Below are 48,097 nucleotides of genomic sequence, written 5' to 3'. Positions count from 1 at the left end.
CACTACCAAAATCACAAAGTCAAACATCATTGATGAAATATCAGCGCTATTAAACAATATAAATAACCGCTAAGAACGAGGCTTAACGGTTATTTTCTACATATCTAATTTTTCAAATCCTCACTTATACTCAATGAAAATCAAAAAGCAAACTAGGAAGCTAGCCGTAAGCTGTACTTGAGTACGGTAAGGCGACGCTGACGTGGTTTGAAGAGATTTTCGAAGAGTATTACTGCCCTTCATTTCTTATTAGCTGACTTTATGATATAATGAAAAACGAGGTAAATTGAATGAAAAGTATAAAATTAAATGCTCTATCTTACATGGGAATTCGTGTCTTAAATATTATTTTTCCCATCCTAACTGGAACCTATGTCGCGCGTGTCTTAGACCGAACTGACTATGGTTACTTCAACTCAGTCGACACTATTTTGTCATTTTTCTTGCCCTTTGCGACTTATGGAGTCTATAACTACGGTTTACGGGCCATCAGTAATGTTAAGGATAACAAAAAAGATCTGAATAGAACCTTCTCTAGTCTTTTTTATTTGTGCATAGCTTGTACAATTTTGACCACCGCTGTCTATATCCTAGCCTATCCTCTCTTCTTTACTGATAATCCAATCGTCAAAAAAGTCTACCTTGTTATGGGGATTCAACTCATTGCCCAGATTTTTTCAATCGAATGGGTTAATGAAGCTCTGGAAAATTACAGTTTTCTCTTTTACAAGACTGCCTTCATCCGTATCCTGATGCTGGTCTCTATTTTCCTGTTTGTCAAAAATGAACACGATATTGTTGTCTACACACTTGTGATGAGTTTATCGACACTGATTAACTATCTGATTAGTTATTTTTGGATTAAAAGAGACATTAAACTTGTTAAGATTCACATAAGTGATTTTAAACCGTTCTTTCTCCCTCTAACAGCCATGTTAGTCTTTGCCAATGCCAATATGCTCTTCACTTTTTTGGATCGTCTCTTCCTCGTTAAAACAGGGATTGATGTCAACGTTAGTTACTATACCATGGCTCAGCGAATTGTGACCGTTATAGCTGGTGTTGTAACAGGAGCTATCGGAGTGAGTGTGCCTCGTCTCAGTTACTATCTAGGAAAAGGCGATAAGGAAGCCTATGTCGCACTTGTTAATAGAGGAAGTCGAATCTTTAACTTCTTTATCATTCCACTAAGTTTTGGACTCATGATTCTAGGACCAAATGCCATTCTACTTTACGGTAGTGAAAAATATATCGGAGGCGGTATCTTAACCTCTCTCTTCGCTTTTCGGACGATTATCCTGGCACTAGATACCATTCTTGGTTCCCAAATTCTCTTTACAAATGGCTATGAAAAACGTATCACAGTCTATACAGTCTTTGCAGGATTACTCAATTTGGGCTTAAATAGTCTCCTCTTTTTCAACCATATTGTGTCTCCTGAATACTACCTACTGACAACTATGCTATCTGAGGCCTCTCTGCTTGTCTTCTATATCATTTTCATCCATAGAAAACAGCTCATTCACTTAGGACATATCTTTAGCTATACTGTTCGATACTCTCTCTTTTCACTTTCCTTTGTAGCAATTTATTTCCTGATCAATTTCGTGTATCCCGTGGATATGGTCATTAATTTGCCATTTTTGATGAATACTGGTTTGATTGTCTTGCTATCAGCCATCTCTTATATTGGTCTACTTGCCTTCACCAAAGATAGCATTTTCTATGAATTTTTAAACCATGTCCTAGCCTTAAAAAATAAATTCAAAAAATCATAGGAGTATAGAATGAAACAACTAACCATTGAAGATGCCAAGCAAATTGAATTAGAAATTTTGGATTATATTGATACTCTCTGTAAAAAGCACAATATCAACTATATTATTAACTACGGTACTCTGATTGGGGCAGTTCGACATGAGGGCTTTATTCCTTGGGACGACGATATTGATTTGTCAATGCCTCGAGAAGATTACCAACGATTTATAAACATTTTTCAAAAGGAAAAAAGCAAGTATAAGCTCCTTTCCTTAGAAACGGATAAAAACTACTTTAACAACTTTATCAAAATAACTGACAGTACGACCAAAATTATTGATACTCGGAATACAAAAACCTATGAGTCAGGTGTTTTTATCGATATTTTCCCTATGGATCGCTTTGATGACCCTAAGGTCATTGATATTTGTTATAAGCTGGAAAGCTTCAAACTTCTATCTTTCAGTAAACACAAAAATATTGTCTATAAGGATAGCCTTTTAAAAGATTGGATACGAACAGCCTTTTGGTTGCTCCTTCGACCGGTTTCTCCTCGTTATTTTGCACATAAAATCGAGAAAGAAATTCAAAAATATAGCCGTGAAAATGGTCAGTATATGGCCTTTATCCCTTCAAAATTTAAGGAAAAGGAAGTCTTTCCAAGTGCTACCTTTGATAAAACAATCGATTTACCCTTTGAGAATTTGACCCTTCCTGCACCTGAAAAATATGATACTATTTTGACACAATTTTATGGAGATTATATGACCTTGCCACCTGAAGAAAAACGCTTCTACAGTCATGAATTTCATGCCTACAAATTGGAGGATTAGGATGCAATATTTAGAAAAAGAAGAAATTAAAGAAATTCAACTAGCTCTGCTAGACTATATTGATGAGACTTGTAAGAAACATGATATTCCTTATTTTCTCAGTTATGGAACCATGCTTGGAGCCATCCGCCACAAAGGTATGATTCCTTGGGATGATGATATTGATATTTCCCTTTATCGTGAGGATTATGAGCGTTTACTGAAGATTATTGAGGAAGAAGACCATCCACGTTATAAGGTTCTCTCCTACGACACTTCTTCTTGGTACTTCCATAATTTCGCATCGATTTTGGATACTTCTACTGTTATCGAAGACCATGTTAAGTACAAGCGTCATGACACCAGCCTTTTCATCGATGTCTTCCCAATTGATCGCTTTACAGACCTGAGCATTGTCGACAAGAGCTATAAGTATGTGGCCCTTCGTCAACTAGCTTATATCAAAAAATCACGCGCAGTTCACGGTGACAGCAAATTAAAAGATTTTCTAAGATTATGTAGCTGGTACGCCCTCCGAGTGGTCAATCCCCGTTACTTTTACAAGAAAATTGATCAGCTAATCAAAAATGCTGCAACCAGCACTCCTCAATATGAAGGAGGAGTTGGGATCGGTAAGGAAGGAATGAAAGAAGTCTTCCCAGTTGATACCTTTAAAGAACTCATCTTAACTGAGTTTGAAGGTCGTATGTTACCAGTTCCAAAAAAATATGACCAATTTTTAACTCAGATGTATGGGGATTATATGACACCACCATCAAAGGAAATGCAAGAGTGGTATAGTCACAGTATTAAAGCTTATCGCAAAAGCTGATTGAGGGCGACCATACAAACTACTAAGATAGAGGTTATTCAAAAACATAATTTTAGTAGAAAATGAAGTAAATATTCCCACAATAAAACGCATAATATCAAGGTTTTTCAACACCTGATATTATGCGTTTTCCTTATCTTCTTAAAGACTTTTTGTCCAACTTATTTTCCTATTTATACTCTTCGAAAATCTCTTCAAACCGTGTCAGCTTAACCTTGCCGTACTCAAGTACAGCCTGCGGCTAGCTTCCTAGTTTGCTCTTTGATTTTCATTGGGTATTAAATAGCTTCTGTAACAAAACTACGGCTTTCCAATACTTTGAGCATGGCGTTAGCTGTATCTAGGGCTGTAAAGAGGGGCACTCCGTGTTCAATGGCTGAACGGCGGATTTGCTCACCATCTTCGTCAGCAGTTCGTTTGGTTCCTACTGTGTTAATGATAGCTTGAATTCTTCCTTTGCGAACAAAGCTTGGGATATCCTTATCGTCATCACCAATCTTTCCAACAGGCTGAGCATGTAATCCATGACTGGCAAAGAAGGCTGCTGTCCCTTCTGTCGCGAGGATTCCATAGCCAATATTTTGGAAACGACGAGCCAAGTCCAAGGCTTCTTCTTTAGCATCATCAGCGATGGTAAAGACAACATTTCCAAAAGTTGGCAAGTGTAAGTAAGAAGCTTCAAAGGCCTTATAGAGAGCTTTTTCCAAAGTAGCATCAGAACCCATAACTTCCCCTGTTGACTTCATTTCAGGACCAAGTAAGCTGTCTACCTTAGCTAGTTTGGTAAAGGAGAAGACAGGTGCCTTGATATGAACGCGGGTGCTTTCAGGGTAAAGTCCATCTTGGTAGCCAAGTTCTGATAAACTTTGACCAAGAATGAGCTTAGTCGCTACTTGAGCCATAGGAATATTGGTCACCTTAGAAAGGAATGGAACGGTACGGCTGGCACGTGGATTGACCTCAATAACATAGACTTTTTCATCCTTGATAACAAACTGGATGTTCATCATTCCAAGGCAGTTAAGACCGATTGCTAGGCGTTTCGTATAGTCTGCGATTGTTTCTTGCACCTTTTGCGACAAGGTTTGTGGTGGGTAAACTGCCATTGAATCACCTGAGTGGACACCGGCACGTTCGATATGCTCCATGATACCAGGAATGAGTACATTTTTACCATCTGAAATGGCATCAACTTCGCACTCTTGCCCAACGATATAAGAGTCGACAAGAACTGGGTGGTCTGGACTAGCCTTAACAGCAGTTCGCATGTAAGAACGAAGGTCTGCTTCGTTTTCAACGATTTCCATAGCACGTCCACCTAAGACATAAGATGGGCGAACGAGAACTGGGAAGCCAATCTTGCGAGCTGCAAGCACTGCTTCTTCTTCATTGGTTGCCGTTTGTCCTGGTGGCTGTGGAATATCCAATTCTTTGAGAGCTTGCTCGAAAAGGTCACGGTCTTCGGCACGGTCTAGGTCAGCAACTTGTGTACCAAGGATCGTCACACCTGCTTTAGCCAATGGCTCCGCAAGGTTGATAGCTGTTTGACCACCGAACTGAACGATAACTCCTTTTGGTTGCTCCAGGTCAATGACGTTCATAACATCTTCAAAAGTCAATGGTTCAAAGTAGAGCTTGTCAGACACAGAGAAGTCTGTTGAAACAGTCTCTGGGTTTGAGTTCATGATAATAGCTTCATAACCAGCAGCCTGGATAGCCTTGACAGAGTGAACGGTTGCGTAGTCAAACTCAACACCTTGCCCGATACGGATTGGACCAGAACCTAGAACAAGTACAGATTCTTTATCAGACTTGATAGATTCATTTTCCCAACCATAGGTTGAATAAAAATATGGTGTTTCAGAGTCAAACTCCGCCGCACAGGTATCGACCATCTTATAAACTGGGACAATCTTGTTTCCCAAGCGAAGCTGACGAACTTGATCAGCAGTCGTTTCCCAAAGTTCCGCAATCTTACGGTCTGAGAAGCCATTAAGTTTAGCTGTTTTCAAGACTTCTAGATCTTGTGGATGAGCACCCAATTCCTGCTCAATTTCAAAGATATGTAGGAGTTTATCCAGATAAAAAATATCGATTTTTGTAAGCTCTGCAATTTCTTCTGGTGTGTAGCCACGACGAATGGCTTCTGATACGTAGAAGAGACGGTCATCCTGGGCTTTGACTACTTTTTCAATCAAGGCATCATCAGAAACTGCTGCAAGTTCAGGCATTTCATTGTGATGCACCCCAATTTCAAGGGAGCGGCAAGCCTTAAGAAGAGATTCCTCGATGTTTCGACCGATTGCCATAACTTCTCCAGTTGCCTTCATCTGGGTACCAAGACGGCGCTCACCTTTTTCAAACTTGTCAAATGGGAAACGTGGAATCTTGGCAACGACATAGTCGAGAGCTGGTTCAAACATGGCATAGGTTGAACCTGTGACTGGGTTGATCACCTCATCCAAGGTCAAGCCAACTGCAATCTTGGCAGCCAATTTTGCAATCGGATAACCTGTTGCTTTTGAAGCAAGGGCTGACGAACGAGACACACGAGGGTTTACTTCGATGACATAGTACTTGAAGCTGTGTGGATCAAGGGCTAGCTGAACGTTACATCCACCTTCAATCTTGAGGGCACGAATGATGCTCAAGCTCGCGTCACGTAGCATTTGGTTTTCATAGTCTGACATGGTTTGCGCAGGGGCAAATACAATGGAATCCCCTGTGTGAATCCCAACTGGGTCAAAGTTTTCCATGTTACAAACAACCAAAGCATTGTCAGCTGAGTCACGCATCACTTCGTATTCGATTTCCTTGAAACCTGCAATCGAACGCTCAATCAAACATTGAGTGACAGGTGACAATTTCAAACCATTTTCAGCGATTTCACGCAATTCTTCCTCGTTGGCACACATACCACCACCAGTACCACCAAGGGTAAAGGCTGGACGAACGATAACTGGGTAACCAATTGTCGCTGCAAAGGCAACTGCTTCGTCTACTGTGTTAACAATTTCAGATTCTGGGATTGGTTGGTTGAGCTCTTCCATCAATTGTTTAAAGAGATCACGGTCCTCGGCTTGGTCAATGGCAGATAATTTAGTACCCAGAAGTTCAACACCAAGCTCATCGAGGATACCATTTTTAGACAATTCCATGGCCATGTTGAGACCTGTCTGACCACCGAGTGTTGGTAGCAAGGCATCTGGATGTTCCTTACGAAGAATACGTGTCACAAACTCAAGTGTAATCGGTTCGATGTAAACCTTATCAGCAATTTCCTTGTCCGTCATGATAGTTGCAGGATTTGAGTTAACCAAAACAACCTCATAACCTTCCTCTTTCAAAGACAAGCAAGCCTGGGTCCCAGCGTAGTCAAACTCAGCAGCCTGACCAATAATAATCGGACCAGAACCAATCACCATAATTTTTTGAATATCAGTACGTTTAGGCATAGTTTATGATACAAAGCCCGTAAAGAACACAGTGAAAATAGGAAACTCGGTGCAGACGCCTTCAGCGTCAAGACGATGTTTATCTTTTTCACACAGTTCTTAGGGCGTGTTCACTTCCGCGAACAATGTATCTTCTCCTTTCTATTCGTCGCCTCTCAGGGCGACATTAAATAAATTCTCCGACAATTTTTTAGCGAAACGATATTTTTCGATAAAAAATCTAGTGCAGGGAGTTTTTAGTTCGCCTGATAGCGACTAAAAGAAACGACCTGCCTTTCTACTCGGCAACTCTCGGGTTGCCATTAAATAAGATACAAAGGACGAATAGAAAGCGATTGAATTTTAGGAAACCAAGGAAGGATTGACAATCCCAGTTGGTTTCTCTAAATTCCGAGCTTTCCGTCCGTGTTCAGTTACATAAATTCTCCGACGAGCTTTTACTCGTTCTTAGTTTGATTGTTTAAAAGCTTCCATCATCTCGATAAACTCGTCAAATAGGTAGCTTGCATCATGAGGACCAGGAGCTGCGTCTGGGTGGTATTGGACAGAGAAAGCAGGTTGGTATCTGTGACGCACACCTTCAACTGACTTGTCATTGATTTCTTCGTGGGTGATAATCAAGTGTTCTGGCAAATCCTCACGGCTAACTGCATAACCATGGTTTTGACTTGTAAAATCTACACGTCCTGTAGCAATTTCGCGTACCGCATGGTTGAAGCCACGGTGACCAAATTTCATCTTGTAAGTCTTAGCCCCGTTTGCCATAGCAAAGAGTTGGTGTCCCATACAAATACCAAAGATTGGGATTTTCCCTTGCACACCACGAATCATGTTCAGTGCTTGTGGAACGTCTTCTGGGTTACCTGGACCGTTTGACAACATCACTCCGTCAGGATTAAGATGGAGAATTTCTTCAGCCGTTGTCGTGTATGGAACCACGGTCACGTTACAGTTGCGTTTAGAAAGTTCACGTAGGATTGAGTGCTTGAGACCAAAGTCCACTAGAACCACGCTCAAACCAACTCCTGGAGCTGGATAGGAAGTTTTAGTAGAAACTTGTTTGATATTGTCTGTCGGCAAGACTGTCGCTTGGAGCTGGTCCGTCACATGGTCCATGCTATCCCCAACATGGGTCAAGGTTGCACGCATGGTACCATGCTTACGGATAATCTTGGTAAGGGCACGCGTATCAATTCCTGAAATACCTGGAATTTTCTTGGCTTTCAAAAATTCATCCAAGGTCATTTGGTTGCGCCAGTTGCTTGCTCTACGCGCTTCTTCAAAAACAACGACTCCCTTACAAGTTGGAATAATGGATTCGTAGTCATCACGGTTGATTCCATAATTTCCTACCAAAGGATAAGTAAAGGTCAAGATTTGTCCATTATAAGACTGGTCTGTAATGGATTCTTGGTAGCCGGTCATCCCTGTATTAAAGACGATTTCGCCTGTTACATCAATATCTGCTCCGAAGGCCTTGCCTTCAAAAACTGTGCCATCTTCTAATACTAGAAGTCTTTTTGTCATATTCTCACCTCTCGTGGACGCTCACTGGCGTCTTTTAACGTCTTGTGTTTTAGTTGGCGTTTCTACTCGCCAGTACGGATTCTAAGATTGCCATTCGAACAAAGACACCATTGGTCATTTGTTGGACAATCCGTGATTTTGGTGCTTCAACCAAATGGTCTGCAATTTCTACATCACGGTTGACTGGAGCTGGGTGCATGAGGATTGCTGTTTCTTTCAAACGATCGTAACGTTCTTGAGTCAAGCCATGTTGGGTATGGTAGTCTTCTTTTGAAAAGACAGCTCCACTATCATGACGTTCATGTTGCACACGAAGAAACATCATGACATCCACCTGATCAATGATTTCATCAATGGTTACAAACTGTCCATAGTCTGCAAACTCTTGACTTCTCCATTCCTCAGGTCCAGCGAAAAAGAGTTCAGCTCCCAAGCGTTTCAAAATCTGCATATTAGATTTGGCAACGCGCGAGTGGTCCAAGTCACCTGCAATCGCAACCTTGAGACCCTCAAAGTGACTAAATTCCTCATAAATAGTCATCAAATCAAGCAAGCTCTGGCTAGGGTGTTGGCCCGAACCATCTCCACCATTGATGATGGAAGTCGTAATCGTAGGACTAGCAATCAACTCTCTGTAGTAGTCAACCTCTGGGTGGCGAATCACACAGACATCCACTCCTAAAGCAGACAAAGTCAAAATGGTATCATAAAGTGTCTCACCCTTATTAACCGAACTAGTCTTCACATCAAAGTCAAGTCGTTCCAGCCCCAGTTTAATCTCTGCCACTTCAAAGGACTTATGCGTCCGTGTAGAATCCTCAAAGAAAAGATTGGAAACAATCGGATGGTCTTCATAAGGAAGCTGGGCTCCATTTTTAAACTCAATTCCTCGCTTGATCAATTTCATCACTTGATCGACAGTGAGGTCTTCCATGGACACCACATGGTTCAATGCTTGTTGATTTTCTGACATGGCTACTCCTTTAGCTTTCTAAGCTTCTTCAGTAATCAGAACTCTGTCTTGGCCATCAAGTTCTGCCATCTCTACGATGATTTCTTCAGAACGACTAGTTGGGATATTTTTTCCAACGTAATCTGGACGGATTGGCAATTCTCTATGTCCACGATCGACTAGAACTGCTAAACTCACGCGCGCAGGACGACCATGACCTACAATATTATCAATAGCAGCGCGGATGGTACGGCCTGTATAAAGCACATCATCCACCAAGATAACTTCACGGTCTGTCACATCTACAGAAACCAAAGAAGTATCTTCTCCACTTTTAACATCATCACGGAAAGGTTTAGTATCTAATTCCACAACAGGAACTGAAAGATTTTCTAGCTGCTCCAAACGTTCTTGGATTCGGTAGGCGATAAAGACACCGCGAGTTTTAATACCAGCCAAGACGATTTTATTCAAATCTTTGTTGCGTTCGATAATCTCATAAGTAATACGCGTAATCGCTCGTTTGACGGTCAATTCGTCTACAACTTCTTTTGTCTTCATGACAAACCTCCAAAAAGAAAAGTCTCCTTAAACAAGGAGACTTGAAATGTATAGCTAAGTAAGCCCTACTACAAACAGTATAGACTTCACCCTTCTACTTTATCACGCTCCTTGCCTGCCTCACGGGACAGGTTTAAAGGAATATTTAATTATCAATTACTATAGCACAAAGCGAGCCTAAAATCAAGCAAAAACTTTTGAAACCCCATCTTATAAATTGCTAAAATCATATAACTGTGGGTACTGGTCACACTCTGGATTTTTAGGATGGCAAATGGCTCTTCCAAAATAAATCATGGCCTGATGAGCTGCTAACCACTGCTCAGGCGGCAAGATATCCATGACCCGCTTTTCCACCTCAAGTGGTGTCGCTGATTTTTTGACGATATCGTGGTGTTTGCAAATACGCTCTACATGAGTATCCACTGCAAAAGCTGGAATCCCAAATCCTACACTCATAACAACATTGGCTGTCTTGCGACCAACACCTGCCAAACTCTCTAATTCCTCACGTGTTTGAGGAACTTGGCCATAAAAATCGTCTAGTAACTGTTGGGCACATTTTTTAAGGAATTTAGCCTTATTCCGATACAGTCCCAGGCGAGAAATATGTGAAGCAATCTCACCCTCTGTCGCCACAGACATGGCTTGTGGCGTTGGAAAGGCAGCAAAGAGACCTGGTGTGGCCTTATTTACCGCTGCATCTGTTGTCTGAGCTGACAACATGACCGCAACTAGTAGTTCAAAATGATTGGTAAAATCAAGACTGGGCTTGGCATCTGGAAAAAGAGCAATAATTTCTTCTAGCACCTTTCGTGCGCGTTTTTTTGACAAGACCATTATTCGTCTCCATCAAATAGTCCTTGTAAGCCAGCAAAAGGACTGTTTTCTTCTTTCTTAACCGCTTGTTGGGCTTGGTATTCTTCTTCTGTCATGATTTGCCAGTCATTTCCTGACACAAAACCTTGACCAGCTTCTTCTTCAGCCGTCAAGACCTTGATAGGAATGTTTAGTAGGATATTGTCTGACACGCTCTCAGCAAGGTCAAGTTCTCCATTTTCGATAGGCAAGACCAAATCATCGTCTAAAACTTCTTGATCTAGCTGGTTAGTTGCGCCTTCCATGAAAACTTCTGTGACTGGATAAGATTCAGCCAACTCAACTGGCTCCATACTACGACTTGAAGCAAGGACAATGGTATAAGACAACTGATAATCTAAGAAATACATACGGTCTTCATATTGGACTTTCCCAACTGCAAGGATATCTTTTACATCTAAAATTTCTTGATTACGTGCACGTAGGTCAGCAACTAAATCTAACGCTTGTTCAAAATGCAAGCCTTCAGACTGCTTACGAATTTCTTGAATATTTAATTTCATACTTCCTCCATAAAGATTTACTCTCTTGATTATACCATGAAAAGGCTACAAATCAGCACAGCAAACTTTGTAATTAACATTCGAGTTTTTAACATGTTTACTATGTCATTTTTTTAGTTCTATACTATAGGCAAGAATACATCAGAGCAAGGAAGATACTCACATGGAAGACAAAGAACTCATTACTAATGCCTACCACACGGATTTTAGAGCATAGAATTTCCAGTTTTCTGTTGACAAAATTTCCTTAAAGGTATAGTATAAAGATACTAATACTCGGAGGTAAGGGAGACATGAACAACTAAGTCTATCAAATAAAGAACCTTTATTTAGTAGATCTTGTTTTTGTCTCTTTTTGTGTGCTCTTTTATGCTCTTTTTTCTGGCATTTTCATAGAGTTTTTTTGACATAGACTTTGGGCTCTACTAGGTAAAGTAGAGCTTTTTGTTATGCACTATGGACATTCTAGAAAGGGCAATCATATGATAAAAATCAATCACCTGACCATCACACAAAACAAAGATTTACGAGACCTTGTCTCTGATCTAAGCATGACCATCCAGGATGGGGAAAAGGTAGCTATTATTGGAGAGGAAGGAAATGGCAAATCAACCTTACTTAAAACTTTAATGGGGGAAACTTTGCCTGATTTCACTATCAGGGGAGACATCCAGTCTGACCATCAGTCACTGGCTTACATTCCTCAAAAACTTCCCGAGGACCTGAAAAAGAACACTTTACACGACTACTTCTTTTTAGATACTATTGATTTAGATTACAGTGTCCTCTATCGTTTGGCGGAGGAATTGCATTTTGATAGCAATCGTTTCGCAAGTGACCAAGAGATTGGCAGTCTATCAGGGGGCGAAGCTTTGAAAATTCAGCTCATCCATGAGTTAGCCAAACCCTTTGAGATTCTATTTTTAGATGAACCTTCAAATGACCTAGACCTTGAAACGGTTGATTGGCTAAAAAGTCAGATTCAAAAGATTCGGCAAACTGTTATTTTCATCTCCCATGATGAGGACTTTCTGTCTCAAACGGCTGATACTATTGTCCACTTGCGACTGGTCAAGCACCGTAAAGAAGCGGAAACACTAGTAGAGCATTTAGACTATGATCGCTATAGTGAGCAGATAAAGGCTAATTTTGCCAGACAAAGTCAGCAAGCTGCTAACGACCAAAGAGCCTATGACAAAACCATGGAAAAACATCGGCGAGTCAAGCAAAATGTAGAAACTGCACTTCGAGCTACCAAAGACAGTACTACCGGTCGCCTATTGGCTAAAAAGATGAAAAATATCCTCTCTCAAGAAAAACGCTACGAAAAGGCAGCTCAGTCCATGACCCAAAAGCCACTTGAAGAGGAAGAAATCAGACTTTTCTTCTCAGATATACAGCCATTACCTGCTTCTAAAGTCTTAATCCAACTGGAAAAAGAAAATTTATCCATTGGCGACCGAATTTTGGTGCAAGAACTACAATTAACTGTCCGTGGCCAAGAAAAAATTGGTATCATCGGCCCAAATGGTGTTGGGAAATCAACTCTGTTAGCCAAATTACAGCAACTTCTGAATGATAAAAGAGAGATTTTACTTGGTTTTATGCCACAAGATTACCATAAAAAACTACAATTAGATTTATCACCAATAGCCTATCTCAGCAAAACTGGGGAAAAAGAGGAACTACAAAAAATCCAATCTCACCTAGCCAGTCTCAATTTCAGTTATCCAGAAATGCAGCATCAAATTCGCTCCTTATCTGGCGGACAACAGGGTAAACTCCTGCTTTTGGATTTAGTCTTGTGCAAACCAAACTTTCTCCTGTTGGATGAACCTACACGAAACTTTTCTCCCACTTCTCAACCCCACATCAGGAAACTCTTTGCAACCTATCCGGGCGGTCTCATCACTGTTTCGCATGACCGTCGTTTCTTAAAAGAGGTCTGTTCAAGCATCTACCGCTTGACAGAACACGGTTTGGAGCTAGTTAATTTAGACGATTTATAAATTTGCAACATAGCAGATAGGTGGGGTAAAAACACAATTTTAGGAGAAGAGAAAGTAAAGCTTCCCATAATAAAACGCATAATATCAAGTTTTTTGCACACGTGATATTATGCGTTTTTCAGATTTTAAAGGCTTTTTCCCAGCCTTCATTTTACATATGTTTCAAACGTTCAATCCGTTCTGAGATAGGTGGGTGGGTATAAAAGAGTTTTTGGAACCCTCCCCCTTTCTTAGGATCATTGATATAAAGTGCACTGCTGGCATCATCGACAGGACGACTCATGGGTTTACTATTGTCTAACTTACGTAGGGCATTAATCATTCCTTGAGGATTGCGCGTCAACTCAACACTGGAAGCATCAGCTAGGAATTCCCTCTGACGAGAAATAGCTAGTTGCACCAAAGTTGCAGCGAGGGGAGCCAACACGATAGCTAGTAGGGAAACCACGAGCATAATGATTTCTAAGCCATTTCCTTCTCTGTCATCGTCACTTCGTCTGCGACCTGCGCCACCCCACCACATCATACGACCAGCCATACTAGAAAGCATGGTGATAGCACTAGCAAGGGCGACGGCAATAGTCGAAATACGGATATCGTAATTACGGATATGACTGACTTCATGTCCCATAACAGCTTCTAGCTCCTCACGATTCATGATAGCTAATAGACCTGACGTCGCAGCAACAGCCGCATTTTGAGGATTAGAACCTGTCGCAAAGGCATTTAAGGCTGGATCATCAATGATGAAAACACGGGGCATAGGAATCTGAGCGACCATAGCCATATCTTCCACTACATGGTAGAGGTCTGGTGCCGTTTGTTCATCCACCTCACGCGCTCCATTCATGGACATGACAATCTCTGTCGATTGAAAAATCATGGACAAGGCATAGATAAAGCCGATAATCAGTGCGATAACCAAACCACCAATCCCAGACCGCATAAAGAGGTAACCAACCGCATAGCCAACAAGAGCTAAGAGTAGGAAAAATACCAGCAACAAAATCCACGTTTTTCGTTTATTGCTTGCAATTTGATCAAACAACATCTTAGTCACCTAAACCGCTAAAATCAACTTTAGGAACTGCCTTTTCCTCTTCTGGTGTTTGAAGGAAATCTGCTGCTTTAAATCCAAACATTCCAGCGATAATATTGCTTGGGAAAGTTTCTAATTTTACATTGTAGTTGCTGACAACACTGTTATAGAGTTGACGAGAGTAAGAAATTTTATTTTCCGTGTTTGTCAACTCCTCTTGCAATTTAACAAAGTTGGCACTAGCTTTCAAATCTGGATAGCTTTCTGCAACTGCAAAAATACCTGAAACCTGACGAGTAAGGGTATCACTAGCTTTCATAGCTTCTGCTGGTGAAGTCGCTGCCGCCACTTGGTTACGCAGTTCTGCCACCTTTTCAAGGGTAGAACCTTCATATTTGGCATAACCTTTTACAGTCTCAATCAAGTTTGGCAAGAGATCATTTCGACGTTTCAACTGAACATCAATCTGACTCCAAGCCTCCTTTGTTTGCATACGATTTTTAACCAAACCGTTATAGCTAACAATCACAAAAATAACAATAAGAGCTAAAACTCCAAGAATAATCCAAGTCATTATATAAGTCCTTTCTGCTTTTAGATTAGTACCAGTATATCAAATTTTTAATGATTGTGGTAAAATAAGATGATACTAAAGAAGGAAATAACTATGAAACCAGAAACATTTTACAACTTGCTTGCCGAGCAAAATCTTCCACTTTCTGACCAGCAAAAAAAACAATTTGAACGTTATTTTGAGCTCTTAGTCGAGTGGAATGAAAAGATTAATTTAACAGCCATTACGGATAAGGAAGAAGTTTATCTCAAACATTTTTACGATTCGATTGCACCCATTCTTCAAGGTTTGATTCCCAATGAAACTATCAAACTTCTTGATATCGGAGCTGGGGCAGGATTTCCTAGTCTGCCGATGAAAATCCTCTATCCTCAGCTAGATGTGACTATCATTGATTCACTCAATAAGCGCATCAACTTCCTCCAACTGTTGGCTCAAGAACTGGATTTGGACGGTGTTCATTTCTACCATGGACGTGCCGAAGATTTTGCCCAAGACAAAAACTTCCGTGCTCAATATGATTTTGTAACAGCTCGTGCTGTAGCCCGTATGCAGGTCTTGTCTGAATTGACTATTCCCTACCTTAAAGTTGGCGGGAAACTATTGGCACTCAAGGCCAGCAATGCGCCTGAGGAGTTGTTAGAAGCTAAGAATGCCCTCAACCTCCTTTTTAGTAAGGTCGAAGACAATCTCAGCTACGCTCTACCTAATGGAGATCCGCGCTACATCACAGTGGTAGAAAAGAAAAAGGAAACACCAAATAAATATCCACGTAAGGCTGGCATGCCCAATAAACGCCCACTTTAATCTTTTTAGTAAAAAAATATTTACAAAGTTTGTAATTTTTGCTATACTATCACAAGCAAAGGTTTTTAATGTCATCCCGTGAGGTGACGAAGACGCAGAAATATTTAAAACTCTTTAAAGTCTAGATTTTAGAGAAGTCTTACTCTGAGGGCCTATTGCTGTAAAATAATGGGCTCTTTTTTGATGCCCAAAAGTGAGGTTTATATGAAACAAGAATCAACTGTTGATTTGTTACTAGACGTTGACCAACGTCCTTCAGCTGGAAAAGGAATTCTCCTTAGTTTCCAACACGTTTTCGCCATGTTTGGAGCGACCATCTTGGTACCATTGATTTTGGGAATGCCTGTATCTGTTGCCCTTTTTGCTTCAGGTGTTGGAACACTCATCTACATGATTGCTACTGGTTTTAAAGTTCCAGTTTATCTAGGTTCTTCATTTGCCTTTATCACAGCAATGTCACTTGCTATGAAAGAAATGGGTGGTGATGTATCTGCTGCTCAAACAGGGGTTATCTTGACTGGTTTGGTATATGTCCTTGTTGCTACCAGCATCCGATTTGTAGGAACAAAATGGATTGATAAACTCTTGCCACCAATCATTATCGGTCCTATGATCATCGTTATCGGTCTTGGACTTGCAGGTTCAGCTGTTACCAATGCAGGTCTTGTAGCAGACGGAAATTGGAAAAATGCTCTTGTAGCCGTTGTTACGTTCTTGATTGCTGCCTTTATCAATACAAAAGGAAAAGGCTTCCTACGAATCATTCCTTTCCTCTTTGCCATTATCGGTGGTTACCTCTTCGCACTAACTCTTGGCTTGGTTGATTTTACACCAGTTCTTAAAGCTAACTGGTTCGAGATTCCTGGTTTCTACTTGCCATTTAGCACAGGTGGTGCCTTTAAAGAGTACAATCTTTACTTTGGGCCAGAAACCATCGCCATCTTACCAATTGCTATCGTAACAATTTCTGAACATATCGGAGACCATACTGTTTTGGGTCAAATCTGTGGCCGTCAATTCTTGAAAGAACCAGGTCTTCACCGTACTCTTCTTGGTGACGGTATCGCAACTTCTGTTTCTGCCTTCCTTGGTGGACCAGCCAATACAACTTACGGAGAAAATACTGGGGTTATCGGTATGACTCGTATCGCTTCTGTCTCAGTTATCCGTAACGCTGCCTTCATCGCGATTGCCCTTAGCTTCCTTGGTAAATTCACTGCCTTGATTTCAACCATTCCAAATGCTGTACTTGGTGGTATGTCAATCCTTCTCTACGGAGTTATCGCCAGCAACGGTTTGAAAGTTTTGATTAAAGAACGTGTTGATTTCGCTCAAATGCGAAACCTGATCATCGCAAGTGCTATGTTGGTCCTTGGACTTGGAGGAGCTATCCTTAAACTTGGTCCAGTTACCCTTTCAGGTACTGCCCTATCAGCTATGACAGGAATCATCTTGAACTTGATCTTACCATACGAAAATAAAGATTAAATGTCTAAACACCAAATCCGCTCAGACAACTGAGTGGATTTTTTCGTACACTATAATACAAATATCTGTAAATTGTTAAAATCAAAAAACGTATAATATCAGGTATTCTAAAACCTTGATACTATACGTTTTATCATAGAAATTTTTACTTCATTTTCTCATCAAATGAGATTTGCATCAATCTCTTGTCTTACTTACGTTTCTTCTTCGCTTTTTTCATTTTGTTAGCCATGCGTTTCATGGACTGTTTCATGGCAAATTCACCGATTTTACCTTTTAGTCCGCCACCAAACATCTGACTCATATCTGGCATTCCTGCTCCTCCGAGAGCTGACAAGTCAGGCATACCACCTTGTCCCATCATTCCTTCAAGGGCAGACATATCCATTCCTCCCATATTTGGCATATTTTTAGGAAGATTGTTTGGATTGATCCCCATTTGCTTCATCATCTTGTTCATATCTCCAGACATAACACCTTGCATGAGTTGTTTAGCCTGGTTAAAGTCTTTGATGAATTTATTGACTTCGACGAAGGTATTTCCAGAACCAGCAGCGATACGACGGCGACGGCTTGGATTTAACAAATCTGGATTTTCACGTTCTTCAGGTGTCATTGAAGACACAATAGCACGTTTGCGCGCAATCTGACGCTCATCCACCTTCATGTTTTGAAGAGCTGGATTATTGGACATACCTGGAATCATCTTGAGCAAGTCTTCCATCGGCCCCATGTTTTGCACCTGATCCAGCTGATCAATGAAATCATTAAAATCAAAGGTGTTTTCGCGCATCTTCTCAGCCATTTCAAGGGCCTTTTGCTCATCGTATTCTTGAGAAGCTTTCTCAATCAAAGTGAGCATATCCCCCATGCCAAGGATACGGCTAGACATACGGTCTGGGTGGAAGGTTTCTATATCTGTAATCTTTTCACCCGTACCAGTGAACTTGATTGGTTTTCCAGTAATGTGACGAACAGATAGAGCTGCACCACCACGAGTATCGCCGTCAATCTTGGTAAGGATCACCCCAGTCACTTCCAACTGAGCATTAAACTCACGCGCAACATTGGCTGCTTCTTGACCAATCATGGCATCAACGACGAGCAGAATTTCGTTTGGTTGAGCTAGTGCTTTCACGTCACGAAGCTCATTCATCAAAAGCTCATCAATCTGCAAACGACCTGCCGTATCAATCAAGACATAGTCGTTATGATTGGCTTGGGCTTGTTCCAAACCTTGACGTACAATCTCAACAGCTGGTACTTCTGTACCAAGAGCAAAGACAGGCACATCAATCTGTTGCCCCAAAGTTTTGAGCTGATCAATAGCCGCAGGACGGTAAATATCCGCCGCAATCATCAAAGGACGAGCATTTTCTTCTTTCTTGAGTTTGTTGGCCAATTTACCAGCAAAAGTTGTTTTACCAGCTCCCTGCAAACCAACCATCATGATGATGGTTGGAATCTTAGGTGATTTGATAATTTCTGCCGTATCAGAACCTAAAACAGCTGTCAGTTCCTCATCAACGATTTTAATAATTTGTTGCGCAGGATTAAGGGTATCAATTACTTCGTGTCCGACTGCACGCTCACGAACTTTCTTGATAAAGTCCTTTACAACAGGCAAGGCAACATCGGCCTCAAGCAAGGCCAAGCGAATTTCTTTGGTTGCCTCTTGGACATCAGATTCAGAGATTTTTCCTTTTTTACGTAGATTTTTAAAGACGTTCTGCAAACGTTCTGTTAAACTTTCAAATGCCATGTTTCTTCCTCTTATTCTCTATTATCAATGCTTGTTAAAATTTCTATCTGCTCCTGCAGAAAGTCATCCTTGGGATAGCGCTCCAAAATCTGATCAAAAATCTGACTTCGAACAATATAGTCCGAGTACATGTGCAATTTCATCTCATAATCTTCCAGAATCTTTTCTGTCCGCTTGATATTATCATAGACAGCCTGACGACTGACACCGAACTCCTCGGCAATTTCAGCAAGACTGTAATCATCAGCGTAATAGAGCTCTATATAATTCATTTGCTTATCTGTCAAAAGCGCTGCATAAAATTCAAAGAGCGCATTCATACGATTGGTTTTTTCGATTTCCATAACTTTTATTATACCAAAAATTAGCCCAATCTACCACACTAGGAAGCCAATCCGAGAAGATAGCTGGGTAAATTTGAAAAAAACAAGAGACTAGCCCCAAGTAATTTCCAATTGATAGCTGGCAAAGGGATGTCCCTCTTGATTTTGTAGTTGATAATCTAGTTCAATCTTTTGCCCATCAACTTGATAATGGCTCGTTTGGATGATAAACTCCTGCATACCCATAGGTGTGGGAATATAGGCTAAACTATCGCTATCCTTTAGAAAGCGCATAATGGTCTTGGGATTGGAAAATCGGCTCATCACCAGTTCTTGACCATGAAATTTAATCACTACTTTTTCCTTTTCCTCATTGTAGAACAGCAGGTAGCTATAATCTCCCTTTTCATGCACTTCTACGTCATAAAGCTGGTCAATCACTTCCAACTGCTCATCAAACTGAATCGTATTTCGCATCCGAATCTTCACATCAGGTCCTCTTTCTTGTCTCTTGTCCTACTATTTTACCAAAAACTCTAGCTTTTTGCTATAATGGTCATATGAACGAAAAAGTATTCCGTGACCCAGTTCACAACTACATCCATGTCAATAATCAAATCATCTACGACTTGATCAATACAAAAGAATTTCAACGCTTGCGCCGTATCAAACAACTGGGAACTTCCAGTTATACCTTCCACGGTGGGGAGCATAGCCGCTTCTCTCATTGTCTAGGAGTTTATGAAATTGCACGACGTATCACAGAGATTTTTGAAGAAAAATATCCTGAGGAATGGAATCCTGCCGAGTCTCTCTTGACCATGACCGCTGCTCTCCTACACGATCTTGGGCATGGTGCCTACTCCCATACTTTTGAACATCTCTTTGATACAGACCACGAAGCCATTACTCAGGAGATTATTCAAAGTCCTGAGACAGAGATTCACCAAGTCTTACTACAAGTAGCGCCCGATTTCCCAGAAAAAGTTGCCAGTGTCATAGACCATACCTACCCTAACAAGCAGGTTGTGCAACTCATTTCCAGTCAGATTGATGCAGACCGCATGGACTATCTCTTGCGCGACTCCTATTTTACAGGAGCATCTTATGGGGAATTTGACCTAACTCGCATCCTCCGAGTCATTCGTCCTGTCGAAAATGGCATCGCCTTTCAGCGCAATGGCATGCACGCCATCGAAGACTACGTCCTCAGTCGTTACCAGATGTATATGCAAGTTTATTTCCACCCCGCAACACGCGCTATGGAAGTTCTCCTACAGAATCTCCTCAAGCGCGCCAAGGAACTTTATCCTGAGGACAAGGACTTCTTTGCACGAACATCCCCACATCTCCTGCCTTTCTTTGAAAAAAATGTGACCTTGACTGACTATCTGGCTCTGGATGATGGTGTGATGAATACCTACTTCCAGCTCTGGATGACCAATCCTGATAAGATTCTTGCAGACTTGTCGCAACGCTTTGTCAACCGCAAGGTCTTTAAATCCATTACTTTTTCACAAGAGGATCAAGACCAACTCGCCAGCATGAGAAAATTAGTTGAGGATATCGGCTTTGATCCCTACTACTACACAGCCATTCATAAGAACTTTGACCTCCCTTATGATATCTATCGTCCTGAATCTGAAAATCCACGGACACAGATTGAGATTTTACAAAAAAATGGTCAACTGGCCGAACTCTCTAGCCTGTCTCCTATCGTCCAATCACTTGCTGGCAGTCGCCACGGAGATAATCGTTTCTATTTTCCAAAAGAAATGTTGGACCAAAACAGTATCTTTGCTAGCATTACCCAGCAATTTTTACACTTGATTGAGAACGATCATTTTACTCCAAATAAAAACTAGAAGAGGAAATTTATGAGTATTAAACTAATCGCCGTCGATATCGACGGAACCCTAGTCAATAGCCAAAAGGAGATTACGCCTGAAGTCTTTTCTGCCATCCAAGATGCCAAAGAAACTGGTGTCAAAGTCGTCATTGCAACTGGCCGCCCTATCGCAGGTGTTGCCAAACTTCTCGACGACTTGCAGTTGAGAGACGAGGGTGACTATGTCGTGACCTTCAATGGTGCCCTTGTCCAAGAAACTGCTACAGGACATGAGATTATCAGTGAATCCTTGACCTATGAGGATTATCTGGATATGGAATTCCTCAGTCGCAAGCTCGGTGTCCACATGCACGCTATTACAAAGGACGGTATCTATACTGCCAATCGTAATATCGGAAAATATACAGTGCACGAATCAACCCTCGTCAGCATGCCTATTTTCTACCGTACACCTGAAGAAATGACTGGCAAGGAAATCGTCAAATGTATGTTCATCGATGAACCAGAAATTCTCGATGCTGCGATTGAAAAAATACCAGCCGAATTTTACGAACGCTACTCTATCAACAAGTCTGCTCCTTTCTACCTCGAACTCCTTAAAAAGAATGTGGACAAGGGTTCAGCAATTACTCACTTAGCTGAAAAACTCGGATTGACCAAAGATGAAACCATGGCTATCGGTGACGAAGAAAACGACCGTGCCATGCTGGAAGTCGTTGGCAACCCTGTAGTCATGGAAAATGGAAATCCAGAAATCAAAAAAATCGCCAAATACATTACTAAAACAAATGACGAATCTGGCGTTGCCCATGCTATCCGTACATGGGTACTGTAAAAGTATCATTTTTCAATAAGAATTGATTAGCAATAAAATCCAATGAATTTTTTTAGCAAACTATTTAATTTAAAACAAAATAATCATAATAGAGACACAAATTCTGATTGTAACAATTTTTACCTAAACAAATTAGAGTGCGGCCTTACTCCTGGGCAACTCATACTCATAGATTGGACTCAAAAAACAGGGAGAAATTATAATTTCCCAAGATATTTTAAATACTCTCTTCAAATTGACCCTGAATCTACACACAATCAATTATACAAATTAGGATACTTCACTAAAAATAAGACTTTATCATATCTTAAAGTAGTAGAATTAAAAACTATATTATCTAAACATAATTTACCTACTTCTGGAAAAAAAGCAGAATTAATTACAAGAATAATTAATAATATCAACGTTGACAAATTAGATATTCCGTTCGAATTTAAACTAACAAAAGAAGCACAAAATCTTATTATCGAACATAGTGACTTTATCAAAGCATACTATGATAAAGACATAACTATGGAAGATTATTGTAAAGAAAAAAATAATATCTCTTTTAAAGCAACTTTTGGTGATATAAAATGGAGTCTTTTAAATAAACAAGCTCATAGGAATACTGTATCAGGAGATTTTGGATGTTTATCTAACACACGAAAGGCTCAAGGAAGACATTTGGAACAAGAAGGTAATATTAAACATTCTTTAATATATTACATAGAATCTTTGATAATTACTAGTTCAGGATTAGAAAACAATTTTTCAGCCACTGATTATCCAGTATATTATCCCGATTCGATACCTGACTACTCACTAAAACATATTCAAACATTAATGGAATCATTATCTGATGACGATTACGATTTTGCTTTTGATGAAGCATTATTTCGCTTCTCAATTTTGAATGCAAATCATTTTTTATCTAAAGAAGATATTGACTATTTAAGAGTTAATTTACCTTGTTCTACTGCTGAAGAAATAAACAATTACTTAAAGAAATATGAATGTTATAGTCCTTTAAATAATTTAGAACTTGACGATTTTGAATAAATTGATTATACAAACATTTATATACTCGATATAGTCTCAATTTTATCTGATGATTGCCCAAATTTTTCAATAATAAAACGCATAATATTATGGAGATAATGAACTGCACCCCAAAAGTTAGACAGAAAAAATCTAACTTTTGGGGGTCAGTACATAAATCCCCTATATTATGCGTTCTTTTAATATCAAAGACTTTTTGACAAACTTCTTTGATATCTAATTACATGCCCCCTGCAGGAATCGAACCTGCAACTACTCCTTAGGAGGGAGTTGTTATATCCATTGAACTAAGGGGGCTAGATAAAAACTCTGCTGAAAAAGCAGAGTTTTTTAGTCGAATTAACGACGGATTTCTTTGATACGAGCTGCTTTACCTTGAAGAGCACGCAAGTAGTACAATTTCGCACGACGTACTTTACCGTAACGAACAACTTCGATTTTTTCAACACGTGGAGTGTGGATTGGGAAGATACGCTCAACACCTACACCGTTAGAGATTTTACGAACTGTGTAGTTTTCTGAGATTCCAGCACCTTTACGTGCGATAACAACACCTTCAAAAATCTGGATACGTTCACGGTTACCTTCGACAACTTTCGCGTGTACACGAACAGTGTCACCAGGACGGAATGATGGGATATCTGTACGAAGTTGACCTTCAGTCAAGCTTTGGATTAATGGATTCATTTTATTCTCCTATCTTTGTCAATCTTGAGGAATTTTCCTCAGCGGATAAACTGTATTTTTGTGCGTCCATTACACACAAGATACAGTTTACCAAATTTCCACAAAAAAGTAAAGAAATTTATAGCAGAATTCCTAAAAAAATCGCAACTAAAGCACCTAGGTAGGTTAAGGCTAGGTAGCTATAAAATACCTTCTTATCACTTAACAGTCTTTGCAGTTCATCATTCAAGGTCGAAAAAGTCGTCAGACCTCCACAAAATCCTGTTGCTAGAATAGCATAGACTTCCTTAGACTCTACATGATTGTAGAATAAGCCAATCAAAAAACACCCCAACAGATTTGCTATAAGCGTTCCAAGTGACAATTTAGAAGCTTGATTATAGCGGGAAAAGAAATACCGTACTAGGGCTCCTAAGCCACAAGCAATTGCAAGATAAATGATTACCATTTTTTCCTCCCTAGAAAATAAGCCAAGAGTAGGCCTCCACCGATGCTCAAAAGCAAATACATGACCAAACTAAGATAACGCTCTGTATCAAGCAGTTTTACAGCATCAAGCATGAGACTGGAAAAAGTTGTCAGCCCCCCACAAAAACCAGTCCCCAGAGCTAAAATCACGCCCTTACTGGTTCCTTTATAGACCAGATATCCCTTGACAAGATACACCAAGCAGAAAATACCTAGATAGTTAACAAGAAGGGTTCCCCAAGGAAAGTCAGGACTGGCTGGTAACCAAGTGGAAACTAGGTAGCGGACAAGTCCGCCCACCATAGCAGCAAGAAAAATTCCTAGCGGATAAAATTGTTCTTTTTTCATTTGATGTTTTGATCCTGGTAATCACGCGAACGTTTGAGTATGTCAGAAAAAGTCGCGACAATAGTCTCCTGATAGCGCTTGTCTCCTACACGACTTCTAACCTTTTCAAAAATAACCGCTTCTCTCTTGGTATCTAAAATCGGTTTACCCGAAGCTTTCTTATAGGCAACTACACCCTCAACTAAATGCATTCGTTCTTCTAACAGTTTGACAATTTGGTCGTCAATTTGATCAATTTCTTGACGAATACTATCTAAATCCATACAGTCTCCTCCTTTATTTGAATTATTGTATCAAAAAGCCATCAAATAGGCTAGTAAAATCCCAACTCACGGTAAGAAAAATGCACTGATTGTTTGCATCAGCGCACGTTTATGCTTATCCTACTTTAGCAGCCAATTCTTCTGCGAATTGTTCCAAGCGTTCAATATCTTCTTCCTCGGCAGAAAGATCAACTTTAACACACTCTGAACCTTTTTCTGCTCCTGTTGATACAAAGACACGGTCAAAGTCATCAACAGCCTTACAGAATTCATCGTAGAAGGTATCTCCTGAGCCGACCACTCCGTAGATTTTGCCATTCAAGTTGAGGTCCGCTAAGTCTTCGTAGAAGTCCATCATCTCATCTGGCAATTCTCCATCGCCATAAGTATAGGTCGCAACAATAGCGATGTCTGCTTCCAAGAAGTCTGAAGCGTCAACAGTTGTACATTCATCAACATCGACATCCAAGCCCAAGTCACGTAATTTGTCTGCTACAATATCTGCAATTTCTTCGGTATTACCGGTCATACTGGCAAATACAATTTTTGCTAATGCCATATCGTCCTCCTCAATTTATCTTTCTCCATTATATCACATCTTTTTCATTTTAAAAATAAAAATTCTTGTGCTACAATGAAATGAGAAAGAATTGAGGTTATTTATGGATATTTGCCATCAAATTTTAGAAAAAATCAAAGAATACGACACGATTATCATTCATCGTCATATGAAACCAGATCCTGATGCCTTGGGAAGTCAGGTGGGATTGAAAGCTCTTCTCAAACATCATTTCCCAGAAAAAACCATCAAAGCAGTTGGTTTTGATGAACCAACTCTTACTTGGATGGCTGAAATGGATCTTGTTGAAGATAGTGCCTACCAGGGAGCACTTGTCATCATCTGTGATACAGCTAATACTGCTCGTATAGATGATAAGCGCTATAGTCAAGGTGATTTTCTCATTAAGATTGACCACCATCCAAATGATGATGTATATGGTGACCTATCTTGGGTGGATACTAGTTCAAGTAGCGCTAGTGAGATGATTACCCTATTTGCCCAAACAACCCAACTGGCCTTGTCAGATCGCTCTGCTGAGTTGCTCTTTGCAGGAATTATCGGTGATACAGGTCGCTTCCTTTATCCTTCTACGACTGCACGGACTCTTCACCTTGCTGCTTATTTGAGAGAACATAACTTTGACTTTGCAACTCTCACTCGCAAAATGGACACTATGAGTTACAAAATTGCTAAACTTCAAGGCTACATCTACGACCATCTGGAAGTGGATGAAAATGGTGCAGCGCGCGTTATCCTGAGTCAGGAAATCTTAAAACGATTCAATGTCACCGATGCTGAAACTGCAGCTGTTGTCGGTGCACCTGGACGTATTGATAGTGTGAGTCTCTGGGGAATTTTTGTAGAGCAGGCTGATGGCCACTACCGCGTTCGCTTACGCAGTAAAATTCATCCTATCAATGAAATTGCCAAAGAACATGATGGAGGAGGCCACCCTCTAGCAAGCGGTGCTAATTCCTATAGTCTAGAGGAAAACGAAATCATCTACCAAAAGTTAAAAAACTTGCTTAAAAACTGATAAAATACTTGCCAAACTTTTCAGAATCTGATAGACTAGTATGGTAACAATCTATGGCTCGCAAAGAGACCATGGCAGAAAGGAACTATTGCAAAATGAAAAAAGATATCCATCCAGAATATCGCCCAGTTGTCTTCATGGACACAACTACTGGTTACCAATTCCTTAGCGGTTCAACAAAACGCTCTAACGAAACAGTTGAGTTCGAAGGCGAAACTTACCCATTGATCCGTGTGGAAATTTCATCAGACTCACACCCATTCTACACTGGACGTCAAAAGTTCACTCAAGCAGATGGACGCGTGGATCGTTTCAACAAAAAATACGGTCTCAAATAATGATAGAAAGACAGCTTCGGCTGTTCTTTTTTATTTCTTGAAATCAACTGCTGTTTTCATGTTCCAAACTAAAAAACTTTGCACTCTCGGTAGTTTCTAGAGTACAAAGTTTTCTCTTGCCTAAAAAATATAAAAGATATATACTAGCTATATATAGTATAGATTGGAGATATACCATGACGACATCACTTACTAAACAGTACAATTTTAAAATCAATGAGTCATCAATGGAACAAGCTAGAGCTATCATCAAGGAAAAAGGAATGACTATGACGGATGCTATTAGTCTTTTTATCGAGCAGATTGTTCTCGAACAAGATTTGCCAATAAAAACTGCAGAAGATTTACACCGTGAACGATTGATTCAGGAGCTACAAGCCCAATCTGAACGCGCCTTAAGAGAATATGAATCCGGACAAGGAACTCCCCTAGATGACATGAGGCTACGATATGATTTATAAAGTGATTCTATCTACTGAAGTGAGTCAGGCAATTGACAGTATCCATAACTACATCAGCACTGTTCTTTTATCACCCCAGTCGGCTAAGAATACTGTAGCCAAAATTTTAGACGGCTTAAAAAGTTTAGAAACTTTTCCTGAAGCTGGCTTTGATGCAGATGAAAAAATAGGACTAAAAATCAACAGTAAGTACCCTACGCGAGGAAAAATTATCGGTCAGTATATCTTGCTTTACTTTATCGACCAAACTCAAAGAACTTGTTTTTCTTTCCCACTTATTCCACACAAAGAGCGACTACGTCACTTTGCTACAAAAATGCAATAAAAAAAGCTCAACTGATTGAGACAACTTTCATTATTTTATAAGCTCTGAAACCTTAATTTTTGGTACCTTTTTGGTACCGTCTTGGTTTAACAATACGGTATATATATAATATTTTACAGCTATATCCCCTTTAGAAACGTTGATTTAATAAGGATTTAAACACTATAGAGTATATCTTTGTAAAATACGGTCTCAAATAATGATAAAAAGAACAGTTTCGGCTGTTCTTTTTTCTTTCTTGAAATCAACTGCTGTTTTCATGTTCCAAACTCAAAAAAACTTTGCACTCTCGATAGCCACACAATGGTTTCTAGAGAACAAAGTTTTTTTATTAGAGCAGATTTACTCTTTCTTATCTTGATTTTCAGTTCCTTTAGTTGTATTGTCTTCCCAAAGGATACGCTCGATACGGTGGAAACCAGACCATCCTTCTTCAGTCTTGTTTTCGTCCATGTAGTCTGCCAAACGGAAGTCAATCTTGACATCTGACTCACCAAAACTTTCAGCAATCGGTTCTGAACGCTCATAAGACATACGAATCAGTGGATAAACCTTTTTGGCTTCTTCTAACTTACCTTCTTTCAACAGTTTGACAAAGCCTTCCGTATCTGTCAAGAGTTTATCGATTTGCTCTTGCACAAAAGTCTTATAGTCAGCAGTGGCCTTATCAAGCATTTTCTGCTTGTCTTCAGACAAGGCTGTCACCTTAGATGAATCATTTGTCTCGGTTGATTTTTCAAACCTAACAGCACAAGCTGTCAATAGCAAGACTGAAGATAAAAGGACAAAACCTAGTTTTTTCATTGTATACTCCTATCGGTTCAGGAAACCTGAATTAATTTTACCTTTCATTATACCATGTTTTCACTCATTTTTCAATAAATTTTCAGACAATTTAATGTTATGAATAGCATTACAAATGTAAAAAACTAAGCCTAGGACAATCTCCAAAGCTTAGTTTGATCTAGTTTCTTAATTTCCAGCGTAATATTTTTGAATTCCTTTAATAATACCTTCAACCAACTTATCTTGGTATTGTTCACTACGGATTCGTTGGTTTTCTTCTGGATTATCCATATAACCCAACTCTAATAACACAGCAGGTTTCGCAGTCTCACGAAGAACAGCGAAGGTGGCTTGCAAAAGCCCAGCATCTCTAGCTCCTGTCTCGGTCAAGAGAGATGAATGAAGATCAGCTGCCAAACGATTACTTTCACTTATACGGTCTGGATTATTATGCCAGTACTGGTTAATCTTGCTCGGGTAACCTGCATCTTCCTTATAAGAATAAGTCTGTATTCCCAGATTCAGTGTTGTGTCATTCCCAGTAGCATTAAAATGAATACTAATAAAGAAGTCTGCATTCGTCTTATTTACCATACGAGAACGCTCTGTCACAAAGTCAACATCCACATCACTATCACGAGATGTTAGAACTGTATAGCCCAATTCTTCTAAACGTTTCCGTAATTTACGAGAGACCTGTAGATTCAAATCTTTTTCAGCTATTCCATAATAGTAAGCGCCCGAATCACGTCCACCATGCCCTGGATCTAGGAAGATAGTTTTACTATAGCGCCCCTTTTCAAATCCTTTTGGAAGTTCTTGCACCCATTTACCATTATCTTTGAAAAAATGACTACTTCCATCAATAGTATAAGTTCCAGTGACATAAACGCCATCTTCTTTAAGATAATACCAAGCTTTATAATCTTGATCATAAAGCCACTCTTTGTGAGCCATGTAGCCACCAGATTTTAGATAGTAAGAGCCAACCCATTGCTGCTCAGCATAATGCCCACCTGACTTGAGATAAAACCAGCTAGAATAGTTGGGATCGTACACCCATTCTTTATCTGCCATAGCCCCACTGGATTTCAGGTAATAGTTTCCCTTCCAAGTATTAGCCATCATGGCACCATTTTGATCAAATGCATACCATTTACCATTGATTTGACTCCATTGGTTAGACAGATATTTTCCTGAGCCATTGGCGTAGTACCACTTGTTAGCCATCTGATACCAGCTATTTTCAAGTAAGTAACCATCCTTATCAAATAGGTAGCCCTCATAAAGAGTATCTGTAAATTTGACACCTGTTTGACTATAATAAGTCCACTTCCCGTCTTCTTTTACCCAACCAGTTTGTAGCTTAGACTCAGTAGGAAGAGTTGGCTTTGTCTCCTGCTTACTCGAACTAGGAGTCGTTGGCTGATTTTCTGTAGCTACTTGAAAAGGACTTGCAGAGCTAGTAGTTGAACCACCGATAGAGTTATTCGTAGGATGACTAGCATCATTAGCTAAAACTGTTTGGCTAGTGAATCCAAGAAGAGCCAGAGCAAGAATCGTAAATTTCTTATATGATTTCATTTATTTAACCTTTCTAGGGGAATGGAATCCCTGTATTATTGAGTTATTTTACTTCCTTGATGAAAGAAGAGTTGTTCTACATCCTCTAAACTATAATTTATATGATATTATGGAGTGTTTAGCTTATTTAAAGATGTGAAACCTAAAAAGTATGGCTAAGTTGGAACCTTAAAAATTCAATTTCTGAACACCTAATCTCGCTTCAGATAGTTATCGAACAAGTCGAGTAGATTCATTAAAATCATCTATTTATATTATACACCAAATTTAAGAAAAATTTTTGCAAACATCTAAATTTAAAATAAATCTAGTCCCTAGCTATACCGAATTTTAGTTTACTCTGCCCAGTAGAGATGTTATAATAAAAATAGGAGGACACAAAATGAACAATAAAACTAAAAAGTTCACACTTGCTACAGTTTTAGTACTTTCCTTGTTAGGAGCTGGAACTCTTACATCACAATCAGTAGCTGCTAATGATAGGCTGGTTTCCACTCAAGCAATCAATGGTCAATCCTACAATATCTTAAACTCTGAGGTCACTAGTGCTTCTTCTGGTACTACTCTAGTTGGGATTGAAGGGACTTTCTTAACGCCAGATAAACAAGCTATCTTAGACCGTATCAATGCCATTCGAAAAGAGGCGGCAGATGAAGGTCTAGTTACTAGCTATGTTCCCATCAAATGGTCAACTGCACTAGAAAAAACTGCCTTCGTTCGTGCAGCAGAAGCTTCGATCACCATTGATCACACACGCTTGTCTAGTAAGGATATTTGGAGCGCTTGGCCTACAGGAAATTTCTCCCTTTCAGAAAATTTGGCTTGGAACTACAATGGATTTATGAAGGCCATCCAGCAATGGTATGATGAAAAAGCCGATTATGTTAAATCTCGTAGTGGTGTCAGTGTTACAGGTCAAACTGGACACTATAAATCCTTAATTGATCCAAAACTGACCTATATGGGGCTTGCAGCCTTTGAAAACCCTGCCACTCAAAATGGATGGATTACTGTTGCACAAAGTCTCGGAACAGCATCTGGTGGCTCTGAAGAATTAGCTGGTGGTTATGGAAAGGCCATTCAATATACAGAAGCAAATGCTTCTCAGATTCAAACATTTGCGACTAAGGCAAATCTTTTTGACAAAGACTTAAAGGCTATCGGAACTCATAAAACCAAAAATGAAAATACAAATTCAAGTCAGAAACTAGACGATGAGACCAATGACCCTGCCGAATTTCTTAATCGACTAAGAAGTTGGTTCAATCATTCCCAATACTTCGGAAGTTGGATTCAATCAAACGGACGTTGGTGGTTTAAACACAATGACGGCTCATACACGAGTAATGGATGGGAAAAAATAAATAGAACTTGGTATCGCTTTGACAACTCTGGCTGGATGCAAACTGGCTGGGTAAAAGACGGTAGCTGGTACTATCTCGACGGTTCAGGCGCTATGAAGACTGGTTGGCTCAAAGATAATGGTAGCTGGTACTACCTTCAAGATTCAGGGGCTATGAAAACAGGCTGGATGAAGGTATCTGGTAAATGGTACTATGCCTATAGTTCTGGAGCCCTAGCAATCAATACGACTACACCTGACGACTACCGTGTCAATGACAATGGTGAGTGGGTAGGATAATTTAACTACAACAAAAAGGCTCTATACTATCTCACAGTGAGTAATCTTCACTTTCAGATAGTATAGAGATTTTTATTTACCTAGTATAGCTCTTATCTTAGGCGTTTATAACAAACTGAAACAAGAACAATACAAAAGAGCCTCGTAAAAGGTCTTGCAACTTGGTAATACCTTTTTGATATGAGTCCATATTTTCTCAATAGGATTGTACTCAGGTGAGTAGGGAGTAAGAGGTAAAAGTTTATGCCCAAACTCTTCACACAAGAGTTCTATCCTAGCTATTCTATTGGAATCTTGCATTATCCATAATAATAACCGATGGTGTGGTTAATGTTGGTAAGAGAAACTTCTGAAACCATGCTTCAAAAAAGTCGCTCGTCATCGTCTCTTCGTAAGTCATTGGAGCGATTAACTCACCATTTGTTAGCCCTGCAACCAAAGAAATCCTCTGATATCTTCTTCCAGATACTTTACCTCTTATTATCTGACCTTTTAATGAGCGACCATACTCTCGATAAAAATAAGTATCGAATCCTGTTTTATCAATATAAACAGGTACTAGATGCTTTAAACTATTAAAATTCTTAAGAAATAAAGCTACTTTTTCTGGGTCTTGTTCATAGATAGTATAGTACTTTATGGTTACCGAACAAGTCTAATGAAAAAATTCTGATGATAGTTCTAAATCACAGTAACCGCTTGGGTTCCATGATCCAACTCCAGCAAGACATCTATACTTGTATAGAAAATCCTGCCCTGAATAAGGAGATGTAAATATTGCTTTCCTCCAAAATGATCATAGTTTTACTGGCAAATCTAACATATCACGGATAAATTAACAAGTGATTTCTGAATTGCTAAACATTTTCTTTTCTTATAGCATATTTTTAGATTTTCTCTTTGAGAAAGATATTTACAAGAAAAAAGTTTGATTTTTATCAGTTCAAGAAAAGCTGAAACCAAAAAACAAATTGAAAGAATTTTTAGAAAATTTCTGTTTTTTTCTTTACAGTGAAAAAAAATTCTGCTATAATGACTCATGTAATAAAATATGACAATAAAAGGAGAACGATATGACATCTGCTAAAGAATATATCCAAAGCGTGTTTGAAACTGTAAAAGCTCGTAACGGGCACGAGGCTGAATTCCTCCAAGCTGTTGAAGAATTTTTCAACACTTTGGAACCTGTATTTGAAAAACACCCTGAGTATATCGAAGAAAATATCTTGGCACGTATTACTGAGCCTGAGCGCGTGATTTCTTTCCGTGTTCCTTGGGTTGACCGTGATGGAAAAGTTCAAGTAAACCGTGGCTACCGTGTTCAATTCAACTCAGCTGTTGGACCATACAAAGGCGGACTTCGTTTCCACCCAACTGTAAACCAAGGGATCTTGAAATTCCTCGGATTCGAACAAATCTTCAAAAATGTCTTGACTGGACTTCCTATCGGTGGAGGTAAAGGTGGATCAGACTTCGATCCTAAAGGTAAAACAGATGCTGAAGTGATGCGCTTCTGCCAAAGTTTCATGACTGAATTGCAAAAACATATCGGACCATCACTTGACGTACCTGCTGGTGATATCGGTGTAGGTGGACGCGAAATTGGTTACCTTTATGGTCAATACAAGCGTCTTAACCAGTTTGATGCTGGTGTCTTGACTGGTAAACCTCTTGGATTTGGTGGTAGCTTGATTCGTCCAGAAGCAACTGGTTACGGTTTGGTTTACTACACTGAAGAAATGCTTAAAGCTAACGGTAATAGCTTCGCTGGTAAGAAAGTGGTCATTTCAGGTTCTGGTAACGTTGCTCAATACGCTCTTCAAAAAGCAACTGAACTTGGTGCAACTGTTATCTCTGTATCTGATTCAAATGGTTATGTCATCGATGAAAACGGTATTGACTTCGATCTCTTGGTAGATGTTAAAGAAAAACGTCGTGCTCGTTTGACTGAGTATGCTGCTGAAAAAGCAACTGCTACTTATCATGAAGGTTCTGTATGGACTTACGCTGGAAACTATGACATCGCGCTTCCATGTGCGACTCAAAACGAAATCAACGGTGAAGCAGCTAAACGCTTGGTTGCTCAAGGCGTGATCTGTGTATCTGAAGGTGCCAACATGCCAAGCGACCTTGATGCCATCAAAGTCTACAAAGAAAATAGTATCTTCTACGGACCTGCAAAAGCTGCCAACGCTGGTGGTGTAGCCGTTTCAGCCCTTGAAATGAGCCAAAATAGTCTTCGCCTCTCATGGACTCGTGAAGAAGTTGATGGACGTCTCAAAGATATCATGACAAATATCTTCAACACTGCTAAAACAACTTCAGAAACATATAGTCTTGATAAAGACTACCTTGCAGGAGCAAACATTGCTGCCTTTGAAAATGTAGCAAACGCTATGATTGCCCAAGGTATTGTTTAAGATTCATTTGCTTAATCCTCAATCGCTTCGATTGGGGATTTTTAGTTGAGTTAAACAGTTGGAAAATTCTAATTTCATTTCATTTCATTTAATTAAATGAAATGAAATAAAAACCAAACAAATTGATTTCGGAATTCAAACCAATTTCTAACAATGTTTTATAAAACTCGGTGGACTATTCTAAATTCAATCTATTTTATACTCTTCGAAAATCTCTTCAAACCACGTCAGCGTCGCCTTACCGTATGTATATGATACTGACTTCGTCAGCTCTATCTGCAACCNNTTGATTTTTATTGAGTATTACTTACTCGCCAACTTTTTTATACAAAAAGAAAAACCGCTACTCCTAAGAATAGCGGTTTAATCATGTTTTTAAGCTACTAATGTAGTTGCTCTATTATTTAAGAGTAACTGAAGCTCCAGCTTCTTCCAATTTAGCTTTGATTTCTTCAGCTTCTGCAGTTGCAACGCCTTCTTTAACAAGTGCTGGTGCACCGTCAACAAGTTCTTTAGCTTCTTTAAGACCAAGACCTGTGATTTCACGTACAACTTTGATAACGCCAACTTTTTTGTCGCCTGCAGATGTCAATTCAACGTCGAATGAATCTTTAGCAGCACCAGCGTCAGCAGCACCAGCTGCAGCAACAGCTACAGGAGCAGCTGCAGTTACACCAAATTCTTCTTCGATAGCTTTTACAAGGTCGTTCAATTCAAGGATTGAAGCTTCTTTAATTTCAGCAATAATGTTTTCAATGTTCAATGCCATTGTTATTTCCTCCAAATATGTTTTTAAATTTATAATAGATTTTTCGTAGCTAGGCTACGCTGCGTAGCTCAAGATTAAGCTGCGTCTTCTTTGCTTTCTGCAACCGCTTTGACTGCAAGAGCAACGTTGCGCACTGGCGCTTGAAGTACAGAAAGGAGCATAGAAAGAAGTCCTTCGCGGTTTGGAAGAGTTGCAAGAGCAAGAATCTCTTCTTTAGATGCGACAGCGCCTTCGATTGCACCACCTTTGATTTCAAGTGCTTCAGCGTTTTTAGAAAAGTCGTTCAAGATTTTCGCTGGTGCGATAACATCTTCGTTAGAAAATGCTACTGCAGATGGTCCAACAAATACTGATGCAAGTTCTTCAAGACCAGCTTTTTCAGCTGCACGACGTAAGATTGAGTTTTTAATGACTTTGTACTCAACTTCGCTTCCACGAAGCTCACGACGAAGAACTGTATCTTGCTCAACTGTCAAACCACGAGCGTCTACAACGACAATAGATGCAGCAGCTTTCATTTTTTCAGCTACTACGTCAACTAGTTCCGCTTTTTTAGCAATAATTGCTTCACTCATTAGTGTGTTCACCTCCGTAATTATTTTGCTTGGGGAATTTTTCAAAAAGAAAAACGCGCCCAAACCTAGACACGAAAGTACAATACGCTTCTTTTTACATGATACGTTTTGTCCTCGGTAGGATCCTTATGAGTCGAACTCCCCTACTGTCTTAGGCAGTTTTTTCAAACCGTATATAAGTATAGCATAGTCAAAAAAAGAATGCAAGATTTTTGCAAACTTTTTTTAAAATTTTTCGTGATTTTTCTTTTAAAGTTCTACTGTCAGGACTTGACCTTGCTTAACAACCTGTTCTCCTGCGATATAAACATCATCTACATCACTAGATTTGACCGCATAAACGAGGTGAGATAACATATTTTCCTGGGGTTGGAGATGGATTTTGCCTTGTGGTTGAATAACGAGAAAATCTGCTTGCTTGCCGACTTCTAGACTTCCTATCTGATTTTCCATTCCAAGGACCTTGGCCCCTTCGATTGTCAGTGCCTTGAGCGCTGTTTCAATAGGAAATTGGCTAGCATCTCCACTTTTCATCTTCTGAAGAAGGGCTGCAGTCCGTCCTTCCTCAAACATGTCTAAATTATTATTAGAAGCAACCGAGTCAGTCGCAATTCCGACTGCTACTCCTGCTTTTTGGAGTTGGATGATTGGAGCAATCCCTGATGCCAATTTGAGGTTACTGATAGGATTGTGGGCGATAGCCACGTGAGAAGTTGCTAAGCGTTCAATTTCTCGCTCGTTTAATTCGACCCCGTGAGCAAAGACAGAAGGATGATCTAAATAACCCAGTTCTTCAAGAAAGGCGAGGGGGCGTTTGCCGTATCGTTTCAGGATAATTCCTGACTCCTCCTTGGTCTCCGCCACGTGGATATGGATGGAAATGTCCAACTCTTTTGCCATTTCCAAGCTCTTTTCCAGCAAATCTTTACTACAGCTGTATGGAGAATGTGGGGCTACCATTACCTTGAAATTTGGATTTTCATATCCTAAGATTTCCTCGATGATGGCCCGTGTTCTGCTTATAGTTTCAGTAGTCGTTTCTGCCTCTGAAGAAAAGAGGGTCGGTGAGAAATAACAACGCATCTTGGAAGCCTTGACTGCCTGATAAATCTGCTCAATCTCCACTCCATTGGGATTATACATATCGTTAAAGGTTGTTGTTCCTGACTGGAGCATTTCTGTCAGCGCTTCTTGGACCGCCTTGGTAGTCATATCTGGTGTAAACTCAGCTTCTGCTGGCCAGATATAGTCATTAAGCCATTCATGTAGATTGCTGTCATCCCGAATTCCTCGCAAGCCAGTCATAGCAGAATGAGTATGACAATTGACCAAACCAGGCATAATCCAGGCTCCCTGATAGTCTATAATCTGCTCAGCTTGCTCTAAAATCTCTGGCTTCTCTAGACCGACATAGACGATTTGAGAATCCTTAACTGCTAAGATTCCATCCAAATGAACATGGAAATCTTGGTCACAAGTCACGATGTTTACATGCTGAAAGACTTTCATTATAGGCTCCTTTTCTAAAAGACAATTTATACTCAAATTCAAACCACATCAGCTTCACCTTGCCGTAGATATATGGTTACTGACTTCGTCNNCGGCTAGCTTCCTAGTTTGCTCTTTGATTTTCATGGAGTATTACAGTGAATAATTTTTCTAGCTATTGTAACAAAAAAGTCACCCGAAGGCAACTTTTTTCGTTCATAAGATTTTAAAATAGAAAGGCTTATTCAGAGCTAAAAGCTGCAGCTTGCTGCATTTGGTAATACTTGCCCTTTCGAACCATGAGTTTCTGATGGTTCCCATACTCAACAATATCACCATCCACTAAGACTAGAATCATATCCGCATCCTGAATGGTTGACAAGCGGTGGGCAATGATAAAGCTTGTGCGCCCCTTCATGAGTTTAGCAAAGGCATCCTGTACCAGCACTTCTGTCCGCGTATCGATGGATGAAGTTGCTTCGTCTAAGATAAGAATCTTTGGAATAGCCAAAAAGACTCGCGCTATGGTCAAGAGCTGAGCCTGACCGACAGAGAGAGATTCTCCAGCATTTTCCAACTTGGTATCGTATCCCTGTGGTAACTGTTGGATGAAAAAGTCTGCATTGGCTGCTTTGGCAGCAGCAATCACCTGCTCCCGACTAGCTTCAGGATTGCCAAAGGCAATATTGTCATGAATAGTTCCTTGCTTGAGCCAGGTTTCTTGGAGCACCATGCCAAACTGTTGTCTCAATGATGCCCGGGTATAGTCATAAATTGATTTCCCATCCAGCAAGATATCTCCCGAGTTAATGGGATAAAACCGCATGAGGAGATTGATAAGGGTTGATTTTCCAGCACCTGTCGGACCAACAATAGCTACCTTGCTACCAGCTAGAATAGCGATAGATAAGTCCTTAATCAAAATCTTTTCAGGATTGTAGCCAAAAGAGACATGTTTAAAGGAAATGGCTCCCTTAACTTGGTCACTGGTCAAGACCGCCTTGCCACTTTCAGCCACCTCAGGACTATCTAAGACTCCATAAACACGTTCTGCGCAAGCGAGAGCACTTTGCAATTCGGCTAGAACTGAAGAAATATCGTTAAAGGGCTTGGTGTACTGTTGAACATAGTTCAAAAAGGTCACTAAGCGCCCAATGGTCAAGGTGGACCCCATCATGATACGATAAGCTCCCACTCCAGCTAGAAGGGCATAAATAAGCGCATTTACAAAGCGAGTCGAAGGATTAACCGTTGATGAATAAAAGATAGCTGACTGAGAATAGCCTGCATAGTTGGCATTCGCCTCGTGCAGTTTTTGGATAAACTCTGTTTGAGCATTGAAGGACTGGATGATGGTCTGCTGGCTAAGCGATTCTTCAATCAACTGAGTCTGAATTCCCCTTGTCTCTGTTTGCTTCTGGAAGAGATGATAGGAGCGTTTGGCAATAAAGCGTGAAACCACCATGGAAAGTGGCGTCAACAGCAAGACTAAGAGAGTCATGAGGAGGTGAATTTGCAGCATGGCTAGAATGCTAACCAAAATCATCAAGACACCAATAAAAAATTGGTTAAAAATCATGGTCAAGCCAGCTGCCAACTGTTCGATGTCTGTGGTTACACGACTGACCATTTCTCCACTGCCTTGCCGATCAACAAAAGCAATCGGTAACCGATGGAGCTTGTTGATTATTCGCTCTCGCAAGTCTTTTGTATAAGAAAAGATTAGACGATTATAGAGGAGAGGATTGGCCCATTGTACAAGGGTATTTCCTATGACCACCAAGATCATTTGGAGAAAAATCTGCCAAAAAACTGGTGAAGAACCAGCCACAAGGACCTGGTCAATGACCTGTCCAATCAAAATAGGTAGGTAAATTGATAAGGCAACTTGGGCAATAGTTCCTAGAAAGGCTAGGAAAAGGAGGAAAGGATGGCTTGCTAAATCCTTAGCCAAACGTGAGAGTGTTTGATTTGCAGTTTGTCGTCTCATGCTAGTTCTCCTTTCCATGCTGGGAGGCATTGATTTCACGATAGACTTGACTAGATTTCATCAAGTCCTCGTGCTTGCCGATAGCTAGAAGCTCACCTTTTTCCAAGAGGAGAATCTGGTCAGCCATCTGTAAAGTCGAGGTTCGTTGAGAAATCAAGATTAGGCTCGTATTTGGCATATTTTCTCGAATAGCTTTCAAGAGCTTGGACTCGGTGATGGTGTCTAGGGCCGAGGTCGCATCATCTAGGATGAGAAATGGAGCTTGGCGCAAGACTGCTCGTGCAATAGCCAGCCTTTGTTTTTGTCCACCTGAGAAATTTCGCCCCCCTGCCTCAACTAGGGCATCCAAAAGTCCTTCCTTTTCACTGACAAAATCCTTAGCTTGCGCAATCTCCAAGGCCTGCCAGAGTTCTTGATCAGTCACTTCTTGATTGAAACCTAGAGTCAGGTTGGAACGAATAGTTCCTTTAAAGAGTTCGACTTTTTGAGGTACATAGGCAATCCAAGATCTCCACTGCTCCAAATTAAGGGGACTAGATCCATTTTGATAAGGGTAAATGCTCCCCTTGTCTGCTGGATAAAGTCCAAGAATGACTTGCACCAAACTTGATTTACCAGAACCCGTTCCCCCAATGATACCAAGGATTTGCCCTTGCTTCATATCAAAGGAAATGCCTCTCAGAGAAGGCTGGGCCGCATCAGGATATGTAAAAATCAGTTCTTGAACTTGTAAAACCTGATTGCTGGTAACTTGCTTTTTCTCTAATTCTGAATGGATGTCTTCTGGAGCTTCGGCAAAGACTTCCTCAATTCGCTTGGCTGAGATATAGGATTGGTTGAGGGAGTTTATCAGCATAGCTAGTTTGACCAATTCCACCAAGATCTGTAAGAGATAGTTGATGAGGGCAATGAGAGCACCTTGACTGAGCAAGCCTCCTTGAATAGAAATATAGCCCTGCCAGATAATAATAAGGAGGGTTCCATTGACAATCAGATAGGTCAGAGGTGTTAATAAACTGGACCAGAAACCTGTTTTTTCTTGTAATCTAGCATAGACTTGGTTAAGAGTTTGAAAAATCTGTAACTCTCGTTTTTCTTGTCCAAAAGCACGAATAACCCGCATCCCTTGTAATTGCTGGCGCGTTTCCTGAACCAGTTGGTCCGTTTTCTTTCTGAGACTACTGTAGAGAGGATTGACCAACCGAGAAAGGCCTACAATGACAATGGTCAAAATGACAACCATGACCAAGAACCAGAAAGTCAGCTCAGCTGAGATTCGATAAGCCATAAAAATGGCACCAAAAACGATAATGGGCGCTCGCAAAAAGAGACGCAGGAATTGATTGATACCAGTCTGAATCTGATAGGTGTCCGAAGTCAAGCGAGTCACCAAGCTCGAAGTTGTCAGACGGTCTCTGCTATTCTTGGGTAAGGAAAGAATATGAAGATAAAGGTCGTTTGTCAGTTCTTTGGCAAAACCAACCGCAGCCTTAGCTGAGTAAAACTGGGCTATCAAGGCCACTAAAACGCCAATCACTGCAAAGATAAGGAGCAGACCAATCTGCATCCATAAATGCCCTTGATTTCTCTGGGGCAAGGATTGGTCAACAATCCCAGCAATCACCATGGGAACCAAGAGCTCAAACACAGCTTCTAGTAGCTTGAACAAGGGGGATAAAATGGATTCCTTGATGTAGGGTTTAAAGTAAGATAATAGGTGTTTCATAAATCCCTTCTATTCGTATTCTGGAAATAAAGAAAGTGGGAAGTGCCCACCCTCTCTGCTTTATTTGTTTAAGTAAGGCAATAGATAGCCATACCCTGCTTTTTCCATCTCATCCTTGGCTACAAAGCGTAAAGAAGCAGAATTGATACAGTAACGGAGGCCGCCTAACTCCCGCGGTCCATCTGTGAAAACATGACCCAAGTGGGCATTTCCTGACCGAGAACGAACTTCGATTCGCTCCATTCCATGGCTGAGATCCTTGTAATAGTGAATCAACTCTTTGGAAATCGGACGGCTAAAACTTGGCCAACCACAACCTGAGGCAAACTTATCCTTGGCAAAAAAGAGTGGCTCACCCGTCGTGATGTCTACATAAATTCCCTCTTCAAAGGTTTGGTCATAGGCATTGGTAAATGGATCCTCTGTAGCAGCTTCTTGGGTGACACGATAGGACTCTTCGGTTAAGCTTTTATTTAACACCTCTTGACTAGGCTTTTCATAATTTGCTGCATCAATCAATGGCTTCTCAGCATCGGTCACATCGATATGACAGTAACCTGAAGGATTCTTCTTAAGATAGTCTTGGTGGTAATCTTCAGCTAAAATATAATGGCGAAGTTTCTCCACCTCTACTGCAATCTTTCGACCAAGCATGCGCTCCTGCTCCTGCACCACTGTGTAGATAGCTGGCAAATCTGCTTCATCCTGATAATAGATCCCAGTTCTATATTGACGACCACGGTCATTCCCTTGTTGATTGATAGATAGAGGATCGATAACTCGGAAATAATAAAGTAAAATCTCTCTGAGTGACACTGTCTTCTCATCGTAAATCACTTGGACCGTTTCTGCATGGTCTGTTTCCTTGATCAACTGGTAATTGGTCGTTTCGACTTGACCATTAGCATAGCCAACACTGGTTGCTAGCACTCCAGAAATGCGTGAAAAATATTCCTCTAGGCCCCAAAAACAACCACCTGCTAGATAAATTTCTGCCATCTTTATTTCTCCTTTATCACGTTTTTAACTAATACTCTTCGAAAATCTCTTCAAACCACGTCAACTTACATCTGCAACCTCAAAACAGTACTTTGAGCAACCTGCGGCTAGCTTCCTAGTTTGCTCTTTGATTTTCATTGAGTATAAACTTCTTTTCAAAAAAAGGATAGGAAGCCCTCTGGTCGCGAGTTTCCCCATCCTATCTTCTATTCTTTATTTTGCTTCTACACGGACACCTTGGGTATCAACCTTCAAGTCATGCAGTTTTCCTTTGAAGGGTTGCTTTTCCAATTCTGCCTTAATCGTTGGCATCTTGTCATGAGAAGCCAAGACCATAACTGTAGGCCCAGCACCTGAGAGGTAGGTTGCATAGGCACCATTCTCTTTGGCTACTTGCTTAATCGTCGCAAATTCTCTCACCAAGTCCTGACGATAGCGCTCGTGGAAGAGGTCTCCCTCGATTGCTTGCCCAGCGGTCACCATGTCTCCTGCCAACAAGGCCGCAACCGCCACATTGGCGATAGAACTAGCTGCAACAGCTTCCTTATAGGACAATTTCTTAGGCAAGACACCACGGCTGTCTCGAGTACGCAATTCATAGTTTGGAATGTAGGCTAGAAAATCACATTCTGGGAAGTCTGCTACAATAGCTGAAACTTGTCCATCAACAGAGCTTGCAATAACGAGATTACCATAAATAGCTGGAGCCACATTATCAGGGTGTCCTTCAATCTTAGTCGCCAACTGCAATTTTTCATGATTAGACAAGTTGAGCTGACCCAGTTGGTTGGCTAGTTCAATCCCAGCTACAATAACCGAGCTGGAAGAACCCAAACCACGCGCCAAGGGAACATTACTGGTCATTTTCAAACGTCTTGGTTGCAAGTCTGGTACAATTTGCAAAGCAATTTTGAGCAAGAGATTACGCTCATCATGTGGAATCCATTTGCCAATCTGGTGTTCAATCAGCCACTCATCTCGTTCTTCGCAGACCTCAATTTGAAGATACTTGGTTACAGCTACACCGACCGAGTCAAAACCTGGCCCGATATTGGCACTGGTTGCAGGTACAATAATCTTCATCTTATTCTCCTAGCACCTTGAAGGTATTCAAGAGGTCGAATTCTGAAACCTTCTTCAATTCAGCTGAGACATTTTCAAGCTGGGCTTTATTGATCTTATGTGTAATGATCACAACACGCGCCTTGTCACCTTCTTTGCCATCTTGAAGGATTTGCTTGAAGGAAATATCTTGGGCATTAAAGATTTCAGCCAACTTCAAGACCTGACCTTTTGAGTCTGGAGCCAAGATTGAGAAATAGTAATTAGCTTTGACATCTTCTGGGTTTGCCAAAACCAAGGCACGGCTGTATTCGTTGAAGTCTTTACCGATGGTACCGTCATTTAAGCGACGAACGATACGGACAATATCCGCCACAACACTTGTTGCAGTTGGTTTTTGACCAGCACCTGGTCCATAGTACATAGACTCACCAATACCGATAGATTCTACAAAGACAGCGTTCATTACCCCATTCACACTAGCAAGTGGGTGCGTTTTAGGTAGGAAGGTTGGAGTTACTTCTGCAGCAATACCTGAAGGAGTTTCTTCGATTGAACCAACCAATTTCACTACATATCCAAGTTCTTGAGCTACAGCTACGTCTTCTGGTGTGATGTTGCGGATTCCCTTGTGGGCTACATCGTCAAAGGCAACCTTCATGCCAAAGGCAAATTGGCTCAAGATAACCATCTTGTAGGCTGCATCAATCCCATCTACGTCATTTGTCGGGTCGCTTTCTGCAAATCCTAGACGTTGCGCTTCCGCAAGAGCATCGTCGTAAGACCAGCCTTCTTCCACCATCTTGGTCATCATGAAGTTGGAAGTTCCGTTGACTACACCAAGCACACGCGTAATTTTATCAGAAGCCAAGGAATTTGCTAAGGTACGAAGAATTGGAATCCCACCAGCTACTGCTGCTTCGTAGTAAAGTGCTACCTTATTAGCTTGAGCGATTTCTAACAATTCTGCACCATGGACAGCCAAAAGGTCCTTGTTAGCAGTAACAACGTGTTTCCCAGCTTCCAAGGCACGAGTGATAAAGGTTTTAGCAGGTTCGATACGCCCCATCAATTCCACTACAATCGTAATGGCTTGGTCTGACAAAATATCATCCACATTGGTTACAAAGTTAAAGTCATTCCCTGCTGCAAGCAAGCGATTCTTTTCATCTTCATCCTTGACCAATACCTTAGCAACTTCAATCTCTGAATGTGCTGATTGATTGATTTTTTCTCCATTTTCCTTTAGGAGGAAAGGCACACCACTTGCAACGGTACCAAATCCTAGTAAAGCAATTTTAACTGTCATGTTTGTCTCCTCGAAATTTTCTAATATAGCCATTATAACAGAATTTTGTGAAAATTCCTATTATAGTAAATCACTATTTCAGTATAAAAAGAAAAAACGAATCAGACGATTCGCTCTTCTTAAAATCTAGAAATAGTTTTCCAGAAAGGATTATCCGATTTTTTGCAGATTGAGCACTGCATCGTGATTCATCAAGACTTGACCATACTCTTGCAAGACCGAGCGACTGATATCACTATCGTCCGCAAACTCACGCATACGAGCCAACAGCCAAGCTGGATATGGACTTGGATGATTTTCAATATCCACTAAAATGGTCAAATAATAGCGCTCATTCATCTTGTAGAGTTCAGAAGTTTCCATCTCAAAAGTCACTGTCTGGGCAAAAGCCACCAAGTCAGCCAACTTAGCAAAAGAAAGGATGTAGTAGATATAAGGCTCTTTCTTGCTCTCAGCTTCTTGTTCAGCCTGCTCCTGCTCTTCTTCCTTGTCTTCAACTTGCTCTAGAGATTGAATCGCTTCAATATCATCTTTAGTCTTTTCTGCAATGCTCTTTTCCAAGGTTTTGATAAATTCATCTGGCGACATTTGAGCCAATTCTTCCATATCTGGTAAATCCGATAAGTCTTCAAAATCTAGATTTTGGTCAATCTTTGATTTGGTTACAAAGACATCTACCTTATCAGGTTTTGGAGTCACACGGAAGCTCAACATACCTGTATCCAAAAAACTCTCAGGCATCTCTAACTCATCTAAGATAGCATAAAAGAACTCTTCTGTTTTTTCCTGAGGAACGAGAAAGTCAGCAATCTCCATGCCACGATCCATCAAATCCTCTAAAGACATCGTGATTTTCAAAGTTGTATCACTAATTTGTTTCATTTTCATTGCTAGTAACCTCATACTTTCAGTTCTATCTATTATACTAGATTTTTACGATTTTATCAAAAGAAGGCTTCTCTGTCGGGATAGATTTTCCATAGGATAACTTCTGTAGAAGGCTCTAATACTCTTCGAAAATCAAATTAAAACCACGTCAGCTTTATCTACAACCTCAAAGCGGTGCTTTGAGCAACCTACGACTAGCTTCCTAGTTTGCTTTTTGATTTTCATTGAGTATAAAAGAAAATTTCTGCAGACAAATAGAAAAAGCCTTCAAAATCGGCTCTTAGCCAACTTTGAAGACATGATACATCAGAATACTTATAATTTAAAGGTTGCTACACCGAGGATAGAACGATTTAAGTTTCGAAGAATTTGAAGACTTTGCTCAAATTTCTTATAACGAGTTACTCCGTATTCTTCAACAAGAAGGACTGTATCTCTTTCTAAAAGCGATGGCACATCTTGTAAATCGACAAAATGCATTCCTTTTAAAGCCTCTTGACTCTGTTTCAATTTATCTAGGATAGCTTTATTTGAGCTAACGATGGTCAATTCCTGTCCAGCATTTTTGTATGACAAGACATCTGCTAGGTTAGCAATTGTTGTAATCTCTGTTACAAAATCAATTTGATACTGAGAAAAATCACCTGCTCTATTGATTGTTGGGTTAAAGAGATAAACCAATACATTTCCCATCACAACCAAAATCACACAGACTACTCCAATAACAGCTAAACGGAGAATCAGATTTTTCACATTTAATCCAAGCGCTGTCTCACCATTTGCATTCAATTCTTTAGAGTTGATGGTTTCCAATTTTTCAATTTTTACATTTGCAAAAGTGTGTTTAAATTTCTCAATCAATCCATCAATTTTTCGCTCCAACAAGTCATTAGTATCTTTACTTGGTGTCAAAATTTTCACACCAACCCCTGCATCGTCAATCATATAGTAGACAGTCAGTTTTTTCCACCAATAATCATTCGTAGAATTTTTCAAGGTTGTTTCTGTCGTATCTAATTCACTGGCAATTTTTTTCAACTCACTGGGCTCTACATCATTGAAAAGATAAGCTCCATTCAAATTACCATCAATCAATTTCCCATAAAAATCACTATAACCACCAATTTGATGATTCAAAATCGTTTTAGCTGAATCTTCTGGAGGAGTGATTTTATAGCTAAGATAAGTTGAATAACTTGTTGTGTCTTTGACAGTGTTTTTATTCCTAACTGCTTTAATTGTAAATGGTACAGCAATGAGAGCAAATAAAGCGATAAGAGCTAAAATATTTGCTTTTCGTTTTTTGTAAAGATTTGCAAATAAATCAGCTACTGAATAATGTTCAAACATGATTTTTTTCTCCTTTGTTTAGTAGATACTGGTTTTCTTTTGTAAGCATTTTTGCTACAAATATAATCACAAGAACAATTCCCCAGAATTGCATTGTAAATAGATTGAAGAAACTTTCTGAAAAGCTACTTCTTGGCATAAAGAATAGATTATTCAAGATGAGTAGGGACAAAGCAAATAGGATTGTTCTTGAACGATAGGCTACTTGCAGCATGGCTATGAATAGCATACCGAGCAAGAGACTAAGTAGAAAGACTCCTATCATACCATAGTCGGTATACAACTCCATAATATAGCTACTTCCGATACCATGTCCTTTTAAATATTCCTTGTTCAAAACAAGATAGGACAAATTGTGGGCATAACTATTACTATCAATAGCTAGCTCCACACTATTGGTTGTATGTTCAAAGGCTTTTCCTCCGAAAATGGCCCCCAAACTTCCCCTTGCAAAATAATCAAGGACAGGACCAAAAGTAAAATTACGGAAATCTCTGTAAGGTAGGCTACTGTTAAATAGAAAACCTCGAGCCAGAACTCCAAAACTAGTCCCTTGTTTATAGATAAAGTCAAGCAGGATATCCCAGAAACCTGTATGGGAAACTTGAACATTATCCCGTACATAATTGAGCACTCCCATCGCTAACATGAGAATAGGAGAACCTACAAAAATCGCTAACTTTTCTTTAAACCCAATCCATTTTCCCTTTTCTGTTTGCTCCCGCATAAAGTAATAAACAAAAGCAAATAGAATACTTAAAATAAAGGGATTTCGTGTCCCGATTGCCAAATGAATGATATTAGCTGCAATAAAGGAGACAAGCACTGCTGTTGCCTGCAATTTCTTTGGCTTGGTTGCCAGATACATACACATTGCATAGACTGTAAAGGTAGACAAAATGTAGGTAAAATAAGGCAGTTTACTTTCAAAATTTGCATAGTAGGCATAGTAGGAAGTCTGCAAGCGATACAGGAGTCGTTCAAATAACCGAATGAAATAGAAAGGATAGGTTAGAAGAAAAACTCCTAGCGATACAAAGCGCAACCGCTTGATATAGACCTCTTTTAGAGAATTTCCTATCTTGGGTACTTTTATTTTCTTCCTAGCTATAAAATAACGAGCCAGGACGCCTCCTGTTGTCAAGCCCAGAATCGAAACCATGACGACTATAAAGGCAAAACGATAGGCTATTGGATGATAGGTATCTAAAGCACCATCCCTAAAATAATCAATGGTCGGTCTTGATACTAGAAAGATAAAAATAGTTAAAAAGAAAATAAAATGGATTAAGTAATACTTGATATCATTCCAACAAGCAATTAAGCTACTAACCAGTAAGAACAATAAAGTAGAAAGCAAGCTAACATTGTTATTATTAAACAGATACACAATTCCACTTACTAGCGTCAAGGCATAGCTGACTATGGTCAAACTAAATAATAATCGTTTTCCATCAATCACTTGTTCACCCCCGTTCTAATGTAATTTTTTAGATTTTTCAATATTTTTCAGTAATAAGAATCGGTATAAGGAAATATTTATGAATAGGGCTAAAGCACTAATTCTTCTCCCCTTACGGAAAATTGAATTCCTAGAAATATCAAAGGCACTGCCTTTTAAAAAACGATGAATCTGGGAATAGGCTTCAAACTGTTTATACTGATCATCTAGCAACATCTTATCCAGAATAAAGAAGTGGGCATAGGCCAATCTGAAAAAAGCGACCTCTTTCAAGTCAGGATAGTTTTTCACAACTTCATTATAAAACTTTTGGTAGATATCAATATAGGCTAAATCCTTCTCTGCATAGGGTTTGGTTGTAATACTATCCCCTCTATGGAAATAGTAATAATAGGGTTTAGTATTAACCACATACTTCTTGGCCAACTTGATTAAATCAAAATGGTAATAGGCATCTTCGTAAATCAATCCCTTTGGAAAGGATAGGGCAGTTGCAATCTGTCTCTTGATTAGCTTATTGCAAATAGTCCCAGGTATTTTTTCACCTATGAGG

The 48,097-nt window shown here is 40.0% G+C and carries 43 protein-coding genes, 1 tRNA gene, 3 pseudogenes and 1 other annotated feature (1 of these 48 running past the window's edge); of the genes and pseudogenes, 15 read left to right on the top strand and 32 right to left on the bottom strand.

Annotated elements, in window-relative coordinates; genetic code table 11:
* Window positions 1-290 precede the first annotated feature (290 nt).
* From tacF to HT721_RS04295, 3 genes are read left to right on the top strand one after another with little or no spacing between them, the layout of a single operon-like run.
* Complete coding sequence (tacF, locus tag HT721_RS04305) at window positions 291-1,778, top strand: type IV teichoic acid flippase TacF (protein WP_173229060.1); 1,488 nt, start codon at window positions 291-293, stop codon at window positions 1,776-1,778.
* 9 nt (window positions 1,779-1,787) lie between these two features.
* Entirely contained in the window at window positions 1,788-2,591 is an 804-nt protein-coding gene (locus HT721_RS04300) for a phosphorylcholine transferase LicD (RefSeq protein ID WP_173229058.1), read from the top strand.
* A 1-nt stretch (window position 2,592) separates the two neighbouring features.
* Window positions 2,593-3,402, top strand: a complete 810-nt coding sequence (locus tag HT721_RS04295; RefSeq protein WP_173229056.1) for a phosphorylcholine transferase LicD — start codon at window positions 2,593-2,595, stop codon at window positions 3,400-3,402.
* A gap of 278 nt (window positions 3,403-3,680) precedes the next feature.
* On the opposite strand, the gene carB is transcribed toward HT721_RS04295, so the two are convergent.
* The 6 genes from carB to HT721_RS04265 all read right to left on the bottom strand — a co-directional run bounded on the left by carB (window position 3,681) and on the right by HT721_RS04265 (window position 11,279).
* Window positions 3,681-6,857 carry a carbamoyl-phosphate synthase large subunit gene (gene carB / locus HT721_RS04290; RefSeq protein ID WP_088791031.1) on the bottom strand — a complete coding sequence of 1,059 codons (3,177 nt, stop codon included), beginning with the start codon at window positions 6,855-6,857 and terminating at the stop codon, window positions 3,681-3,683.
* 447 nt (window positions 6,858-7,304) lie between these two features.
* Window positions 7,305-8,384: a carbamoyl phosphate synthase small subunit gene (locus HT721_RS04285; RefSeq protein WP_088791030.1), complete on the bottom strand. Its 1,080-nt coding sequence runs from the start codon at window positions 8,382-8,384 to the stop codon at window positions 7,305-7,307.
* Between the two features lie 49 nt (window positions 8,385-8,433).
* Window positions 8,434-9,357, bottom strand: a complete 924-nt coding sequence (locus tag HT721_RS04280; protein WP_088791029.1) for an aspartate carbamoyltransferase catalytic subunit — start codon at window positions 9,355-9,357, stop codon at window positions 8,434-8,436.
* Between the two features lie 18 nt (window positions 9,358-9,375).
* A complete protein-coding gene (gene pyrR, locus HT721_RS04275; RefSeq protein WP_088791028.1) occupies window positions 9,376-9,897 on the bottom strand; it encodes a bifunctional pyr operon transcriptional regulator/uracil phosphoribosyltransferase PyrR in 522 nt (173 codons plus the stop codon).
* 210 nt (window positions 9,898-10,107) lie between these two features.
* Window positions 10,108-10,737 carry an endonuclease III gene (nth, locus tag HT721_RS04270; protein WP_088791027.1) on the bottom strand — a complete coding sequence of 210 codons (630 nt, stop codon included), beginning with the start codon at window positions 10,735-10,737 and terminating at the stop codon, window positions 10,108-10,110.
* The gene (locus HT721_RS04265) at window positions 10,737-11,279 is read right to left on the bottom strand and encodes a DUF177 domain-containing protein (protein ID WP_088791026.1); all 543 of its coding nucleotides are present in this window, start codon (window positions 11,277-11,279) and stop codon (window positions 10,737-10,739) included. The genes nth and HT721_RS04265 overlap by 1 nt, the downstream gene beginning before the upstream one ends.
* 449 nt (window positions 11,280-11,728) lie before the next feature.
* Between HT721_RS04265 and HT721_RS04260 the strand changes: the two genes are divergently transcribed.
* The gene (locus HT721_RS04260; RefSeq protein ID WP_173229054.1) at window positions 11,729-13,288 is read left to right on the top strand and encodes an ATP-binding cassette domain-containing protein; all 1,560 of its coding nucleotides are present in this window, start codon (window positions 11,729-11,731) and stop codon (window positions 13,286-13,288) included.
* A 151-nt stretch (window positions 13,289-13,439) separates the two neighbouring features.
* Here HT721_RS04260 and htpX read toward each other — a convergent pair whose 3' ends face one another.
* Complete coding sequence (gene htpX / locus HT721_RS04255; RefSeq protein ID WP_084929975.1) at window positions 13,440-14,339, bottom strand: zinc metalloprotease HtpX; 900 nt, start codon at window positions 14,337-14,339, stop codon at window positions 13,440-13,442.
* 1 nt (window position 14,340) lies between these two features.
* A complete protein-coding gene (locus tag HT721_RS04250) occupies window positions 14,341-14,901 on the bottom strand; it encodes a LemA family protein (RefSeq protein ID WP_112445205.1) in 561 nt (186 codons plus the stop codon).
* Between the two features lie 93 nt (window positions 14,902-14,994).
* On the opposite strand from HT721_RS04250, the gene rsmG reads away from it, so the two are divergent.
* Both rsmG and HT721_RS04240 read left to right on the top strand, forming a co-directional pair.
* Window positions 14,995-15,708, top strand: coding sequence for a 16S rRNA (guanine(527)-N(7))-methyltransferase RsmG (gene rsmG / locus HT721_RS04245; protein WP_112445207.1), 714 nt, complete (start codon window positions 14,995-14,997; stop codon window positions 15,706-15,708).
* A gap of 204 nt (window positions 15,709-15,912) precedes the next feature.
* Complete coding sequence (locus HT721_RS04240) at window positions 15,913-17,196, top strand: solute carrier family 23 protein (protein WP_173214156.1); 1,284 nt, start codon at window positions 15,913-15,915, stop codon at window positions 17,194-17,196.
* Between the two features lie 190 nt (window positions 17,197-17,386).
* Here HT721_RS04240 and ffh read toward each other — a convergent pair whose 3' ends face one another.
* The 3 genes from ffh to HT721_RS04225 form a co-directional block, all read right to left on the bottom strand.
* The gene (gene ffh, locus HT721_RS04235; RefSeq protein WP_173229052.1) at window positions 17,387-18,958 is read right to left on the bottom strand and encodes a signal recognition particle protein; all 1,572 of its coding nucleotides are present in this window, start codon (window positions 18,956-18,958) and stop codon (window positions 17,387-17,389) included.
* An 11-nt stretch (window positions 18,959-18,969) separates the two neighbouring features.
* Window positions 18,970-19,302 (bottom strand): putative DNA-binding protein, encoded by a 333-nt coding sequence (locus tag HT721_RS04230; RefSeq protein ID WP_000402066.1) that lies wholly within the window; start codon window positions 19,300-19,302, stop codon window positions 18,970-18,972.
* A 90-nt stretch (window positions 19,303-19,392) separates the two neighbouring features.
* The gene (locus HT721_RS04225; RefSeq protein ID WP_004238036.1) at window positions 19,393-19,770 is read right to left on the bottom strand and encodes a DUF1934 domain-containing protein; all 378 of its coding nucleotides are present in this window, start codon (window positions 19,768-19,770) and stop codon (window positions 19,393-19,395) included.
* 71 nt (window positions 19,771-19,841) lie between these two features.
* Between HT721_RS04225 and HT721_RS04220 the strand changes: the two genes are divergently transcribed.
* From HT721_RS04220 to HT721_RS04210, 3 genes are read left to right on the top strand one after another with little or no spacing between them, the layout of a single operon-like run.
* Window positions 19,842-21,146 (top strand): HD domain-containing protein, encoded by a 1,305-nt coding sequence (locus HT721_RS04220; RefSeq protein WP_173229050.1) that lies wholly within the window; start codon window positions 19,842-19,844, stop codon window positions 21,144-21,146.
* Window positions 21,147-21,158: 12 nt separating this feature from the next.
* The gene (gene yidA / locus HT721_RS04215; protein ID WP_173229048.1) at window positions 21,159-21,965 is read left to right on the top strand and encodes a sugar-phosphatase; all 807 of its coding nucleotides are present in this window, start codon (window positions 21,159-21,161) and stop codon (window positions 21,963-21,965) included.
* Between the two features lie 42 nt (window positions 21,966-22,007).
* Window positions 22,008-23,006, top strand: a complete 999-nt coding sequence (locus HT721_RS04210) for an SAP domain-containing protein (protein WP_173229046.1) — start codon at window positions 22,008-22,010, stop codon at window positions 23,004-23,006.
* Window positions 23,007-23,231: 225 nt separating this feature from the next.
* Here the strand turns inward: HT721_RS04210 and HT721_RS04205 are convergent.
* From HT721_RS04205 to HT721_RS04180, 6 genes are all read right to left on the bottom strand, one after another.
* Window positions 23,232-23,303: transfer RNA gene (locus HT721_RS04205), tRNA-Arg, on the bottom strand.
* Between the two features lie 42 nt (window positions 23,304-23,345).
* Window positions 23,346-23,693 (bottom strand): 50S ribosomal protein L19, encoded by a 348-nt coding sequence (gene rplS, locus HT721_RS04200; protein WP_001068669.1) that lies wholly within the window; start codon window positions 23,691-23,693, stop codon window positions 23,346-23,348.
* Window positions 23,694-23,811: 118 nt separating this feature from the next.
* Complete coding sequence (gene crcB / locus HT721_RS04195) at window positions 23,812-24,141, bottom strand: fluoride efflux transporter CrcB (RefSeq protein ID WP_173229044.1); 330 nt, start codon at window positions 24,139-24,141, stop codon at window positions 23,812-23,814.
* Complete coding sequence (gene crcB, locus HT721_RS04190; protein ID WP_173229042.1) at window positions 24,135-24,509, bottom strand: fluoride efflux transporter CrcB; 375 nt, start codon at window positions 24,507-24,509, stop codon at window positions 24,135-24,137. Before crcB (HT721_RS04190) ends, crcB (HT721_RS04195) begins: the two co-directional genes overlap by 7 nt.
* Window positions 24,506-24,772: a chorismate mutase gene (locus tag HT721_RS04185; RefSeq protein ID WP_000362491.1), complete on the bottom strand. Its 267-nt coding sequence runs from the start codon at window positions 24,770-24,772 to the stop codon at window positions 24,506-24,508. Before HT721_RS04185 ends, crcB (HT721_RS04190) begins: the two co-directional genes overlap by 4 nt.
* 115 nt (window positions 24,773-24,887) lie before the next feature.
* Window positions 24,888-25,331, bottom strand: a complete 444-nt coding sequence (locus HT721_RS04180) for a flavodoxin (RefSeq protein WP_001162128.1) — start codon at window positions 25,329-25,331, stop codon at window positions 24,888-24,890.
* Between the two features lie 103 nt (window positions 25,332-25,434).
* Between HT721_RS04180 and HT721_RS04175 the strand changes: the two genes are divergently transcribed.
* The 4 genes and pseudogenes from HT721_RS04175 (at window position 25,435) to HT721_RS04160 (ending at window position 27,513) form a co-directional block, all read left to right on the top strand.
* Window positions 25,435-26,370, top strand: a complete 936-nt coding sequence (locus HT721_RS04175; RefSeq protein WP_173229040.1) for a bifunctional oligoribonuclease/PAP phosphatase NrnA — start codon at window positions 25,435-25,437, stop codon at window positions 26,368-26,370.
* Between the two features lie 95 nt (window positions 26,371-26,465).
* Window positions 26,466-26,708: a type B 50S ribosomal protein L31 gene (locus HT721_RS04170; RefSeq protein ID WP_000710764.1), complete on the top strand. Its 243-nt coding sequence runs from the start codon at window positions 26,466-26,468 to the stop codon at window positions 26,706-26,708.
* Window positions 26,709-26,884: 176 nt separating this feature from the next.
* Complete coding sequence (locus HT721_RS04165; RefSeq protein ID WP_173214141.1) at window positions 26,885-27,169, top strand: type II toxin-antitoxin system RelB/DinJ family antitoxin; 285 nt, start codon at window positions 26,885-26,887, stop codon at window positions 27,167-27,169.
* Window positions 27,159-27,513, top strand: a pseudogene (locus HT721_RS04160) (type II toxin-antitoxin system RelE/ParE family toxin). The gene HT721_RS04165 and the pseudogene HT721_RS04160 overlap by 11 nt, the downstream one beginning before the upstream one ends.
* A 341-nt stretch (window positions 27,514-27,854) precedes the next feature.
* Here the strand turns inward: HT721_RS04160 and HT721_RS04155 are convergent.
* Window positions 27,855-28,298: pseudogene (locus HT721_RS04155) on the bottom strand (EfeM/EfeO family lipoprotein); the annotation flags it as partial.
* A 168-nt stretch (window positions 28,299-28,466) separates the two neighbouring features.
* Window positions 28,467-29,864 (bottom strand): N-acetylmuramoyl-L-alanine amidase, encoded by a 1,398-nt coding sequence (locus HT721_RS04150; RefSeq protein ID WP_173214139.1) that lies wholly within the window; start codon window positions 29,862-29,864, stop codon window positions 28,467-28,469.
* Window positions 29,865-30,246: 382 nt separating this feature from the next.
* Here HT721_RS04150 and HT721_RS04145 point away from each other — a divergent pair, with 382 nt between their 5' ends.
* Window positions 30,247-31,506 (top strand): CAP domain-containing protein, encoded by a 1,260-nt coding sequence (locus HT721_RS04145; protein ID WP_173214137.1) that lies wholly within the window; start codon window positions 30,247-30,249, stop codon window positions 31,504-31,506.
* Between the two features lie 105 nt (window positions 31,507-31,611).
* On the opposite strand, the pseudogene HT721_RS04140 reads toward HT721_RS04145, so the two are convergent.
* A pseudogene (locus HT721_RS04140) lies at window positions 31,612-32,134 on the bottom strand (transposase); the annotation flags it as partial.
* Between the two features lie 445 nt (window positions 32,135-32,579).
* Here HT721_RS04140 and gdhA point away from each other — a divergent pair.
* Entirely contained in the window at window positions 32,580-33,926 is a 1,347-nt protein-coding gene (gene gdhA, locus HT721_RS04135) for an NADP-specific glutamate dehydrogenase (protein ID WP_173229038.1), read from the top strand.
* Window positions 33,927-34,326: 400 nt separating this feature from the next.
* Here the strand turns inward: gdhA and rplL are convergent, their stop codons facing one another.
* The 12 genes from rplL to HT721_RS04075 all read right to left on the bottom strand — a co-directional run.
* Entirely contained in the window at window positions 34,327-34,695 is a 369-nt protein-coding gene (gene rplL / locus HT721_RS04130) for a 50S ribosomal protein L7/L12 (RefSeq protein WP_001196965.1), read from the bottom strand.
* Window positions 34,696-34,769: 74 nt separating this feature from the next.
* A complete protein-coding gene (rplJ, locus tag HT721_RS04125; protein WP_054380833.1) occupies window positions 34,770-35,270 on the bottom strand; it encodes a 50S ribosomal protein L10 in 501 nt (166 codons plus the stop codon).
* Window positions 35,271-35,308: 38 nt separating this feature from the next.
* Window positions 35,309-35,444, bottom strand: a sequence feature (ribosomal protein L10 leader region).
* Window positions 35,445-35,519: 75 nt separating this feature from the next.
* Window positions 35,520-36,779: a TRZ/ATZ family protein gene (locus HT721_RS04120; RefSeq protein ID WP_173229036.1), complete on the bottom strand. Its 1,260-nt coding sequence runs from the start codon at window positions 36,777-36,779 to the stop codon at window positions 35,520-35,522.
* Between the two features lie 220 nt (window positions 36,780-36,999).
* On the bottom strand, window positions 37,000-38,748 hold the full coding sequence (locus tag HT721_RS04115; RefSeq protein ID WP_173229034.1) for an ABC transporter ATP-binding protein: 1,749 nt from the start codon (window positions 38,746-38,748) through the stop codon (window positions 37,000-37,002).
* 1 nt (window position 38,749) lies between these two features.
* Window positions 38,750-40,474: an ABC transporter ATP-binding protein gene (locus HT721_RS04110; RefSeq protein WP_173229032.1), complete on the bottom strand. Its 1,725-nt coding sequence runs from the start codon at window positions 40,472-40,474 to the stop codon at window positions 38,750-38,752.
* 60 nt (window positions 40,475-40,534) lie between these two features.
* Window positions 40,535-41,473, bottom strand: coding sequence for a peptide-methionine (R)-S-oxide reductase MsrB (msrB, locus tag HT721_RS04105; RefSeq protein ID WP_173229029.1), 939 nt, complete (start codon window positions 41,471-41,473; stop codon window positions 40,535-40,537).
* A 213-nt stretch (window positions 41,474-41,686) separates the two neighbouring features.
* Window positions 41,687-42,556, bottom strand: a complete 870-nt coding sequence (thrB, locus tag HT721_RS04100) for a homoserine kinase (protein WP_164227059.1) — start codon at window positions 42,554-42,556, stop codon at window positions 41,687-41,689.
* Between the two features lies 1 nt (window position 42,557).
* Window positions 42,558-43,844: a homoserine dehydrogenase gene (locus HT721_RS04095; RefSeq protein ID WP_173229027.1), complete on the bottom strand. Its 1,287-nt coding sequence runs from the start codon at window positions 43,842-43,844 to the stop codon at window positions 42,558-42,560.
* 150 nt (window positions 43,845-43,994) lie between these two features.
* Entirely contained in the window at window positions 43,995-44,732 is a 738-nt protein-coding gene (gene mecA / locus HT721_RS04090) for an adaptor protein MecA (protein ID WP_173229025.1), read from the bottom strand.
* Between the two features lie 315 nt (window positions 44,733-45,047).
* The gene (locus HT721_RS04085) at window positions 45,048-46,082 is read right to left on the bottom strand and encodes a prephenate dehydratase (RefSeq protein ID WP_173214129.1); all 1,035 of its coding nucleotides are present in this window, start codon (window positions 46,080-46,082) and stop codon (window positions 45,048-45,050) included.
* Window positions 46,075-47,544 carry an O-antigen polysaccharide polymerase Wzy family protein gene (locus HT721_RS04080; protein ID WP_173214126.1) on the bottom strand — a complete coding sequence of 490 codons (1,470 nt, stop codon included), beginning with the start codon at window positions 47,542-47,544 and terminating at the stop codon, window positions 46,075-46,077. Before HT721_RS04080 ends, HT721_RS04085 begins: the two co-directional genes overlap by 8 nt.
* A gap of 15 nt (window positions 47,545-47,559) precedes the next feature.
* A protein-coding gene (locus tag HT721_RS04075) for a glycosyltransferase family 2 protein (protein WP_164226464.1) crosses the window boundary here: on the bottom strand, window positions 47,560-48,097 show its 3' portion. The gene runs 449 nt beyond the window's last position; the window shows 538 of its 987 coding nt (coding positions 450-987); its start codon lies off the right edge, out of view — the gene reads right to left on this strand; the stop codon is at window positions 47,560-47,562.

Source organism: Streptococcus sp. 4094 (assembly GCF_013277125.1).
In the GTDB taxonomy this organism is placed as follows: Bacteria; Bacillota; Bacilli; order Lactobacillales; family Streptococcaceae; genus Streptococcus.
This window is presented reverse-complemented; position numbering and strand designations above follow the sequence as displayed.

Bases quoted from the DNA above. Each gene is read 5' to 3' on its own strand.
- msrB (WP_173229029.1), bottom strand. From the start codon at position 41,473: ATGGCAGAAATTTATCTAGCAGGTGGTTGTTTTTGGGGCCTAGAGGAA.
- HT721_RS04250 (WP_112445205.1), bottom strand. From the start codon at position 14,901: ATGACTTGGATTATTCTTGGAGTTTTAGCTCTTATTGTTATTTTTGTG.
- HT721_RS04220 (WP_173229050.1), top strand. From the start codon at position 19,842: ATGAACGAAAAAGTATTCCGTGACCCAGTTCACAACTACATCCATGTC.
- HT721_RS04115 (WP_173229034.1), bottom strand. From the start codon at position 38,748: ATGAGACGACAAACTGCAAATCAAACACTCTCACGTTTGGCTAAGGAT.
- htpX (WP_084929975.1), bottom strand. From the start codon at position 14,339: ATGTTGTTTGATCAAATTGCAAGCAATAAACGAAAAACGTGGATTTTG.
- HT721_RS04145 (WP_173214137.1), top strand. From the start codon at position 30,247: ATGAACAATAAAACTAAAAAGTTCACACTTGCTACAGTTTTAGTACTT.
- HT721_RS04280 (WP_088791029.1), bottom strand. From the start codon at position 9,357: ATGTCAGAAAATCAACAAGCATTGAACCATGTGGTGTCCATGGAAGAC.
- HT721_RS04095 (WP_173229027.1), bottom strand. From the start codon at position 43,844: ATGACAGTTAAAATTGCTTTACTAGGATTTGGTACCGTTGCAAGTGGT.
- HT721_RS04180 (WP_001162128.1), bottom strand. From the start codon at position 25,331: ATGGCATTAGCAAAAATTGTATTTGCCAGTATGACCGGTAATACCGAA.
- mecA (WP_173229025.1), bottom strand. From the start codon at position 44,732: ATGAAAATGAAACAAATTAGTGATACAACTTTGAAAATCACGATGTCT.
- HT721_RS04085 (WP_173214129.1), bottom strand. From the start codon at position 46,082: ATGTTTGAACATTATTCAGTAGCTGATTTATTTGCAAATCTTTACAAA.
- HT721_RS04265 (WP_088791026.1), bottom strand. From the start codon at position 11,279: ATGAAATTAAATATTCAAGAAATTCGTAAGCAGTCTGAAGGCTTGCAT.
- HT721_RS04300 (WP_173229058.1), top strand. From the start codon at position 1,788: ATGAAACAACTAACCATTGAAGATGCCAAGCAAATTGAATTAGAAATT.
- HT721_RS04285 (WP_088791030.1), bottom strand. From the start codon at position 8,384: ATGACAAAAAGACTTCTAGTATTAGAAGATGGCACAGTTTTTGAAGGC.
- HT721_RS04175 (WP_173229040.1), top strand. From the start codon at position 25,435: ATGGATATTTGCCATCAAATTTTAGAAAAAATCAAAGAATACGACACG.
- HT721_RS04110 (WP_173229032.1), bottom strand. From the start codon at position 40,474: ATGAAACACCTATTATCTTACTTTAAACCCTACATCAAGGAATCCATT.
- rsmG (WP_112445207.1), top strand. From the start codon at position 14,995: ATGAAACCAGAAACATTTTACAACTTGCTTGCCGAGCAAAATCTTCCA.
- HT721_RS04150 (WP_173214139.1), bottom strand. From the start codon at position 29,864: ATGAAATCATATAAGAAATTTACGATTCTTGCTCTGGCTCTTCTTGGA.
- pyrR (WP_088791028.1), bottom strand. From the start codon at position 9,897: ATGAAGACAAAAGAAGTTGTAGACGAATTGACCGTCAAACGAGCGATT.
- HT721_RS04295 (WP_173229056.1), top strand. From the start codon at position 2,593: ATGCAATATTTAGAAAAAGAAGAAATTAAAGAAATTCAACTAGCTCTG.
- HT721_RS04210 (WP_173229046.1), top strand. From the start codon at position 22,008: ATGAATTTTTTTAGCAAACTATTTAATTTAAAACAAAATAATCATAAT.
- nth (WP_088791027.1), bottom strand. From the start codon at position 10,737: ATGGTCTTGTCAAAAAAACGCGCACGAAAGGTGCTAGAAGAAATTATT.
- rplS (WP_001068669.1), bottom strand. From the start codon at position 23,693: ATGAATCCATTAATCCAAAGCTTGACTGAAGGTCAACTTCGTACAGAT.
- thrB (WP_164227059.1), bottom strand. From the start codon at position 42,556: ATGAAGATTATTGTACCTGCAACCAGTGCCAATATCGGGCCAGGTTTT.
- HT721_RS04170 (WP_000710764.1), top strand. From the start codon at position 26,466: ATGAAAAAAGATATCCATCCAGAATATCGCCCAGTTGTCTTCATGGAC.
- crcB (WP_173229042.1), bottom strand. From the start codon at position 24,509: ATGAAAAAAGAACAATTTTATCCGCTAGGAATTTTTCTTGCTGCTATG.
- yidA (WP_173229048.1), top strand. From the start codon at position 21,159: ATGAGTATTAAACTAATCGCCGTCGATATCGACGGAACCCTAGTCAAT.
- HT721_RS04120 (WP_173229036.1), bottom strand. From the start codon at position 36,779: ATGAAAGTCTTTCAGCATGTAAACATCGTGACTTGTGACCAAGATTTC.
- ffh (WP_173229052.1), bottom strand. From the start codon at position 18,958: ATGGCATTTGAAAGTTTAACAGAACGTTTGCAGAACGTCTTTAAAAAT.
- HT721_RS04185 (WP_000362491.1), bottom strand. From the start codon at position 24,772: ATGGATTTAGATAGTATTCGTCAAGAAATTGATCAAATTGACGACCAA.
- HT721_RS04165 (WP_173214141.1), top strand. From the start codon at position 26,885: ATGACGACATCACTTACTAAACAGTACAATTTTAAAATCAATGAGTCA.
- carB (WP_088791031.1), bottom strand. From the start codon at position 6,857: ATGCCTAAACGTACTGATATTCAAAAAATTATGGTGATTGGTTCTGGT.
- HT721_RS04260 (WP_173229054.1), top strand. From the start codon at position 11,729: ATGCACTATGGACATTCTAGAAAGGGCAATCATATGATAAAAATCAAT.
- rplL (WP_001196965.1), bottom strand. From the start codon at position 34,695: ATGGCATTGAACATTGAAAACATTATTGCTGAAATTAAAGAAGCTTCA.
- rplJ (WP_054380833.1), bottom strand. From the start codon at position 35,270: ATGAGTGAAGCAATTATTGCTAAAAAAGCGGAACTAGTTGACGTAGTA.
- HT721_RS04240 (WP_173214156.1), top strand. From the start codon at position 15,913: ATGAAACAAGAATCAACTGTTGATTTGTTACTAGACGTTGACCAACGT.
- crcB (WP_173229044.1), bottom strand. From the start codon at position 24,141: ATGGTAATCATTTATCTTGCAATTGCTTGTGGCTTAGGAGCCCTAGTA.
- tacF (WP_173229060.1), top strand. From the start codon at position 291: ATGAAAAGTATAAAATTAAATGCTCTATCTTACATGGGAATTCGTGTC.
- gdhA (WP_173229038.1), top strand. From the start codon at position 32,580: ATGACATCTGCTAAAGAATATATCCAAAGCGTGTTTGAAACTGTAAAA.
- HT721_RS04230 (WP_000402066.1), bottom strand. From the start codon at position 19,302: ATGGAAATCGAAAAAACCAATCGTATGAATGCGCTCTTTGAATTTTAT.